The organism is Cryobacterium sp. TMT1-2-1, assembly GCF_004403955.1.
Taxonomy (GTDB): domain Bacteria; phylum Actinomycetota; class Actinomycetes; order Actinomycetales; family Microbacteriaceae; genus Cryobacterium; species Cryobacterium psychrotolerans.
Genome location: NZ_SOHC01000035.1, coordinates 1 through 56,819, shown reverse-complemented (window position 1 = coordinate 56,819; position 56,819 = coordinate 1). Strand labels below are relative to the sequence as shown.

Genomic DNA, 56,819 nt, shown 5'->3' with positions numbered 1-56,819 from the left:
GCGGCGCCGCCCACGTTGGCCAGCAGGGGAACCGGGTGGCCGTCCGCCGTGCCGCCGTTGCCGTCGAAGACGGCGAGCGTGGCGGCCAGGGCGACCCAGGCCTCCGCCGCGGCGACCTCGGCCGGGCCGGGGCCCACCGTGAGGGTCCCGGCGGCCCCGTCGACGTATACCTCCGTGCCGTCGTCGAGTTCGTCGACGCCGACCGCCGCGACGACGGCCGGTAGGCCGAGCGCCCTCGCGATGATGGCCGTGTGCGACTGCGGGCCCCCACCCGAGGTCACCAGGCCCATCACAATCGACGGGTCGAGCGTCGCTGTGTCGGCCGGGGCCAGATCCTCGCCCACGAGGATGAACGGCGTGTCGGAGTGCGGGATCCCGGGCGCGGGCACCCCACGCAGCTCGGCCACGATCCGGGCGCGCACGTCGAGCACGTCCGCGGCCCGTTCGGCCATGTAACCGCCGAGGTTGTGCAGCATTTCCGCCACGGATGCCCCGGAATCCCAGATCGCCCGCTCCGCCGAGGTGCCGGCGTTGATGAGCGTGACCGCGCCCTCGATCAGCAGTGGGTCGGTCGCCATCAGGGCCGTCGACTCCAACACGGCCTTGCCGGCGCCCTGCGCTCCCTCCGAGCGGCGTTTCAGCTCGGCGTGCACGGCCTTCGAGGCGGTGAGCAGCAGCGCCGAGGCGTCGTCCGGCGTGCTCGACTCGGCCAGTCGTTCGCCCTGGGCGGGCTCGCCGACCGGTTTGGGCATCTGCCGGACGGATCCGATGATCCGGCCGGGGCTGACGCCGACTCCTGGAAAGACTTGCATGGAACGTCCTCGATTCTTGGGGCGAAGCATCCGAGGTGGGAATCCAGCCGGGGATGAGGGCGGAGTCTTCGGCTGAGTGATGCAGGTGCTGGCCCTGCGCTCCAACGACTGTAGCTGCGCTTTTCTTTTGTGTGTCACGCCATACCAGACGAACAAAGAGATGCGGGCTGCCGATGACCGGTCCGCTTTCCCTCTCCGACACGGGCCGGTGCAGGGCGCAATGCCCCTCAACTGGGGGTTACGTGCGCGTCCCGATGGGACAAGTCTGTCTTCACTGGTCGCCCGCAGGGGCCCCGGTTGCAGCTCCGACGCCGCACACGATGCTCCGAAACGAGGTGCTGAAACATTGCGAGCCCCCACGGCTCGCCACGGCAGTGACGACTTACCCCCGGCACTTTCCGTTTTTCGTCCCTTTTCGAGGGGCGCGCAACACCGTGTACTCAACCCGAAGGAGTCCGCAAATGAATCTCACCTCCGCTCAACACGACAGAGCAGCGGGAACGCTGCTCGGTCTTGCCTGCGGCGACGCGCTGGGCGCCGGCTACGACTGCCTCGAGCCCATGCCGGACGCCGCGTTCGTGACCATGGGGGGCATGGCGAGCCTCGGCCTGGACCCCGGCGAGTGGTCTGACGACACCGCAACGGCGATCGACGTCGTCGGAGCCGCGGCCGCGGCCGAGGACCTTCGGAACGAGGGCGTCCAGCGCGGGCTCGTCCCGCAGTCGGGCGCCGCCGTGCACAAGCACAGCGAGCAGCGCTCCGGCCGCGTCGACAACAGCTCGCTCCTGCGCAGCGCCGGCGTCGCGCTCGCCTACCTCGACGATCCGGTGGCGCTCGCCGAGGCCGCACGGGCGATCAGCGCACTCACCCACGACCAGACGGATGCCCAGGACGCCTGCGTGCTCTGGGCGCTGGCCGTGCACCATGCCGTCCTGCACGGCGAACTGAACGTGCGGGTCGGGCTCACCGCCCTCCCCCGGGAGCGTCAGACGCCGTGGTGGCGACGGCTGGACGATGCCGACCGCCTTCCGCCGTCGGCCTTCGACCGCAACAACGGGGTCGTGGAGGCGCTGCAGGGAGCCTGGTCCTCCCTCGTGCACCTGGACGTGATCGCCGAGATCGGACAGACGGATGCCGACTTCCTCCGCCAGTCGATCGAGAACTCGGTTCGCGCCGGCCGCGGGGCCACCCACGTGGCCGCGATCACCGGCGCGCTGGCCGGCGCCCGCTGGGGCGCGTCGGCCGTGCCCGCAGAGTGGCGGCGCATCCTGCACGGCCGCCCGGGACTCCGCGCCCCCGACCTCGTGCGGCTCGCCGTGCTCGCTGCCCGAAAAGGCGCGCCGGACGCACACGGCTGGCCGAGCGACCAGCGCATCGAGTACGAGAGGTACGGCGGCACCGCGGCGCTGGTGCGGCATCCGCACGACAGCGGTGTGTGGCTCGGCGGGGTGGGGGCGCTGGACCGGCTCCCGGCCCAGGTTGACGCCGTCGTCTCACTCTGCCGCGTGGGCACGGCGCAGGTGCCCGCCCGCATCCGCGACCACATCGCGGTGTGGCTCGTCGATGACCCGCGCCCCGAGATGAACCCCAACCTGGACTTCGTGCTCGTGGACACCGTCGACGAGATCGCCGCGCTGCGCGCGGAGGGGCACATCGTGTTCGTGCACTGTGTTCAGGCGATCAGTCGCACGCCCGCCGTCGCGGCGCTCTACGCCTCGCGGCACTGCCGGATTCCGCTCGAGCAGGCGCTCGCCGACATCATCGAGGTGCTCCCCGCGGCGAAGCCCAACCCCGCCCTGCGCGACGCGCTCGCACCAAGACTGATGCGGGTCGAGCACTGATCCGGGCCCGGCACTGATCCGGTCGTGCTAGTCGGGCCCGAAGGTGGTGATGGTCGCATCGGGGGCCGATCGCTCCATGTCGAGCACCGCCAGCGTGGCCATGTAGACCAGGAGCACGATCGACGCGGCCAGGTAGACCGATATCCGGGAACGGAAGGCGCCGCCCACCGTGCGCTCGAACCGTCGCAGGCGCAGGTACCTGAGCAGGCGCAACGGACGGAGCACGGGAAGGGCGACCCCAGCAGTTCGAAAATATGGCTGCCGAACCAGCGTTTGCGATCGGTTGTGAGGGCGAGATTGGCCAGGTAGTTCGTCAGGAAGGCCAGCCAGGTGGCGAAGATGACCGCTTTCGCGATGGCCGCTCCGGCCCCCTGCAGATCCCCGATGACGCGCCAGGAGTAGGCGATCAAGAAGACCAGCGCCGCCAGGTTCAGCGGCCCTTCGACGATTCTCCGCCAGCGGGCCTGGTCATGCCCACACTCTAGGACTACACCGCGAACGCCGGGGCGATGGCCACAACCAGCTGCTGCACGCCGAGGATGCCGAACAGCAGCGCGCAGACGCCGAGCGCGATGTTGGTCGGCAGCTTGTTGGCCCACTGGGCCGAGATGCGCTTGCCGTTCAGCAGCCCCAGCAGGGTGATCGCCAGGAACGGCATGAACAGCGAGCCGAGCACGCCGTAGGCCAGGATCAGGCCGATCGGCTTGCCGAGGAGCAGCAGGAGCATCGGCGGGAACGTCAGCCAGAGCACGTAGAACCGGAAGTACTTGCCGCCGATGCGGGTGTCCGGGTGTCCGGATGCCTTGCCGCGCATGTTGCCCCAGAAGTCGGCGAACATGAGCGAGACGCCGTTCCACACCCCGATGATCGAGGAGAAGGATGCGGCCCAGAAGCCGACCAGGAAGCCGACGCCGACCACGTCACCGTACTTCTCGCGCAGCACGGTCGTCAGCTCGAGCAGGCCGGTGTCGTCGGCGCTGAGGGAGATGCCGGCGGCGCGAACGACCTCCGCGCCCACGATCAGCATCGCGATGACGAAAATGCCGGTCAGCACGTAGGCCATGGAGTTGTCGATCCGCATGACCTTCATCCACTTGGGCGTGTACCAGCCCTTCTCGCGCAGCCAGTAGCCGTACGCGGCCAGGGTGATCGTGCCGCCCACGCCGCCGGCGAGCGCCAGGGTGTAGAGGATGCCGCCGTCCGGGATCATCGGGACCAGGCCGGTGACCATCTCCGGGATGTTCGGCGCCGCGATGATCGCGAGGCCGACGACCGTCACGAACATGAGGCCGACCAGCACGGCGGTGATCTTCTCGAAGAAGCTGTACCGGCCGAACCAGACCATCACGAATCCGAGCAGGCCCATGATGACGGCCCAGGCGGTCAGCGGCACCGCCGGGAACAGGGCGGCCAGGGGCAGCGCGGCCGAAGACATCGCCGTGGCGCCGTAGACGAAGCCCCAGATCATGATGTACGGGCCGAAGTACCAGGTGGTCCACTTGCCGAGCGAACGCCACCCCTCGAAGATCGTCTTCCCGGTGGCGAGGGTGAAGCGGCCGGCGCCTTCGACCAGGACGATTTTGAGGACGACCCCGAGGATCACCGCCCAGAGCAGGCCGTAGCCGTATTTTGAGCCGGCGACGAGCGTGGCGACCATGTCGGCCGCGCCGACACCCGTGGCCGCGACCACCAGGCCCGGCCCGACGACCTTCCATTTTGCGGGGGCGCCGCCGTCATCATCGACGGTTGCGGCGTGATCCACTGGTTCGAGAGAGGCGTTATGAGCTGTGACCATGACCGGTGCATTCCTAACGTTGACGCCCGGGTGGCTTCTCTGCCGCCGGGCGCTTGACGTCGTTCACCCTCTCACAGGGCATTCGCGGGCGCCTAACGGGCTCGCGCGGCGAGCGAGCGTCCGGCAGCCCCTAGAAGGGGAAGAGCAGGCGGTGCAGGAACTGCTTCGTGCGCTCGTGCTGCGGGTGGCGGAGCAGCTGTTTCGGGTCGCCGCGCTCGACGATCACGCCGCCGTCGACGAACGCGACCTCGTGCGCCACCTCACGGGCGAACTCGAGCTCGTGCGTGACGATCACCATGGTCCAGCCCTCGCGGGCGAGTTCCTTGATCAGGCGCAGCACGTCGCCGACGAGCTCCGGATCGAGCGCGGATGTCGGCTCGTCGAACAGCAGCAGCTGCGGCTTCAGGGCCAGCGCGCGCACGATCCCGACGCGCTGTTGCTGGCCGCCGGAGAGCTCGAACGGGTAGCTGTCCCTCTTGTCGCCCAGCCCGACCCGGTCGAGCAGGGCCAGCGCCTCGGCCACGGCGTCTGCGCGGGGGCGCTTCTGCACGCCGACGGGTCCTTCGATCACGTTCTCGAGCACGGTCTTGTGCGGGAACAGGTTGTAGTGCTGGAAGACCATGGCCGAACGGTCGCGCAGGGCGCTGAGCCGCTTCTTCGGCGGGGCCTGGGCGAAGTCGATCGAGAGTTCCCCGGCCACGTCGATGGTTCCGCCGTCGGCCAGTTCCAGCCCGTTCAGGCAGCGCAGGATGGTGGTCTTGCCGGAGCCGGACGGTCCGATGAGGGCGAGCACCCGGCCGCGGTCGACGGTGAGGTCGATGGAGTCGAGCACCCGGTTCGCGCCGAAGCTCTTCCGCAGGCCGCGCACGGCCAGCAGCGGCGGCTGCGTCTTCGCGGGCGACGGGTCAGTGGGCGACATAGCGGTCCAATCGCTTCTCGAGCATGCCCTGTCCCGACGACAGGACCAGGCAGATCACCCAGTAGAGCAGCGCGGCCTCGAGGTACAACAGCATGAATTCCTGGCTGAACGCCGCGATCTCCTGCGCCTGCCGGAACAGCTCGGTCACGAGGATCAGCGAGGCGAGGGAGGTGTCCTTGACCAGGCTGATGAACGTGTTCGACAGCGGCGGCACCGAGACCCGGGCGGCCTGGGGGAGGATGATCCGGCCGAGGGCCCGCCGGTGCGACATCCCGATCATGTACGCGGCCTCCCACTGGCCCTTGGGCACCGACAGGATCGCGGCCCGGATGACCTCGGCCGCGTATCCGCCGACGTTGAGCGAGAACGCGACAACGGCGCTCGGCCAGGGGTCGATCACCAAGCCGATCGACGGCAGCCCGTAGAAGATCACGAATAACTGCACCAGCAGCGGGGTGCCGCGCACGATCGAGATGTACCCGCGGGCGATCCCGGACACCCAGGCCCGCCCGGACAGCCGCATCAGCGCGAGGCCGAGCGCGAGCACGAGCCCGATTGCGAACGACGAGAGGGCAAGCGGGATGGTGCCCCGGATCGCCCCGTCGAGCAGCGGCCAGAAGGAGTCGAGGACGAGCTGCCAGGTGGACTCGGTCATGGTCTACTTGCTGACGTCGACCCCGAAGTACTTGTTCGAGATTTTCGCCAGCTCCCCGGATGTGGTGAGTTCGGCGAGGGCCGTGTCGACGGCGCGAGCGAGGGCCGTGTCGCCCTTGGCGAAGGCGAAGGCGTTCTCGGACTGCTCCTCGGTGGTCGCCGCGACCTTCAGCCCGGATGCCCCGGTCTGCTTTTTGTAGTCGAGGAAGGTCAGGCTGTCGTTCACCGTGGCATCCACCCGGCCCTGTTCGACCAGGGCAACGGACTGCGCCCAGCCCTCGACGGCCTGGATCTTCGCGCCGGACTCCTCGGCGAGCGCGTACCAGTTGCTGCTCAGCGACTGGGCCGTGCTCTTGCCGGACAGGTCCTCGAACGAGGTGATCGACGAGTCGCCCTTCTTCACCACGACGACGCCGGTGGAGAACGTGTACGGGGTGGAGAACTCGTACTCGTCGACGCGTTCGGGCGTGATCGAGACCTGGTTGGCGACCACGTCGAAACGGCCGGCCTTGAGGCCCTGGAAGATGGCGTCCCACTGCGTTTCCTCGAATTTGACCTCGACGCCCAGCTTGTCCGCGACGGCCTCGATGACCTCGACGTCGTAGCCGGTCAGCTTGCCGGAGCCGCCCTCGTGATAGGTGAACGGGCGGTAGGTGCCCTCGGTGCCGACAGTGAGGGTACCGGATTCGTGCACCGCCGCCAGGGAATCGTCGGTGGGAGTGCCCGTGGCGGAGATCGCGTCCGTTCCCGCCCCGCCCGCAGCGCAGCCGGACAGTGAAACGGCGATCACGGTGAGGGCTGCTGCGGTGATGAGGGAACGCTTCATGGGATTCGGAGCCTTACGGTATTGGGGTCTGCGATCGCCAAGCGGCGACGTCCGAGCGTAACAAGCATCACGGGCCGGTGAATATTCCGGTTACGCCCGATTGCCGACGAGGTCAGTGCTGCGTGAGGCGGGTGTAGAGGGCCGGGCGACGGTCGGCGTGCACGTCGTTCCGGTCGCTGATGCCCTTGGCGCGCGCCTCGGCCAGGTCGACGGTCGCCAGCACCAGCGTCTCCTCGCCCAGGCTGATCGGCGTGAGCGGGAAGCCGTCGGCGTCGACGATGACGCTCCCGCCGAGCCAGTCCTGTCCGCGCTCCTGCCCGGCACGGTCGGCGGCGGCAATGAACATCCGATTGACGGTGGCGCCGGCCTGCACCTTCACGATCTCGGTCGGGCGCTCGCCCGCCGGTCTGGGATACAGCGGCCAGTTGACCGGGCAGCAGAGCAGTTCCGCGCCCTCGAGGGCCGCCGAGCGCACCCACTCCGGGAATTCGAGGTCGTAGCAGATGAGCACGCCGATGCGTCCGAACGCGGTATCCACGACGGGAGGGGCGTCCGAGCCCGCGCTGAAGAGGTTGTCCTTCTCCCGGTCCCAGAGGTGTGCCTTGCGGTAGCGGGCACGCAGCCCGGTCTTGTCCACGAGCACGGCCGAGTTGTAGACGAGGCCGTCGTCACCGGCCTCGGCGAAGCCGGCCACGATGACGAGGTCCAGCTCCCGGGCGAGGGCCTCCCACTGGCGAACGGATGCCCCGTCCAGCGGCTCGGCCGCGGCTCGAAGCTCCGCGAGGTCCTCGAACATGTAGCCGGTGTTGGCGAGCTCGGGCAGCACGACGATGCGTGCCCCGGCATCCGCGGCCCGGGTGACCGCGGCGCGCAGCCGGGCGAGGTTGCCTGGCGTGTCGCCCACAGCCAGGGAAACCTGACAGCAGGCGACACGGATCGGGCCGGCACTCGACTGGCCGTTACTCATCGGGCCGCTACTCATCGCGCCGTTACTCATCGGGCCGGGGTCACCCGGCCGTGCCTTCGAGTTCGAGCTCGCTGCGGATGCGGGCCTCCGCCTCGGCGGCGTGGTCGAGGTTTCGCGAGAACAGCAGGTAGAGCCCGCCGGAGACGACCAGTCCGACGGCGAACGAGATGTCCGCTCCGCCCAGCGCCTCGGAGACCGGCCCCACGTAGAACGAGGTGTAGAAGAACGGGATCATCGCGACGAAACCGATCAGGTAGGAGACCATCCCGCGCCAGGCCCAGCGTCCGTAGATGCCCCGCGGGTTGAAGATCTCGGCGATCGCATACTGCCCGCGCCGCACGAGGTAGAAATCGACCAGGTTGACCGCGGTCCACGGCACGAGGAAGTACAGCATGAGGAGCACGAAGTCGTTGAAGCTGCCCAGGTAGTTGTCCGGGATGAGCAGGGCGATCGCGAGGGTGATCAGGCCGACGATGACGAGCCCGATCACGCGCAGCCGCACCGTCGCGCGAACCTTGCGGAATCCGTCGACGGCGGTCGTGCCGGTGAGCATGGCCCCATACGCGTTCACGCCCATGATGGAGATGAGGGCCACGGTCGAGACCAGGACGGCGAAGGTGCCGAACCCCGGGAAGAGCATGTCGCCGACGGTCTTGACGGCGCCGATTGCGTCGGCATCCGGGATGTTGCTGCCGAGCAGGGCGCCGAGCGACATCAGCCAGGACGCCGACACGGCCGCGCCGAGGTAGGTCCAGCCGATGAGCTTGGGCGCCGAGGCATCCTGAGGCAGGTAGCGGCTGTAGTCGGAGACGTAGATGGCGTAGCTGATGTTGTAGCCGGCGGCCAGCGAGAACATCACCAGGAACGAGGTGCCGTCCCAGCCGGCGGCGCCGGCGGCCTCGGTGACCGTGGAGGCGTCGAAGTTCACGATCGCCAGGACGGTGATGATCGCGAACACGACGATGAGCAGGTAGGTCAGCCAGCGCTGGATGAAGTGCAGCAAGTCGTGGCCCACGACGGCGATCACGATGGAGAGCGCAATCAGGAGCGGGTACCAGAAGAGCTTGTCGCCCGGCAGCGCCAGCTGCAGGCCCTGGGTGGCCAGGATCGTATCGAAGACCATGAAGCCGATGTAGACGAAAACGCTCGCCGCGAACGGGACGATGGCGCCTCGGCTGCCGAACTGGGCCCGGGACTGGATCATCTGCGGAAGGCCGGTGCGCGGCCCCTGGTTGGCGTGGAAGGCCATGAAGAACGTTCCGAAGCAGGCGCCGAGGACGACCGCGAGAACGGTCCACCAGACGCTCAGCCCGATGGCCGGGCCGATGAAACCGATCACCATGGTGGGGAGCACGAAGTTGCCGGTGAACCAGAACGGTCCCTGGTGCCAGACCTTTCCGTGCCGTTCGGATCGTGGCACGTAGTCGATCGAGCGCTGCTCGATGACGCTGCCGCGCCGTTCGGAATCAGCGGGCGAGGCCGGGGCGGGGGTGGTCGGGCTTGTTGACATCGTTGTCCTTCGGGGTGTGCGGTGTGCGGTGCGTGCGGGAGGCGTGCGGGAGCCCGGGTCTAGCGGGACGGGGTCATCGCCGAGATGATCTCGTAGGCGACGTGGGAGGCGGCGACGGCGGTCAGCTGTGCGTGGTCATAGGCGGGGGCAACCTCGACGACGTCGGCGCCGACCAGGTTCACGGCACGCAGGGCGCGGATCATGGCCAGGAGTTCCCGGCTGGTCATGCCGCCGGCCTCCGGGGTGCCCGTCCCCGGCGCGTGGGCGGGGTCGAGCACGTCGATGTCGACGGACAGGTAGACGGGGCGATCGCCGAGCCTGGCCAGCATCCGTTCGATGGCGCGGGCAAGGCCCTCGGTCTCGAACTCGGCGCTGGTGATGATCGCGAAGCCGAGACGTTCGTCGTCGCGGAGGTCGTCGCGGGAATACAGCGGGCCGCGGATGCCGACGTGCATGCTGGCCTGCATGTCGATCAGCCCCTCCTCCGAGGCGCGGCGGAACGGAGTGCCGTGCGTGACCGGGGCGCCGAAGTAGGTGTCCCAGGTGTCGAGGTGCGCGTCGAAGTGCAGCACCGCCACGGGTCCGTGCCGTTCGGCGGCCACCCGCAGCAGGGGGAGGGCGATGGTGTGGTCGCCCCCGATGACCACCAGGCGCTTGCCGTCGGCGGTCAGCTCGGAGGCCGCCTGCTGGATCTGGGCCACGGCCTCGGTGATGTTGAACGGGTTCGCGGCGATGTCGCCGGCGTCGACGACCTGCTGTGTGGAGAACGGCTCGACGTCCTGCGCGGGGTTGTAGGGCCGGAGCAGCCGCGAGGCCTCGCGCACGTGGGCCGGGCCGAAGCGGGCGCCCGGGCGGTAGCTCACTCCGCTGTCGAACGGCACACCGACCACCGCGATGTCGGCCCGGCCGACATCCTCGAGGCGGGGCAGCCGGGCGAAGGTGGCGATTCCGGCGTAGCGGGGCACCAGGCTGGCGTCCGTCGGGCCGATCGGCTGTTCGTTGACCATCAGTCGTCCTGCTTTCGTGCGTGTGGGGGTGTCGCTCATCGGGATGGTGCGGGATACTCATATGCAACATAAAGTGTTTGTCATGCAACTTTGAGCCTGGTCTGATTCTGGGGGCAGCGTCCCTCCCTGTCAAGATGATGCTCCCGGCCGCTCCGACGAAAGAGTCACATGAGACCCGTGCATCCAGCCCCCTCCGAGGATCGCGTCCGTGTCGGCGCCCGGCTGCGCGCAACCCGCCGGGCCCAGGGCCTGACGATCGAACAGGTCGCGGATGCCACCCACCTCACCAGGGGCTTCATCAGCCGGGTGGAGCGGGATAAGACCTCGCCCAGCGTCGCGACCCTGGTCACGCTCTGCCAGGTGCTGTCGCTGTCGGTGGGCTCCCTCTTCGCGGAGGCAGACATCGAGGTCATCACCCTGGCCGAGGCCCCCTTGATCAATATGGGCGGGACCGGCGCGGTCGAACGCCTCGTGACGCCGCGCAGCCAGTCCCGCGTGCAGGTGCTGCGCTCCACGCTCGAGCCCGGGGCCGACGGCGGCGAGAAGCTGTACACGATCAACTGCGACGCCGAGGTGGTTCACGTGATCAGCGGGCGGCTGACGGTGCGCTTCTCCGACCGCACCGTCGACCTGGCGGCCGGGGACACCGTCACGTTCGCCGGTCGCGAGCCGCACACCTGGCAGAACCCCGGCGACGCCGGCGCCGAGGTCATCTGGACGCTCGTCCCCGCCGCCTGGAGCGCCTAGCCCCCGCCCCGCCCCATCCCGCCCCATCCCCCTCCCGCGAAACCGCAGTTGTGCGCGTTAAACGGGCGTTTTAGGGCGCACAACTGCGGTTTCGCGGGGAGGGCGGGCGGGGGTCAGGACTTCAGCGCGAGGGTGAAGGGCAGCACGGCCGAGACGCCTTGGTGACGGAGCAAGCGGCCGGCGACCGTGAGCGTCCACCGGCTGTCGGCGCTGTCGTCGATGAGCAGCACCGGCCGGCCGGCGAGCGATTCGAGGCCTTCCGCGAGGTGCGGGCCGACCGCCAACCGCTCCCAGACGTTGGCGAGCCGGTAGGCGCTGTTGCCGCCCGGCGTTCCTGTCGGGCCGCCGTTGGCGTGGTCGAGCGAGCCGAGCCAGGGCAGGCGGCCGGCGTCCGACAGCGCACGCGCGACCGACTCGACGAGCAGCGGATGCCGCCGCGACGGCATGCTGATCACGGCGGCCGGGCGCTCGTCCCAGTCCCAGTCGGCCAGGACGCGCACGCAGGCGGCGAGCATGGCGGCGCTCGCCGGTGCATCCGTCGCCCCCGAAGCGAACACGTCCCGGAGCGGCCCGCCCCAGCCGAGGTCGGTCAGGCGGGCAAGGGCGCGGCCGGTGGACAGGCGCTCGCCGAGCGGGATGTTGCCGCGCACGTCGACGCCGAGGCTCGCGACGCCGGTGGGCCACTGGGCGCGCGGCTCGATCGCCACGCCCACCCGGTCGAGCGACTGCGCGGCCGCGGAGGTCGCGGCCTCGTCGACGTCGGCCGGATACCAGGGCGCGGCGCAGGTGTCGCACCGACCGCAGGGCACGGCCGTGTCGTCGTCGAGGGCGCGCTGCAGGAACTCCATCCGGCAGCCCGAGGTGCGTTCGTACTCGATCATCGAGCGCTGCTCGGCGACGCGCTCGGCGGCGATGCGCTCGTAGCGTTCGCTGTCGTAGACCCAGGGCTGCCCGGTGGCGACCCAGCCGCCCTTCACCCGGTGCACGGCCCCGTCGACGTCGAGCACCTTGAGCAGCAGTTCCAGCGGGGTGCGGCGCAGGTCGACCCGCGCCTCGAGCGCCGGCGTGGAGAGGGGGGCGCCGGCGGCGTCCCGCAGCGCCCCGAGCACGGCCTCGGCCTTGCCCTGGCTCGGCATGGAGGCGGTGGCGAAGTACTGCCAGATCGCCTCGTCCTCGAGCCCGGGCAGCAGCAGCACGTCGGCGTTCTCGGTCGCGCGGCCGGCGCGGCCGACCTGCTGGTAGTAGGCGACGGGGGAGGAGGGAGCGCCGAGATGCAGCACGAAGCCGAGGTCGGGCTTGTCGAAGCCCATCCCGAGGGCGCTCGTGGCGACGAGCGCCTTCACCTCGTTGTTCTTGAGCATCCCCTCCGACTCCTCGCGCTCGGCTGTGTCGGTCTGGCCGGTGTAGGCGCGCACGGCGTGGCCCGCCTCACGCAGCAGGCGCGCCGTGTCTTCGGCGTTCGCGACGGTGAGGGTGTAGATGATGCCGCTTCCGGGCAGTTCGGAGAGGTGGCTGAGCAGCCAGGCCAGCCGGGCCTTCGAGTCGGGCAGCCGGAGCACGCCGAGGCGGAGGGATGCCCGGGCGAGCGGCCCGCGGATCGTCACCACCTCGGTGGTCGAGCCCTCGGAAGTCGAGCCTGCCGTGACCCGGTGGTCCAGCTGGGCTGCGACATCCGTCACCACCCGGCTGTTCGCGGTCGCCGTCGTCGCGAGCACCGGCACGCCGTCCGGCATCTCGGCGATCAGGTCGCGCAGGCGCCGGTAGTCGGGGCGGAAGTCGTGGCCCCAGTCGGAGATGCAGTGCGCCTCGTCGACCACGAGCAGGCCGACGCGACGGATCAGCGCGGGCAGTTGTTCGTCGCGGAACGACGGGTTGTTGAGCCGTTCGGGCGACACCAGCAGCACGTCGACCTCGTCGGCCTGCAGCAACGCCTGCACCTCGGCCCACTCGTGGGCGTTCGACGAGTTGATCGACACGGCCCGCACGCCGGCGCGCGCCGCGGCGGCGACCTGGTCGCGCATGAGGGCCAGCAGCGGCGACACGAGGATTGTCGGCCCGGCTCCCTGGCGGCGCAGGAGCAGCGTGGCCACGAAGTACACCGCGGACTTTCCCCAGCCGGTGCGCTGCACGACGAGCGCCCGACGCCGCTGGTCGACGAGGGTTTCGATGGCCTCGTACTGGCCCTCGTGGAACTCGGCGTCGGGACGCCCGACCAGGGCGCGCAGGATCTCGAGGGCGGATGCGCGCGTGTCGGTGGTCATCCGCTCAGCTTGCCAGACCCCCCTGACAGCCGGAGGGAAGAGCGGATAGTAACGCAGCACTCTTGGGGCAGGGCCCCACGGAATGAAATTCATGAGATACTCTCAGTAAAATTCAGTGGCAACGATTCACGACAACGCGAATCGCTGATGGCCGCTCACCTGCGGCGCAGCGCATCTCGACGTCCTCGGGGCGTGATTCGAAGTCTGATTCGGCACATCGAACAGCGGTGATCGAACAGCGGTGATCGGAATTACCGATCGCCGACGGCTTCTCTGGGACGGGTGGAATGTCATGGGCTGGTTAGTGCGCTGGAGCCTCAGATTCCGCCTTCTCGTGCTGGCCCTGGCGGCCGGGATCGTCGGCTTCGGGCTGATCAATGCGCCGGAGATGTCGGTGGACAACCTGCCCGAATTCGCGCCTCCTCACGTTCAGATCCAGACCGAGGCCCTCGGGCTCTCCGCCGTCGAAGTCGAACAGCTCATCACGTCGCCCATGGAGGCCGACCTGTTGAACGGTGTCGCCTGGCTCGATGAAATCCGCTCCGTGTCCGTGCCGGGGCTCTCCTCCATCGATCTGATCTTCGAACCCGGCACCAACGTCTTGCGTGCGCGCCAGCTCGTGGCCGAGCGGCTCACCCAGGCATTCGCGTTGCCGAATGTGTCCACGCCGCCCGTCCTGATGCAGCCGCTGTCGTCCACCAGCAGGGTGATGATGATCAAACTCAGCTCGCAGGATGTCTCGCTGATGGACATGTCCGTCCTCGCGCGGTGGAACGTCAAGCCCAAGCTGATGGGCGTCCCGGGCGTCGCCAATGTGTCGATCTGGGGCCAGCGGGAACAACAGCTCCAGGTGCAGGTGGACCCGGATCAGCTCCGTGCGAAGGGCGTGACGCTCGAGCAGGTCATCGAAACGACCGGCAATGCCGTGTGGGTGTCGCCGTTGAGCTTCCTGGAAGCGTCCACTCCCGGTACCGGCGGATTCCTGGAATCCGCCAACCAGCGAATCGGCATCCAGCATGTGCTGCCGATCCAGACGCCGGAGGATCTGGGCAAGGTCACCGTCGAGGGCACGGAGAGTGGCCGGCTCCTGCTCCGCGATGTGGCCGAGCTCTCCGAGGACCACCAGCCGCTGATCGGTGACGCCGTCACCGGCGACGAGCCCGGCCTGCTGCTCGTGATCGAGAAATTCCCGGACACGAGCGTCGAAGAGGTCACCGGAGACATCGAGGATGCGCTCGATGACCTCAAGCCCGGCTTGACCGGCATCACCGTCGACAGCACGGTGTTCCGCCCCGCGTCCTTCCTGGCCGGTGCCGTCGACGATCTCGGCCTGGCGTTGCTGGTGAGCCTGCTGGTCGTCACCCTGGCCATTGGGCTGGCCTTTCGTTCCTGGCGGTACGCGCTGGTCGGACTGGTGGGCATCGGGCTGTCAGCGACCGCAGCCGCCGTGCTGCTCGAGCTGCAGGGAGCCGTCTTCAACACAATGGTGTTCGCCGGACTTGTCCTGGCGCTGGCCGTCATCGTGGGCGATGTGATCACTGACCTGCACAGCGTCAGGCTGCGAACGGATGCCGATGGTGCCGAACCCCAGGAAGGTCGGCTGGTTCGAGCCCTCAAACGCTCGCGAATCCCTGCCGTGTTCGCGGCCCTGATGTCCGCGCTGGCAGTGGCGCCCGCCCTCTTCGTGCCCGGTATCGACGGGGAATTCCTCAGGCCGCTGGTCCTCGCATACCTGTTGGCCCTGCTTGTCGCCGCGATCGTCGCGCTGACCGTCACTCCAGCCCTCGCCGGCATCCTGCTGGCCGGGGATCGTAGCCCGCGCCCCGATCCGGCGTTTCTTCGTCGGCTGCGCGCGAGGGGCAACAGTGCGGGGGAGAGACTGGCATCCGGAAGGCAGTGGGTAGCTGCGGCCGTTGTCGCCGCGATCGCGATCGCCGGCGTGGCCGCGATTCCGTTCCTGGCCGACGGCAAACCCATCGTCGCGGAGGTCCCCGACCGCACCATCCTCATCCAATGGGAGGCGGCCGCGGGCACTGCGGGAAGTGAATTAAGCCGCGTGATGGCAATCGCCGGCACCGAATTGCGCTCCGTGCCCGGCGTCGACTCCGTCGGCGGCCATGTCGGCCGGGCGATCACATCCGACACTGCATCCGACGTCAGCTCGGCAGAGCTCTGGGTCACGATGACGCCCGAAGCGGACTTCCGGGGCGTCCGGGCTGCCGTCGAGGACATCGTCATCGGGTATCCCGGAATCGCCACCGAGGTCATCACCTACCCGGAACGGCAGATCGCCGCGGTCCGAGACGCCGGCGAGCAGCCCTTCCAGGTGCGCGTCTACGGCATCGATCTGGACGTCATGCGGGAGAAGGCCGAGGAGGTCAGGCAGATCCTGGCTGAGACCGACGGTGTGGTGAACCCCCGGGTGGACGTGACGATCGACCAGCCCATCGCGGAGATCGAAGTGAACCTTGCCGCCGCCGAGAAGCACGGCATCAAGCCCGGCGACGTGCGACGTGCGGCCGCCGCCATTTTGCAGGGCATAGAAGTCGGGTACCTGTTCGAACAGCAGAAGGTGTTTCAGGTGGTGGTCAAGGGCAACGCCGAGGTTCGCAACAGCCTGACGAGCGTGCGTGAGCTGGTCATCAACACGCCCGACGGCGGTCATGTGCAGCTGGGTCAGGTGGCCGAGGTGCGGGTCAGCCCGAACCAGACGGTCATCAACCACGACGACACGTCCCGGCGCATCGATGTCAGCGCAGAAATCGAGGGACGGAGCCTCGCGGATGTCACGACCGACATCCAGGCGGCCATCGCGAAGATGGAGTTCCCGGTCGAGCATCACGCCGCGATTCCCCCGCAGTACGAGGAACAACAGGCTTCCGGGCAGCTCGTCTGGTGGCTGCTCGCCGCGGCCGTCATCGGGATTCTCATCCTCCTGCAGACGGTCCTGGGCAGCTGGAAACTGGCGGGGCTTGCTTTCGTGCTCCTGCCCGTGGCGCTGTTCGGCGGCCTGCTGGCCGCCGTGCTTGCCGAGGGCATCGGCTCGCTCTACGCGCTGATTGGATTCGCGGCCGTGCTGGCCATCGCCGTGCGGGATGTGATCCTGCTCCTGGGTCGATACCAGACCCTGCAGGGCCGCGACCCATCGGCGTCGCCGGAGAGCCTCGTCCGGGCGGCGTACCGGGACCGGCTTGCTCCGACCATCCTGGCCGGCCTGACGACGGCAGTTGCCCTGATCCCCCTGGTTCTCCTGGGGGGCGCAGTCGGAGTGACCACAATATTGCCGCTGGCCGTCATCGTCTGGGGCGGACTGGCGACGTCGGCGCTGCTCACCCTGCTCATCCTGCCCATCCTCCTCGTGCGGTTCGGGCCCGCGAGACAGGTGGAATGGGAAAGCTCGCTCGTAAGTTCTGATGGACCTGTACCGCAAGAGAGGCAGGACGTGTCATGAAAACCAACAGTCGTTCGCTGCGCCGGGGGACGATGGCAGCCGCGGTGGCCGCGGCGCTTGCCGTGGGCCTGACCGGTTGCGTCCAGCCTCCGGTCGAAGCGGCGCCCATCATCGCCGCGGCAACGAAGGAAGAGATCGCGGGCACGGACCTGAGCAAGCTGACCCTCACCGAGCGGGCCGTGGAACGACTCGACCTGCAGACGGTGGCCGTCACGGTCGGCGCCGGCGGGCTCGAAGTCTCGTACGGCGCCCTGATCTACACCTCCGAGGGAGACACCTGGGTGTACACGAACCCCGAGCCGCTCGTGTATATCCGGGCGCAGGTCGTCGTGGAACGCATCGACGGGGACACGGTCCGGCTGAGTGCGGGCCCCGCGGCCGGTACGAAGATAGTCACGGTAGGAGCGGCCGAGCTCTACGGCGCCGAATTCGACGCGGCGCACTGACATGCGCCGCGTCATCGGGTTCAGCCTCAAGTTCCGGTCGGTGATCGTCGCGATCGCCGTCGGGATCATGCTGTTCGGGGGAGTCCAGCTGAGCACGGCCTCCGTGGACGTCTTTCCCGAGTTCGCGCCGCCCAAGGTGGAGATCCAGACCATCTGCATCGGCCTGACCGCCGAGGAGGTTGAGCAGCTGGTCACCGTGCCCCTCGAGGAGGCGCTCAACGGCGTCGAGGGCCTCGACGACCTGCGCTCGAAGTCGGTCGAGCAGCTGTCCTCGGTCGTGATGATCTTCGAACCCGGCACGGACCTCCTGACGGCCCGTCAAATGGTGTCGGAACGCATCGCCATCGTGGTCCCGACGCTGCCCACCTGGGCCGCGCCGCCGGTGATGCTCCAGCCGCTCTCGTCGACCAGCCGGGTCATGAAGATCGGGCTGACATCCGATGAGCGCTCGCTGATGGAAATGTCCATGATCACCTATTGGAAGATCAGGGCGCATCTGCTGCGGGTGCCCGGCGTCGCAAACGTGGCGATCTGGGGCGAGCGACTGCAGATGCTCCAGGTGCAGGCGGAGCCGGACAAGATGCTGGCAGAGGGCGTATCCCTGAACCAGGTGATGGATGTCACGGCGAATGCGCTGGACGCCGGCCTGCTGCAATACTCCCCGGGCGCCCTGATCGGAACCGGGGGAAGCATCGGCACCCCCAACCAGCAGCTGGGCATCCAGCACGTGTTGCCGATCGCGACGGCCGAGGATCTCGCGAACGTGACCATCGAGGACCGTGACGGGACGCCGCTCAAGCTCGGGGACGTGGCGACCGTCGTCGAAGATCATCAGCCGCTGATCGGCGACGCGGTGATCAACAACGGCGAAGGCCTCATGCTGATCGTGGAGAAGCTCCCCTGGGGGAACACCCTCGAGGTCACGGAGGGCGTTGAGGCCGCGCTCGAGGAGATGAAACCCGGGCTCAGCGGCATCGACATCGATACCGCGATCTTCCGGCCGGCGTCATTCATCGAGGAGTCTTTGGACAACCTGACCCGGTCGCTCCTCCTGGGCTGCCTCCTGGTGATGATGGTTCTGGGGGCCTTCCTCTTCCAATGGCGCACGGCGCTGATCAGCCTGATCGCCATCCCGCTCTCCCTCGTGTCCGCGGCGCTGGTGCTGTATCTGACCGGCAGCTCGATCAACACCATGGTCCTCGCGGGACTGGTGATTGCGGTGGGCGTCGTGGTGGACGACGCGATCATCGACATCGAAAACATCATTCGCCGCCTGCGGCAGCATCGCGCCTCCGGCAGCACGAGATCCACGTCCTCGGTTGTGCTGGAGGCCTCGCTCGAGGTGCGCGGCCCGATTGTCTATGCCACGTTGATCATTGTCGTCGCGGCCATCCCGATCTTCTTCCTCGAGGGGCTGACCGGGGCGTTCTTCAGGCCGCTGGCCATCTCGTACACGCTGGCCGTGCTGGCTTCGATGGTGGTCGCGTTGACCGTCACTCCCGCGCTGGCGCTGCTCTTCATGCGCAACCTGCCGCTGAAGGAACAGGAGCCGCCGCTCGTGCGGGTGCTCAAGCGCGGATACCGCACGGTTCTGAAACCGATCGTCCGGAGGCCCGCGGGAGGGTACATCCTGTTCGGCTCCCTGGCCGCAACGGGCGCCCTCGTTGCTCCGTTGCTCGGGCAGTCGTTGCTGCCGGACTTCAAGGAGCGGGACTTCCTGATGCACTGGGTGACCCAGCCGGGTACCTCGGTGGCCGAGGAATACCGCATCAGCAAGCTCGCCTGCCAGGAGTTGCTCACCATCGACGGTGTCAACAACTGCGGCGCCCACATCGGGCAGGCGTTCGCGGCCGACGAGGTCGTCGGCGTCCATTTCGGCGAGAACTGGATCAGCATCGACCCCGAGGCGGACTACGAGAAGACCCATGCCGCGGTCCTGGAAATGGTCGAGGGGTATCCGGGCATCCACCGGGACGTCCAGACCTATTTGAAAGAGAGGATCAGGGAGGTCCTGACAGGCTCGAGCAACGCGGTCGTGGTGAGGCTCTACGGCGATGACCTGAACCTCTTGCGGTCGACGGGCGATGACATCCTGGAGATCTTCGAAAAAATCCCCGGGGCGATCGACGAGCATGTGGCCCTGCAGGTCGACATCCCCCAGCTCAGCGTCAAGGTGGACCTCGAGAAAGCCCAGACCTACGGGCTGAAGCCGGGCGATGTGCGGCGCGCGGCGGCAACACTGGTTGCCGGCGAAGAGGTCGGTGACGTCTACCGGGGCGGCAAGGCCTACGACGTGCAGGTCTGGAGCCCGGTGGAGATCCGCTCCGACGTGAGCAGCATCCGCAACCTGCCCATTGACACACCCAGCGGAGAGCAGATCAAACTGTCCGACGTCGCAGACGTCAAGCTCATCGCGACGCCGAATGTCATTCAGCGCGAGGAGGGCTCCCGGCGCATCGACATCGAGGCCAACGTCGAGGATGGCACCCTCGGGACGGTGGTCGCGGCGATGGAGGCCGGGCTGGCCGACCTGGAGCTGCCGACGGGGTTCCACGCCGAAGTCCTCGGCGAGTTCCAGGAACGTGAAGCCGCCTCACGGCTCCTGCTGACGCTGGCGCTGCTGGCGCTGGCCGTGATCTTCCTCCTCCTGCAGGCCGCGTTCGGCAGCTGGAGGCTGGCGACGTTGATCATGCTGACGCTGCCGATCGCCCTGGTCGGCGGGGTCTTCGCGGCCTTTCTGGGCGGTGGGGTGCTGTCGCTGGGCTCGATCGTCGGATTCCTCACGGTGATGGGCATCGCCGCGCGCAACAGCATCCTTCTGATCAATCACTGCCAGCACCTCGAGAAGAAGGAAGGGGTGACATTCGGCCCCGAGCTGGTGCTGCGCGGCGCCGGCGAGAGGCTCTCTCCGATCCTGATGACCACGCTGGCCACGGGACTCGCGCTCGTGCCGCTCGTGGTCATGGGCAACCTCCCCGGCCATGAGATTGAACACCCGATGGCACTCGTGATCCTGGGCGGGCTGTTCACCTCGACCCTGCTCAACCTGTTCGTGGTGCCGTCCCTGTACCTGAGATTCGCCAAGTCGAAGGCCTCGCTCGTTCCCGCCGAACTGTGAGTTTGGCACCTTCCCGGGCACCACGAAGGTGCCAAACTCACAGTTCGGCGGAGGGGCCGAGCACGAAGTCCCGGGTTTCTCCCGGCGCGAGCATCGACTCGCGTCCCTCCACCCTGACCCGGATCGGCGTGGCACCGCCGGCGTGCAGCCTCAGGCGCAGGGTCGTCGCGGTCACCTCCAGCCGGATCGGCTGCTCCCGGTAGTTGATCGTGAAGACCACCCGCGCCAGCTCCGCGGGCAGCACCGGGTGTAGCCAGAGCATGTCCTCCCGGATCTCGAGCCCGGTGTAGCAGCGCACGACCATGTCCATCGAGCCCGCCATGGCCCCGAGGTGGATCCCTTCGGGAGTGGACCCGCCCTGGATGTCGGCCAGGTCGCTCTCCAGCGCCCGGGTCAGGAAATCCCAGGACGCCTCCCGGTCGCGCCGGGCCTCCAGCCACGAATGCACGACATTGCTCAGGGTCGACCCGTGCGTCGAACGGGCGCCGTAGAACTCCACGGTGCGCACGATCGCCTCCGGCGGCAGCGCGTATCCCATCTCATGAAGCAGCTCGCGGAGCTCCTCTGCCGAGAAGAGGTAGAGCAGCATGAGCACGTCGGCCTGCTTGGACACCCGGTAGTTGTTCGTCGTGTCGCCCTCGGCCTGGAGGATCAGGTCGAGGCGGCCGATGGAGTCGTACCGGTCCCCGTACGCCTGCCAGTCGAACTCGGCCAGGTCTTCGTAGCCCTCGAACTGGCTGATCACGCCGTCGGCGTGGAAGGGCACGCGCAGCCGCCGGCCGATGTGCTCCCACCGGCCGACCTCCTCCGGCCGCAGTCGCAGACGGTTCCACAGCGGTCGGCAGTAGCGCCCCTCGAGCAGCGACACCGTTTCGATCGCGCGCCGCAGCACCCATGCGGTCATGACGTTCGTGTACGCGTTGTTGCGCAGACCCGAGCCGGGGGAGCCCGGGTAGCCGTCATGGAACTCGTCCGGCCCCATCACGCCCTCGATGTCGTACCGGTCGGCGGTCTCGTCGTAGCGGGCCAGGCTGGCGAAGAAGCGCGCCACCTCGAGCAGGATCTCCGCGCCCTGGCGGATGAGGAACTCCAGGTCGGCCGTCGACTGGTAGTGCTGCCAGACGCTGTACGCGAGGGCCAGCCCGACGTGCCGCTGCAGGTGGGAGTTGTCGGGCATCCAGGTGCCGCTGCGCGTGTTGAAGAACTCGGTCGGGGTCACCTCGCGCCCGTCGATCCCGCTCTGCCACGGGAACATCGCCCCCTCGAAGCCGGACTCCTTCGCGGCGGCCCTCGCCTCGTCGAGGCGCCGGTACCGGTAGCCGAGCAGGGCGCGGCTGAGGTCGGGGCGGCGGAGGGTGAGGATCGGGTAGACGAACAGCTCGTCCCAGAACACGTGTCCGCGGTAGCCCTCGCCGTGCAGGCCCCGGGCCGGCATCCCCGCGTCGAGGTCGGCGTCGACGGCGGCCAGCGTCTGCAGCACGTGGAAGGTGTTCAGGTTCAGCGCCAGCGACGCTCGCTCGCTGGTGTGCATGCGCACGGCGAACTCGTCCCAGAGGATCTGCCAGGCGCGCTCGTGGGCGGCGGCGAGCCGCTCGGGTTCCGGCAGCCGCCGCATCCACGTCGCCACGGCCCTGGCCGGCGAGGCGATCGCCCGGTCCCGGGAGGTGCCGACGATGACCGTCTTCTCCACCGTGACCGGATGCCCCGGCGCCAGGTCCACCTCGAACTCGTGGGCGACCCACCCCTCGTCGTCGTGGAGCAGGCGCGGGGAGAGGGGAATGCGGGCGCCCGCCCGGTGGGCGCGGGTGCGCGCGGCCATGGCGATGTGGATGCCGGACTGGTTCGTCTCCACCTCGAGCAGCACCGTCTCCCCATCGATGGCCGCCGCGGTGCGCGGGATCAGGTGCGAGCCGGTGAGCAAGCGGTCGGCGGCGACGTTGCGGTTGGCCACCCGGCCCTCCAGCGCGGACCGGATCGTGATCGGCCCCGACCAGTCTTCGGCTTCAAAGGTCGTGGTCAGCACGGCCAGGCGGGGCGCGGCCTGGGACACGAACCGGTCGGAGGTGACCGTCGTGGTGCGCCCGGCCTCGTCCCGGAATCGGATGACGCGCCGGAGCATCCCGCGCCGGAGGTCGAGCTCCTGCAGGTAGCTGATCAACTGGGAGCCGCCCGGGCGGAACCAGTCGTTTTCGGCCACCTTGAACCAGAGCGGCAGCCAGTTCGGGCCGTTCACCAGGTGCTCGTCCTCAACGCTCCGGTCGCCGAGCTGCGTGTGCACCCGGTTGTAGACGCCGGCGAGGTAGGTCCCCGGGTAGTGCACGCCGTCGGCGCCGGTCTCTGTGGCGGCTCCGCGGGTTCCCCAGTAGCCGTTACCGAGGGTGCAAAGCGCTTCCCGCAGCCCCTCCGTCGCCGGGTCGAAGCCCACGTAGCGCAGCAGCCACGGGTCGCTGCCGGAGTCACCGCCCGCCCACCCGGGGAACTCCGGCCCCGGTTCGCGCGGCAGGTCGGGGAAGCCCACGTCGGCCCCGTCGAGGTTGGGCATCCGCAGGTCGAGGTCGCGCAGGTCGAGCTCGCCCAGGTCCGTCACCACGAGATCGGCCCCTTCGGCCCTGAGCCGGTCACCGTAGCCGGTGCGGTCGACGCCGATGACGAGTCCGAATCCGCCGCGGGAGGCGGCCCGCACCCCGGCTTCGGCGTCCTCGATGACCACGGCGTGCCCGGGGGACACCCGCAGCAGCCGGGCCGCCTCGAGGAACATAGCCGGGTCGGGTTTTCCGGGCAGGCCCAGCCTCGCCGCATCCGTGCCGTCGACCCGCGCGTCGAAGAGCCCGGTCAGCCCGGCGGCCGCCAGCACCGCCTGGCAGTTGCGGCTCGAGGTCACGACGGCGGTCGGGATGCCCTGCCCGCGCAGCCGGCGGAGCAGCGCCACGGTGCCGGGATACCCCTGCACCCCGCCGCCGATGAGCTGCTCGAACAGCGCCTGCTTACGGTCGGCCAGCGCGGTGATCCGCTCCGGCGCCGCCTCGAGCCCACGGGACGCCAGGAAGTTGCGGATGCCGTCTTCGCGCGGACGCCCGTCGACGTACCGCCGGTAGTCGGCGCCGACGTCGAATGCCGGCACCGGGCCGGCCGAGAGGAGCGGAAGCTGCTCGTCGAACAGGGCCTTCCAGGCGAGCGCGTGCACCGACGCGGTGTCGGTGACGACGCCGTCCAGGTCGAAGATCACGGCTTCGCGCCCTGACCGGGGCGAGTGCTGCGGCTCGATCTCGGTCACGATTGCACTCCTCACGGCGGCGTTGTGTGCCCATACTATGCAGGTGACGCTCGCGTTCGGCGAGTGACATGAGATCGGCCCATGCGTCGGGTCGGTTCGACGTCAGTGCGGTTCGACGTCACTGCCGCTCGACGTCACTGCCGCTGGGACCAGCGCCGGACGCCCTTTTCCGCCTCGACAATGATCAACACCGTTGAGCCCACGGCGATGCAGAGGAGCCATTCCCGGGCGTTCAGGGGCGTCAGCCCCAGCACGCTGGCGGAGACAGGCCAGGTAATCACGGCCCAGTGAGCGGTCAGGGCCGGTGGCGATGGCAACGCCCCTCCCGCGACCGCTGCCCACGAACGTGCCGATGAAAGCAACGTTTGCCTTGTCCGCTTCCACGACCTCCCGCGGGAGCGGATCCGTGTGCTCCGTCGCGGCGAAGGACTCTCCGGTCCGCATCGACTCGTCGTCCTGGAGGCCGTTCCTTTCGATGAGTCGCAGGTCGGCGGGAACTCGCTCACCGCTCTCGAACAGCACGATGTCGCGTCCGGGGACCACTCGTTCGGCGCCATCGCGCAGGACCCGGCAGGAGGGAGTCGAGAGGGATTGCAGCGCCCGCACATCGGCTTCCGCCTTGCGCTCCTGCACGAACCCCGGGCAGCGTTGATGCACAGGACCAGGAAGATGGCACCCGAATCCACCCACTGTTGCTGGATGAGCGTGATGACCGGCTGTCTCCGGATCCAGGCTGTGCCGCGGCACCGGCTCGGCTGCGGTCCTGGACGCGGCGATTTGCTTGGAGGTCACGATGTCGCCCCTGTTCCGGGCGGTTACTCCGTCCTTCCGGGGTCGTGCGGTTGCTCTCCCGTGAGCGAGCCGGCGTGGGCGCGTGCGGTGGGGTCGAGCCGGACCCGGATCAGGCTGGCGATCGTGGTCACGGTCAGGACGACAGCGATGACGCCAAGGCTGAGGTTGGTGCTGATCTCCGGCACTCGGTCGTCCAGGCCATGCCCCCAGTGCAGGACGAGTTTCACGCCGATGAAGGCCAGGATGAGGGCCAGGCCGGTGGAGAGGTAGACCAGCCGGTCCAGGAGCCCTTTGACGAGGAAGAAGAGTGCCCGCAGCCCGAGCAGGGCGAAGGCGTTGGCGGTGAAGACGATGTACGGTTCGTCGGTGATACCGAAAATCGCCGGGATCGAGTCGAGCGCGAACAACAGGTCGGTGCTGCCGATTGCCAGCAGCACGATGAAAAGTGGCGTCACCGCGCGGCGGCCGGCGCTGCGCGTGAACATACGCCCGCCGTCATAGTCCGTGCTGACGTTCAGGCTGCGGCGGGCCACCCGGACCAGCACGTTGTCGTGCACGTCGGGGTCGACGTTGCGGTGCCGGTAAAGCTGTACGGCCGTCACGATCAGCACGAGACCGAAGATCAGGAACATGAAGGAGAACAGCGAGAGCAGCGCGGCACCCAGGGCGATGAAGATCGCTCGCAGGACCAGGGCCAGTACTATTCCGAAGATGAGAACCTTCTGCTGGTACTTCTGCGGAACGGCGAAGGTCGACATGATGATCACGAAGACGAAGAGGTTGTCGATCGACAGGCTCTTCTCGACGATGTAGCCGGCGAAGTATTCCGCGCCGAGGTCCCAGCCCACCTGGGCGGCGAATACCAGACCGAACACGATCGCCACCGCGATGTAGAGGACCGATGAGATTGCCGCTTCGCGGAACTTGACAACGTGCGGCCGGGCGGCGGCCAGACCCAGGTCCAGAGCGAGCAGCCCCAGAATCAGTCCGATGGTCAGCGTCCAGCGGAGAGCGGTGACTTCGAGCACTAGTGACCTTTCTGTCGTCGGTCGAGATTACATCCGGCGTTCGCTTCCAAGGATAGACACCTGAAGTGAAATTCGCTAATCTGGATACGTACGTTGAATGGTTTCCGCACACATTCATGTGGCCAGCATGTTCGACTGGAAGGTGTCCGGCACGGCGCAGCCGAGCTGGCGCAGGAAGGGATTTCGTTGTTGTCCAATCGAGAGACACCTGCTTTTTTCCCTTTTGGATCGAGTGTTCCCGCCTCCACCGCGGTTCCCCCCGAACCCACCTACCTCGTCGTCGTGGCGGATTTTTTCGACGTCGCCCAGAGCCTGGCCGCGGCGTCTGTGCTGGCTCGTCGCGCAGGCGCGCGACTGTTGATCGCGCTTGCCCGCTCCCGTTGCGGTTTCACGACCGACGCTGCGATCGCACGACGCGTCGTTGTGCGGAGGCGGCAGGAGCTGCTGGACTTGGAGCGTCTTGCTCACCAGGTACTAGACCGCACGGGCGTCGCATTCGACACAGTCCTGATGACCTACGGGGGCAGTGGCACCCAGCCCGGAAGCAGTCGTAGCATGTGTGCAGCCATGGACCGCCTGGCTCGCCGCCATGGTGCCACGCAGCTGCCCAAACAACCGATCATCCCACCACCGCCCACCACGCCAGCGACCTAAGAGCCGGCATCGCCCGTCACCCCGATAAGGAGAACAACCCATGAGCGCTGAAGACACGATCGACAACAGCGAACTGGTACCCGCACCGCGCAACAGCATTGTGGTCGGACACGATGGATCCGACTATGCCGATGACGCCCTGGGCGCGGCCCTCGAGCTCGCCGACCAGCTGCATGTCCCCGTCCTGGTGGTGCGGGCCTGGTCCATCGCGACGGCTCCGCGCCCGTCCAATTGGGACTTCGGGTACGTCTCGTCGTTCGATGAGTATTCCGCGGCCGTCCACGACGAACTTGTGCGGGACGCGCGCGCCGCGGTCAAGAAATATCCCGCGGTTTCGGTCAGCTACCGCGCCGTTCACGCCGGCCCCGCGCAGAGCCTCATCGACCTCTCACGCGACGCCCGCCTGCTCGTCGTCGGAACCCGCGGGCGTGGCGGACTCGCGGGGATGCTGCTCGGTTCCGTGAGCGAGCAGTGCGTACGGCACGCGGCTTGCCCCGTCCTGGTCGTGCGGCCGCGCACCTGACGGGGCGCTTAGAATTTCTGCGGTCGCAGCACGGTGATGTCGCTCATGAACAGGATCATGGCGTAGTCGTCGTAGTAGTGCTCCTGGAGGGAGGCGGCGATCGCTTCGGCTGTCTCCGCGTCGCACACAACCTCGACGCGGATGTTGGCGCTCGCCTCCCAGCCGGCATCGCGAACGCCGCGGTTCCCTTTTCCGCGGGCATCGGTGATGGTGTAGCCGTGCGCATGCAACCGATCGAGATCCCGAACGAGGGTGCCCTCGAGTGCTGCTTCGGTGACGATGGTCAAGAGCGTGCGGGTATGGTTGTGCATTCGTCTCATCCTCTCGCGAATGTATGTGCCCACACGGAGAGCGCGTGGTAGATCGGGATGCCGAGCAGGACATTGAACGGGAATGTTATGCCCAGCGCGGCGGCCAGGGACAGGGTGGGGTTGGCCTCGGGCACTGAAATGCGCATGGCGGCCGGCACCGCGATGTAGGAAGCGCTCGCCGCCAGCGTCGCGAGAATGGCCGTTCCGCCGATGGAGAGCCCTAGAGCCCATCCCAGCCAGGTCCCCACCAGTGCCGAAAAGAGTGGCATCCCGATACCAAAGGCAACCAGAAATGGCCCGTGGCGGCGCAGGCTGCCGGCCTGTTTCGCCGTGATCAACCCCATCTCCAGCAAGAATAGGGCGAGGATTCCCTTGAATAGGTCGAAGAACAACGGCTCGATCGACGCGAGACCGTCCGGCCCCGCCGCCCAGCCGATGAACACTCCGCCGAGCAGGAGCACGATGCCCTTCCCCAGGAAGACCTCATGGGCAACCGAACCCCAGCGCGTCTCGCGTGAGAGACCCCGGGCGAGAACAATTCCCACCAGAATGGCCGGCACCTCCAGAAGGACCAGAAGAAGCGGCATGTGCGCTTCGAAGGCGATCTGCCGGCTGCCGAGATAGGCAACCGCCACGGCGTAGGTGCCCACGCTCACGGAGCCGTAGTGGGCGGCGATCGAAGCCGCATCCGCACGTGTGAATCGGCCCAGGTGGCGCAGCACGGGGAATGCGATGAGGGAGAGGGCCAGGCCCAGGGCCACCACAGCCAGCATCTGCGGCAGCAGATTGCCGAACGGCTGCCTGGCGAGTTCGATTCCGCCCTTGAGGCCGATGGAGAGCAACAGCACGATACTAGCGAACTCGTACACCGCCGCTGGGAGACGCAGTTCCGAACGCAGCAGGCCCGCGACGGCGCCGAGCACGAAGAAGAGGATGACTGGATCGATCACATGGTGGCTCTCTGGTTCGTTGTCGAGCGATGTATGCTAATGATAGCCGGTATGACATAGCGTGTATTTCAAAACGTGTGTCATCTATAATCAGAGGATGGCCGACTGGACCTTCCTCACTAATCACGCACACGTTCTGCTGTGTGTCTCCACAGACCCCGGTATGCGGTTACGGGACATTGCGGGAGCGGTGGGCATTACCGAACGCGCCGCCCAGCGCATCATCGCCGAACTTGTCGCAGACGGGTATCTCACGCGTCGACGCGATGGACGGCGTAACCGCTACGAGCTCTACCCGGAGCTGCCGCTTCGGCATCCCTTGGAAAGTGACCACCAAATCGGCGAACTTCTCGTGGCGCTTGGATCCGAACACCGCGTTTAGACGGTTAGACGATTACTCAGGTATCAGCACGGCCCACATGGGGTGCCGAGGCTCCCAACCTCGGAGATTCTGCCTGGCCGGGCAGGTGGTTGGATGGACCCATGACCTCGAGCCACGCGTACATGGACGATTTCGCCCGATTCATCACGGCCTCGCCGTCGTCGTACCACGCGGCCGCCGAGGTCGCCCGCCGCCTCGACGCCGCCGGGTTCACCCGCCGCGATGAGACCGAGCAGTGGCCCGCCACACCCGGCCGGCACTACATCGTGCGCGACGGGGCCGTCATCGCCTGGGCGCAGCCGGCCGCTGCCGGCCCGACCACCCCGTTCCGCATCCTCGGCGCCCACACCGATTCGCCCGGCTTCAAGCTCAAGCCGAAGCCCACGCTGGCCTCCCAGGGCTGGCTGCAGGCCGGGGTCGAGGTGTACGGCGGGCCTCTGCAGAATTCCTGGCTCGACCGCGAACTGGAACTCGCCGGGCGCCTCGTCACCCGTGACGGCGCCGAGCACCTCGTGCGCACCGGCCCGTTCCTGCGTATCCCGCAGCTCGCCGTGCACCTCGACCGCGAGGTCAACACAGCCGGCCTCACCCTGGACCGCCAGCGCCACCTCAACCCCGTGTTCGGGGTCGGCGACAGCTCGCAGGCCGACCTCGTCGGGCACCTGGCCGGCCTCGCCGGGCTGGAGGGGGCGGATGTCGCCGGCTACGACATCCTCACCGCAGACACCGCCGCCCCAGCCACGTTCGGCCGGGACTCCACCCTCTTCGCCGCCGGCCGCCTCGACAACCTCACCTCGGTGCACGCGGGCCTGCTCGCGCTCATTGCCGCGCCGGAGGACACCGGGCAGATCAGCGTGCTGGCCGCCTTCGACCACGAGGAACTCGGCTCCCAGTCGCGCTCCGGGGCCAGCGGACCGCTGCTCGACGACATCCTCACCCGCATCGGCGCCGCCCTCGGCGCCGACGTCTCGGACCGGCTCCGCGCGTACGCCGGCTCCTGGTGCCTCTCCGCCGACGCCGGCCACGCCGTGCACCCGAACTACCCCGAGCGCCACGACCCGGCCAACACGCCCATCGCCGGCGGCGGCCCGCTGCTCAAGATCAACGCCAACCAGCGCTACGCGACGGATGCCGTGGGCGCGGCCCTCTGGGCGCGCGCCTGCGAGCAGGCCGACGTGCCGTACCAGGAGTTCGTGTCGAACAACACGGTGCCCTGCGGGTCGACGATCGGGCCGCTCACCGCGACCCGGCTCGGCATCCGCACCGTCGACGTCGGAGTTGCGCTGCTCTCGATGCACTCGGCGCGGGAGATGTGCCACGTGAACGACCCGGTGCTGCTGTCCGCGGCGATCGGCGCCTTCTACGCAGGCGCCTGAGCCTGAGCCTGAGCCGGGCCGACGCGGCGTCAGCCGGGCTGACGCCGCGCGAGCCGGCTCAGCCGCCGAACGGGTAACCGAGGTCCCGGTCGACCCCATGGCGCCCGTCGCGGGGGCCGGAGTCGGGCAGGGCCGGAAGCTGGTCGCCGTCGCGGGCGTAGAGCGAGGTGCGTTTCGGCGCGACCCGCCGGGCGGCCGGGCCCTCTCCGATGACCGCGACCACCGTTTCGGAGACGATCACGGCACCGGGAGCGTCTGGCGGAACGAGCCTGGCCACCGGATGTCCCGCCCGGGTCAGCACGACGTCCTGGCCGTCCGCCACCCGGGCGAGCAGCACGAAGAGGTGCAGCTTCGCGACCTCCACGCTCACCGTGAGGGTGTCCCATCCTTCGGCGCCGGGCCGCCGCGCGGGGAAGGGGTCGTACTCCTCGTCGCGGTCCACCCCGTGGCGCCCGTCGCGGGGGCCGGGATCGGGGAGCTCGGGAAGTTGGTCGCTGTCGAAGGTGTAGCCCATGGCGGGCTCCTCTCCACGGGTCGGTGCCTGTGCGGATGCCTGTGCGTGCGGATGCCTGTGTCAGACGGTACGCCGACTGCGCCGTGCCCGCCACTGGGGTAGCTTTGAGTCATACCAGCGGCGCGGACCCGGAGCACCGAGGTCGGCCGAAACCAGCGGCAGCGGGCACAGTCAGGGAACGGGCACAGTCATGAAGCGTCGGACCTTCCTCATCGGGTCGGCGTCCGGGCTGTCCATTTTCGCGCTCACCGCGTGCACCGGCCCGTCACCGGTGCCCTCCATCAGCCCGTCCCCGTCGGAATCCCCGTCGCCGTCCCTCGTGCCCCGGCCGCAGGCCATGCGGCGCACCTCGTGGTCGAAGGATCCCTTTGCGCGCGGGTCGATGAGTTTCACGGCGGTCGGGGCGACGCCGGCGGATCGCACCACGCTGGCCACGCCCGTGCAGGACCGGGTGTTCTTCGCGGGCGAGGCCACGTCGGTCGAGCTGCCGGGCACCGTGCAGGGCGCCCGTGACTCGGGCCGCCGCGCCGCCCGGGAGGTCATGGCCGTCGCCGGCGCAGACGAGCGCATCGCCGTCGTCGGAGCGGGAATGGCCGGCATCACGGCTGCCGGGCTGCTCCGCGACGCCGGGTACGACGTCGTCGTGATCGAGGCGCGCAAGCGCGTCGGTGGGCGGATCGCGACCGTCTCGGATCCGGACTGGCCGTTCCCGATCGAGCTCGGACCATCCTTCGTTCGCAACTCCACCGCGAGCCGGCTGGATGAGGACCTCGCCAGGGCCGGGGTGACCACCCTCCCGGTGCCCGGCGGCACGGAGACCCGCACACCGGCCGGCGCCATCGCGCCGGTGTCGCCGGTGGGCTCCGGTGCCGTGGCCGAGGCCATCGCCTGGGCGGCCGGCCAGCCGCAGGACGTGTCCGTCGCTGTGGCCCTCGTCGAATCGGGGGCCTCCGACCTGTCCGACACCCCCGGCGAAAACGGCGTCTCCGAGGTCGACTGGCTCGATCACGCCGTCGCCGGCGAGATCCAGCAGCTCTCCGGAGCCGAGGCGGGGCTGGTATCCGCGTGGTTCCCGCCGCAGGCCGGAACCGGCGACGACACCGCGGAAGACGGAACCTGGCAGGGAGACCGGATCGTGCTCGGCGGGTACTCCACCCTCGTGTCCGAAGCCGCCGTGGACCTCGACCTGCTGGCCTCCAGCGCCGTGCGACGGATCGCCTACACCGACGAGGGCGTCAGCCTGCGGCTCGAGACCGGAGAATCACTCGGGGCCGACCGGGTGATCGTCACCGTCCCGCTCGGCGTGCTCAAGACCGACGCACTGGAGTTCGCGCCGCCGCTTCCGTTCGAGCACCGCGGGGCGATCGCCGCGCTCGGGATGGGCGTGCTCGACAAGGTGTGGTTGCGCTTCCCCGAGCCCTTCTGGGACACCGACGTCACGCTCTGGTCCGTCGTCGGCGGCGACTCCGGCTTCCAGGACTGGGTGAACCTCGAACCGCTCACCGGCGAGGCGGTGCTGATGGGCGTGGTGGCCGCCGACGACGCCCTGCGCCTGGCGAAGCTCGGCGACGACGACTTCCTGGCGGCCGCACTGGCCAGCCTCGAGCCGTTCGCCCTGCCCGTTCCCGAACCGACCGGCTAGCCGGTCGGGCTCATCCACCGGGGCGCCCAGCGGAGCTTCGTCAGGGCGATCAGGCCCGCCGCGACGCCGGTCATCAGGGCCACGGCGAGCGCGCAGTACAGCACGGTTTCGAGGGGGCCGCTGACCTGCACGGGGTCGAGGAAGAAGTACGGATACCAGCCGACCCCGGCCCCGCGGACCAGGGTGAAGACGCCCCACAGCAGCGGGTACACCACAATCCAGGCGAGGGGCTTCCAGGTCAGGCGCGCCTTCCCGAAGTCGAGCATCCAGTCCAGAAGGGCGAAGGTCGGGATCCAGAAATGCAGGAGCTGGCTCGACCAGGGAACCTCGATCGTGTAATCGCGGGTCGATGACTGGATGACGATGCTGAGGAAGACGATCCCGGACACCACCATGTAGCTCGTCACCAGCACCCGGAGGATGTCGAGCCAGGGCGGATCCACCGGGCGCCGGAACGCGATCCGGGCGGCCGTGAAGAAGAGGACGACCCCGGCGATGGCACTCTGCACCGTGAAGTAGCTGAAGAAGTTGCTGGTGACGAACGTGGCGAAGCCGAGCACATAGTCGAAGTCGCCCACGAGGGCCGTAATCAGGATCAGAGCCAACAGGATGCGGGCGACACCGAAGATCTTGCGTACCTCCACGCGCGTTCGGCGGGGGCCGAACGTTCGCAGGGGCATGCTGCCACGCTACGCCCCTCCGGTCCGGGCGGGGGACGCCGGGCGGGACCCCGGGATTCGGGGGTCGACCGGCGCCGCCTCGCGGAGTAGCGTCGGAACAAATCACGGCGGACGCCGAAGGGAGCCGACCAGGCATGTCATCACTGACGAATTACGGCCAGGCGATTGCGGCCACGACCATGGCCATCCAGGAGTTGCTCGCGTCACCGCCGCTCAACCTGCAGGTCACCGCACGCACCCCGCATTCGACGCGGGTCGGCGTGAGCGGGCCGTCCATGAATCTCTTCCTCTACAGCGACGGCCTGATCAGCTATCGCGAGGAAACCGAGCGGCACGGCCAGAGCCGGATGATCGCGGAGCTCCACTACCTCGTCACCGCGTACCCCGGCGACGACGCCGACGCCGATGCCGCAAGCCACCAGGCCTACGGCGCCGCCCGGGCCGCCATCGAGCGCCACCCCGTGGTTCCCGTGCAGGTCGCACCGGGCGACACCCTCCAGGTCTGGCTCACCCCGACGCCGATGACGGTGGAGGTGATGTCGGCCCTGTGGCTGGCGTTCGCCTCACCGCTCCGGCTGTCGTTTGGGATCATGGCCGCCTTCACCCTGGACGCCTCAGAGGGGCCGGTCGCGATCGGCACGATCCGCGACGTCGTCACGGCGTCGGGAGCCGGCAGGCTCGCCGTGTTCAGCGGGCCGGATGACGCGGCGAAGTCCGCGGGGGCGGCATCCGTCGCCCAGGCGCTCGGCAAGCCCGTGCTGCAGGTCCCGCTGGGCGAGATCGTCAGCGCCTACCTGGTCGAGACCGAGGGCAAGCTCGCCAGACTCTTCGCCCAGCCCGAGAACGCAGGTGGCGTGCTGCTGATCACGGAGGCGGACTCGCTGTTCGGCGTACGCCCGGAGGCCCTCGACATTCAGGACCCCTACGCCGATGTCGACGTGGCGCAGGTGCTCGAACTCCTCGCGCGTGCCCCCGGACCGGTGATCATCGCCGTGCGCGAGTCGATCGGTCCGGAACTGGCCGACCGGGCCGCGGTGGAGGTGCAGTTCCCGCCGGCCGACCCCGGGCCGGAGACGCCGGAGTCTCCGCCCGCCCCCTGACCACCGCGCGCTCCACTCCCGGTCTGCACTCCCAGTTGAGTTGCGGAGAAACACCCTTCATTTCGCAATTGAAGGTACTTTCTCCGCAACTCAACGAGGAACGCGTCCGCTCAGCGTGCTGGTCGAGCTGCGCGAGGCGGATCCAGGATGCCCTGAAGGAGCAGCACGAGCACGAGCTCGAGCAGGCCGATGCCGAAGTAGACCGCCTGAAGCACGCTGAAGGGGATGACGACCATCTGCACGAAGATCCAGACGAGGATCCCGCACCCCGCCACCGCGCTCGCCGCGTCCGCCCAGCGCTGCCGCCGCAGCAGCAGGAGCCAGGCGACCAGGTGGGTGCCGCCGACCACGACGAGCAGGATGAGGCCGGGCAGCAGGTAGGAATCAAACGGCGAGCCCTCGAGGTACTCGGGCTGCGGTGTGATGCCGAGGGAGCCGATGCTCGGCCCGAACATCAGGGCGAAGCCGCCGCCGGCCGAGGTGAGCGCCACCAGGGCCTGGATGACGAGGAGCGAGCCGCGCCAGACCATCGCCAAACCCGGTCAACCCAGGGCGGCGAGCCGGGCGAAGCTGGGATCGCGGCGCTGTTCGGGCCGTGCGGGGGCGAGGATCGTGGCCCGGTGCCCGTCGACGGACGGGGTGTCATCCGCCCCGAGCACCTGGCTTCGCCCGGCACCGTGCAGCCACCAGAGTGACGCGGTCCAGGCGCTGATCAGCGCGTCGATGAGGTCTTCGCGGTGCTTGTAGTCCCGGTCGAGCAGCGGGGAGCATTCGGTCACGAGCGTGTCGGTCAACGGATGCGACGCCAGGTTCAGCGGCGGCGACGCGTCGGCCAGGCGCCACATGCGTTCGATCAGGTCGTCGCAGACCAGCGCGCGGGCGAGGCGCCGGTCCTGGACCGGCAGCGCCACCCCCATCCGCTTGTAGCGCGGGCGCTTGTCGTCGTAGCCAAACTCCGGGGCGCCGACGAGGGTCGTGTACGGGTAGCACTCGAAGAAGGTGGGTCGGGCGGGATCCGGCTGCTCGAGGCCGTCCGTGTAGGTCCAGCCGGCGGCTTCGAGGCGCTTGCGCAGGGAGACGCCGCCCTGCCAGGGCCGGCCGAGATTCGACGCGTTCGCCGCGACGTGCCAGCGACCGTAGCGGCTGCCCGTTTCGCGTTCGCACAGGCGCATCCCGGTGGGGTTGTTCACGACCAACGGGGCGTCGATGGCCAGCACCGCACCCGGCTCGACCATCGACCCGATCCAGTCGAGCACGGCATCCGTACCCCTGGCCCAGCCGGCGTCGATCACCGTACCGGTTTCGTCGATGCAGGCCAGGCCTGTTTCATTGGCCGGGCGGGCGTCGCTGCCTTCGGCCCACGCCAGGTCGACCCCGAGGAAACGTGTCATAGCTATGGATAACACAGGCCCCGCCGGGGCCGCCCGGGATAGCGGAACGGAACGGCCGCCGATACAATGCGGGCGCGCGGTGCCCCGGTGCCGGGTGTCTCGCGCCGGCTCAGGTGTCGTCGGAGAACGAGAAGAGCAACGGCTGCGCGGTCACCGGCTGCGGGCGGGCCGCGCGCGGTGCGGCCGGTGCGATGATGGTCCGCGGCGCGGGCCGTGAATCCCCCGGGCGCACCCAACCCGGCCCGGCCGGAACGGCGAGGTTGCGCTGGTAGGCCTCGGAGACCGCGCGGGCCCGGGCATCCGCGCCTTCGTTGAGCGGGTGGTTTGCGTGCCCCTTGACCCACTCGAACCGGTACCGACGGCCCACGAGCACCGCGTCGATTTCGATGAGCTGGTCCAGGTTCATGACGGGCTTCCCGTCGGCCTTGCGCCAGCCCTTGGCCTTCCAGCCGCGCATCCATTTGGTGACCGAGTTGATCACGTACTGGCTGTCGCAGATGACGAGCAGCTCGTCGTCGAGGTGCGCGGTGGCGCGGAACAACTCGAGCACGGCCTGGAGCTCACCCTGGTTGTTGGTGGCGTGCTTCCAGCCGCCGGCTCCCCAGCAGGAATCGTCGACGTACCAGGCCCACCCGGCCGGACCGGGGTTACCGAGGGCCGAACCGTCGGCAGCGGCGATGATCGTCATGCGAGCCTTTCCAGGTGGCCTGCCGGGGTGCAGGGCCTCTCCAGTGTGCCATCCCGCGAGGTCCGGATCGTCACACCCGCGTCGGTCTAGAGTGAGGATGTGACATCAACCATGAGCGTGCAGGTGCGGTATTTCGCGGCGGCGGCCGAGGTCGCCGACTGCGACGAAGAGACGGTTCTGCTGCCTCTCGGCGCGACCGTCGGCCAGTTGCGCGCCGAACTCTCGCACCGTCACGGGCCGGGCATGGAGGCCGTGATGGCCTCCGGATCGTTCCTCGTCGACTCCGTCGTCAGCCGTGACCCGGCCCGCCCGGTGGGCGCGCGGGTCGACGTACTCCCGCCCTTCGCCGGCGGCTAGCGCGTATCTCCGACAGCCTGACGAGCCGGGGATATCGCGCCGCGCGGGCCGGCTTGCCGTACTCCGTGGTTACGGAATGCGTCAGCGGGCGACGGCCGGTACGTCGAGCGCGAGGTCCGGTTGACGGCCATAACCATCGATGCGTACCTTGTCCTCCTGCACAGTGACGACCGCATACGCGTTGGCGGGGTGCGCCTCTTCGACCATCCCCTTCAGCGTTACGTAATGGATTCCGTTGACTACTTGATAGGCGCCTGCGTGGTAATGACCGTTGATGTAGGCCACCACGTTGTCATGAGACTCCAACGCCTCCTGGATTGCTGGAGCGTCCCACGCATTTTCGGTGTGTCCTCCTTCGACGGGCATGTGACCGAAGACGATGGCCTTCTGCCCCTTTTCTTCGGCGTCGGCGAGGGTCTCATTCAGCCAGGTCATTTGCTCTTCACCCAGTGCGCCGTTCCACGTTTGAGCGTTATCCGCACCCTCGTTGCGTAGCCCCTCAAGTATTGTCTCGGCCTCTGTGTAATCTGCGGAGCCAGGCTCATTCGCGTAGAGCGATATGTCGTTATTGTCGAGCATGATGAAACGCCACTTCTGGTGGGTGACGTCGTAGTACTCGTTGGGCATATCGAGCAGCGAGACTGCTCTTTCACTCGACGGCCCAGAAGGGAAGTCGTGATTGCCCAGCAAGTTGTATCGTGGGCCCTCGATTTGATTCAAGATCGGAAGGATCGTATCGAAGCTCGCCGGATCGCGATCGATAAGGTCCCCGACCTGGACGGTGAAGTCCACTTTGGACTTGTTGATGGTCTCAGCCGCCTCGGCGAGTTTCTGCGTGGAATCGGCGTAGTACCGGGTACCCCTCGCGGGTCCGTCCCAATACTGGGGATCCGCGATCAGCCCGAACGAGAATGCTGCGCTGCTATTGGGAGCGGGCGAATCTTGCCGGTCCTGGTGCGCTGCGACTGCCGGGGCAGCCATCAGCGACAAACTGAGCGCTGTTCCGAAGAGCTTGGATAGGGCATGCATGGTGACCTCAGATATGTCTCGGGGCTTTTTTGGGGAACCACCCAATTGCACCAAATCAGACTTACGGCCGGTTTGACCTCCGATATATACCAAGTGAACGGGGCTGGAACAGAGTACGGACCGAGCAGCAACGCACGCACACGGACCCGACCCCGGCATCGGCCGCAAAAAAGAGATTAGGTCGGCGTCCAAGGCGAGCGGTGCCGATGGGTCGTTTCGATTGGTGAGGATCGCAGCCGCGGTCGTTTTTAGCCGGCGCGGCGCTCACTGGCTAGAGGCCGACCCATTCCGAGCTGCCGGCGGGGAAGTGCTGGCGTTTCCAGATCGGCACGGTGAGCTTGATCACCTCGACGAGCTCGGCGCACGCGGCGAAGGCCTCCGCGCGGTGCGGGGCGGCCACGGCGGCGACCAGCGCGATGTCGCCGACCCGCAGCGGGCCGGTGCGGTGGATGGCGGCGACCCTGAGTCCGGTGCGGGCGGCGACGCCCTCGCAGCACTCGCGCAGGAAACGCTCGGCCTCCGGATGCGCCTGGTAGTCCAGCGCGGTCACGGCCCGGTCCTGATCGTGGTTGCGCACGATCCCCTGGAAGGACACCACGGCCCCGTTCTCGGCGGAGAGCACGAAGTCGTCCACGGCGTGCGGGTCAATGGGTTCCGCCGAGATGGCGGCCAGCACGTCAGCCACGGCCGGCCGCCGGAAGGCTCGCCCCGTGCGCGGATGTCTCGTGCGCGGGCGCCTCGTGCAGGCCGGAGCCGGACACCTGGTCGACGAGGTGGTCGAGCAGATCGCCCAGCACAGCCAGGCCGTCGCGCACCCCGCCGGCCGAACCGGGGAGGTTGATCACGACCGTGCGACCGGCGGTTCCGGCCAGTCCCCGGCTGAGCGCCGCGGACGGGGTGGTCTCCGCGCCGCGGCGGCGCAGGGCCTCGGCGATGCCCGGCAGCTCACGGTCGAGCACGGCAGCGGTCGCCTCGGGCGTGGCATCCGTGCGGGACACCCCGGTGCCGCCGGTCGTGATGATGACCGCCGGCTGCCCCTGCACCGCGGCGGCGAGGGCGGCGCCGATGTCGGCATCCGCCACCACCAGCGGGGGAGCCGTGTCGTAGCCCAGGCCGCCGAGCCAGGCCGCGATGACCGGGCCGGTCGTGTCTTCGCGCCGTCCGGCGGCGCCCTGCGTCGAGGCGACGATGACCCGAGCGGTGCGGCCGGATGCCTCGGTCGAGCCGGTCTCGGGCACGTCGGGGGCCTCGGCCGTGTCGTCGCGCGTCCAGTGGCCGCGCTTGCCGCCGCTCTTGGAGTCCAGTCGCACGTCGGTGAGGGTCGCGCCCGGGTCGACGGCCTTGACCATGTCGTGCAGGGTGAGCCCGGCGATCGTCACGGCCGTGAGCGCCTCCATTTCGACGCCGGTCTGGCCGCGGGTCTTCGCCGAAGCCTCAATGTCGATGGTGTTCTCGCCGAGCCGGAAGTCGACGGTCACGGAGGAGAGCGGCACCTGGTGGCAGAGCGGGATCAGCTCGGAGGTCTTCTTCGCGGCGGAAATCCCGGCGATGCGCGCGGTGGCGAGCACGTCGGCCTTCGGCAGGTTGTCGGCCCGCACCAGGGCGAGCACCTCCGCGGTCGTGACGAACCGCGCGCTCGCGACGGCCACTCGGCTCGTCTCCGCCTTGTGGCCCACGTCGATCATGCGTGCGCGGCCGTCGGCATCCAGGTGAGTCAGCTCGGTCATGATGTCCATACTCTCGTGTTCGGCACTCGCGCGCGCGACCTGGCGGTCATCCGTGCTCGTTCGACCTTGCGGTCATCCGTTCAGTATCGCCTGAGCGCGAGGTCGATGGTGGCCGCCCAGTCGTCGATGCCGCCCTGCAGGGAGCGCACGCCGACCAGACCGCCACGCTCGAGGATGGCCCTGGCCCGGTCGGAACGCGGCCCGTGGTGGCAGTAGACGACGACGGGCGGGCCTCCCTGCAGCGCGTCCACGGCGGCCTGCGGGTCCCGCTCCAGGTCGCCGAGCGGCAGCAGCTGCGAGCCGGGGAGGCGGGACACCTCCGCCTCCCAGGGCTCCCGCACATCGACCAGGCGCAGTGGCGAGCCCGCAGCGAGGAGCTCGGAAAGCTCCCGCGCGTCGATGTCACGCATGGCGATGCCGGCCGGGGCGGCCGTGCCCGAGCCGGTGTCGGCATCCGTGGCCGTGGCCGTGCCGCAGAAGGCCTCGTAGTCGATCAGCCCGGTGACGGGAGTGCCCTCCGGGTCGCTCGCGTAGCCGACCTCCCGGAACGTTGCGCGCAGGCTGTCATAGATCGTGACCCGGCCGAGCAGCGGGTCGCCGACGCCGCTGACGAGCTTGATCGCCTCGGCCACCATGAGGGCCCCGATGACCGCGCAGACCGGCGGCAGGGCGCCGGCCTCGGCGCAGGAGGGCACCGTTCCCGGTGCCGGCGGCTCGGGGAACAGGTCGCGGTAGTGCGGCCCGCGGGCGGCCCAGCTCACGCCGGCCTGCCCGCCGAACTGGTGCACTGCGCCCCAGACGACGGGAATGCCGCTCAGGAGGGCGGCGTCGTTGGTGAGGTAGCGCGTGGCGAAGTTGTCGCTGCCGTCGAGCACGAGGTCGTAGCCGCTCATGATCTCCAGCGCGTTCGCAGCGGTGAGCATGGTGTCGTAGCCGACCGCGCGCACGGCCGGGTCGAGCGCGGCCACGGTCTCCAGCGCCGACGCGACCTTGCTGCGGCCGACGTCCCCGATGCCGTGGATCGTCTGCCGGGGCAGGTTGCTGGCTTCCACGGTGTCGGCGTCGATGATCCCGATGGTTCCGAAGCCGGCCGCGGCCAGGCCCGGGATGCTTGCGCTGCCCAGCCCGCCGGCGCCGACGACGAGCACCCGGGCGGAAGCGAGCCGGCCCTGGGCGGCCAGGCCGAAGCCGGGCAGGGAAATCGTGCGGGAGTAGCGCGCCACGCGGTCGGGGGACAGCGCGCCGCCCGGTTCAGCCAGCCCGTCGAACATGATCATGCTGCCTAGAATAAGCCTGTCGATGCCGTCAAGGGCGCGGAGACGGGAGGGACAACGTGCCGGGATTCCAGATTCGGTCAGCGGCCGTGGCCTGCGCGGGGCTCGTGCTGCTGGCCTCCTGCGCCTCGGCGGCTCCCGCCGGCCCCGACCCGGATGCGGTCACCGGCACGGTCGTCGTTTTCGCGGCCGCGTCGCTGACCGAGGCGTTCACCGACCTCGCCGACGAGTTCGAGGCCGCGCATCCGGGCACAGCGGTCACCGTCAACCTCGGCAGCAGCGCGGCCCTCGCGCAGCAGCTCACCGCCGGCGCCCCGGCGGATGTCTTCGCCGCCGCCAATGAGGCGGCCATGGGCGTCGTGAGCGACGCGGGGCTGGTGCGGGGAGAGGCCGCGGTCTTCGCCCGCAACAGCCTCCGGATCGCCGTGCCGGCCGGCAACCCGGCCGGGGTCACCGGTTTGGCCGACTTCGCCCGCCGCGACCTGACCGTCGCCCTCTGCGCGCCCGAAGCTCCCTGCGGGATGCTCTCCGCCCGGGTGTTCGCCTACGCCGGGATCACCCCGGCCCCCGACACCCTCGAGCAGGACGTGAAGGCGGCGCTCGTCAAGGTGGAGCGTGACGAGGTCGATTGCGCGCTCGTGTACCGCACCGATGTCCTGGCCGCCGGCGGCGCGGTCGACGGGATCGACTTCCCGGGGGCGGACGAGGCGGTCACCGAGTATCCGATCGCGACGCTCGGGGACGCGCCGAATCCGGGGGCGGCTGAAGCGTTTTTGGACTTCGTGCTGTCCGGCACCGGGAGGGCGGCGCTGGCCGCAGCGGGATTCGGGGTCGGGTAGGCCCGGTCGGGTGCACACGCCCGACGCGCAACCGCCGACGCCGAAGCCGGCTGACGCCGACGCCCGGCGGTTCCGCGCCTCCGGCGGCGCGCGCGCCCTGCTCCTAGAATGAGCGTGTGCCGGCCTTCCGGCCGAGCTGGAGCGGCAGACGGGCGGGGCGGGACGTGGTCGGGTACGAGGTCCGGGCGGACGACAGGGCGGCGGCGCGTGCCGCCGGACGCGCCGGCGACCGGCGGGGTGGCGGAGTGCCGGGCGCGCTCTGGGTCCCCGCGGTCATCGCGATCGCATTTCTCGTGCTGCCGCTGGTCGCCCTCCTCGCGAAGGCTCCATGGGGCAGCATCCCGGAGCAGCTGTTCACGCCTGAAGTCGGGGATGCCCTCCGGCTCTCGCTGCTCAGCGCGCTCGCCGCGACGGCGCTGTGCGTGCTCTTCGGAGTTCCGCTCGCCTGGGTGCTCGTTCGCTCCTCCGACTGGGCCAGCCCGATCTTCCGGCGGGTGCTGCGCGCCCTCGTGCTCGTACCGCTCGTGCTCCCGCCCGTCGTCGGCGGGGTCGCCCTGCTGCTGCTCCTCGGCCGGCGCGGACTGGCCGGACAATATCTCTACGACTGGTTCGGCGTATCCATCCCGTTCACGACGACCGCCGTCGTACTGGCGCAGACCTTCGTCGCGATGCCCTTCCTCGTTCTCGCGGTCGAGGGAGCGCTCCGCGGCGCCGACCGACGCTACGAGGATGCCGCCGCGACCCTCGGCGCATCCCGCTGGCTGATCTTCCGCCGGGTGACGCTCCCGCTCGTTGCCCCCGGCGTGAGCGCCGGCGCCGTGCTCTGCTTCGCCCGCGCGCTCGGAGAGTTCGGAGCCACGATCACCTTCGCCGGCAGCTTCCCCGGTGTCACCCAGACCATGCCGATCTCGGCCTACCTCGCGCTTCAGTCGAATCCGGACGGCGCCATCGTGCTCTCGCTCCTGCTGCTGGCCGTCTCCCTGGTCGTGCTGGTGAGCCTCCGCGACCGGTGGATCGGGGTCGGCACATGAGAGCCCCGGACCGGGCCGGGCAGGCGGCGCTCGAGGCGCTGGTCCTGGTCGAACGGGACGGGTTCCGGCTGGACGTTCGCCTCACGGTGCCGTCCGGGGGAGTCCTCGCCGTGCTCGGCCCGAACGGCGCGGGCAAGACCACGCTCCTTCGGGCGCTCGCCGGGCTGATCGTGCCGAACGCGGGCCGGGTGCGGGTCGGAGACCGGATCCTCGATGACCCGGCCGCGGGCATCCACCTGGAACCGCAGGCGCGCGGGATCGGCGTCGTGTTCCAGGACTACCTGTTGTTCCCGCACCTGAGCGCCCTCGACAACGTGGCATTCGGTCCGCGTGCCCACGGCGTGCCCGCACGGGAGGCGAGGGAGCGCAGCCAGGCCTGGCTGACCCGGGTCGGGATCGGCGACCGGGCCGGGGCGCGGCCGGCGGCGCTGTCGGGCGGGCAGTCCCAGCGGGCGGCCCTGGCCCGGGCGCTCGTGCTCGAACCCTCCGTGCTGCTGCTCGACGAGCCGCTCGCCGCCCTCGACGCGGCCACTCGGATGGACGTCCGCGCGGACCTCTCCGGCTATCTCCGCGAATTCGGCGGAGCCACCGTGCTGGTGACCCACGACCCGCTCGACGCCCTGATCCTCGCCGACGAGATCATCGTGCTCGAGGCCGGCGTGGTGACCCAGCGCGGCACGCCGCAGGAGGTCTCCCGCGCTCCCCGCACCGATTACGTCGCCCGCCTGGTCGGCCAGAACCTGCTTCGGGCCGCGAGCCTGCGGGGGCTGGCGGGGGGCGGCTCCGCGCTGACCCTGGCCGGCGGGCTCGAGGTGTCGAGTGCCGACGAGCCTTCCGCCGCGGGGATGCTCGCGCCCGGCTCCGCGGAGTCCGGGCCCGGCCAGTCGACTCCCGCGGCCGTGTTCTCTCCCTCCGCGGTCTTCGTGCACAGCGCGCGGCCGGGGGCGGGCTCGCCCCGGAACGTGTGGGCGGCGCGCGTCGCCGGGATCGAGCAGCACGCGGCGATCGTGCGCATCCGCTGCCTGACCGAACTCGGCGGTCACACGGTGCTCGCCGACGTCACCCCCGCGGCGATGGGCGAGCTCAGGCTGCGGCCGGGCGACCAGGTCTGGCTCAGTGTCAAGGCCGTCGAGGTGCACCTGACCGCCGCGGCCTGACCCGCCACCTGTGGCCGCAGCGGACGACGGCGGCCCGGACACCGGCGACCGAGTGTGACCGTTCCGGTCGAGTTGCCCGGGTGTGCCGGGCAAACTCGACCGCACGTGACAAAGTCGGAGTCGTCCGCTTTGGGAACAGGTGCCGGGCGATCGGTCAGCCGACGCGCACGGTGATGTCGTGCAGGCCGGTCGCGCCGTCGGGGGCCACAGCGCGGCGGGCCGACGTCTGCACGAGGCCGTCGGCATCCGTCGCCCGCACCCGCAGCGTGTGCTCGCCCGCCGGGGCATCCCAGCTCCACTTCCACTGCCGCCAGGTGTCGGCCGAGATCGCATCGGCGAGGGTCGCGGTGTTCCAATCGCCGTCATCCACCTGCACCTCAACCGCCCGGATGCCCGTGTGCTGCGCCCAGGCGACACCGGCGACGGTGACCGGTCCGGACGCCACCGGGGCGCCCTCCCGGGGCACGTCGATGCGCGAGGAAAGCTTGATCGGCCCGCGCTCCGACCAGCCGCGCGTGGACCAGTAGGCCACCTCCCGGTCGAACCGGGTGAGCTTCAGCTCGACCACCCATTTCGTGGCCGAGACGTAGCCGTAGAGGCCGGGCACGACCATCCGCACCGGGTAGCCGTGCTCCAGCGGCAGGGCGACCCCGTTCATCCCCACGGCGAGGATCGCGTTGCGGTCGTCGGTGAGGGCGTCGAGCGGTGTGCTCGCCGTCCAGCCGTCCTGGCTGCGGGAGAGCACCATGTCGGCGTCGCTGGTCGGCCTGGCCCTGGCGAGCAGCTTCCGGATCGGGTAGCCGAGCCAGGTTGCGTTTCCGATCAGGTCGCCGCCGACCTCGTTCGACACACAGGCGAGCGTCGTCGTGCTCTCCTCGAGCGGCAGCGCGAGCAGCTCGACGAAGTCGATTTCGATCTCGTTCTCGACCATTCCGGTGACCTTCAGCGTCCACTGGGACGCATCGATCCGTGGCACCCGCAGCGCCGTGTCGATGCGGTAGAAGGCGTCGTTGGGGGTGATCAGCGGCGCCAGGCCGGGGACGTCGACGGATGCGCCAGGCGGGATCGGTGCCGCCGGCACCGCGGGCGCGGGCAGGGTGAGCCGGGCCCGAGCGGCATCCGCGGCCCTCGCCCCGGCCTGGAGCAGTTGACCGCCGACGGCCGCGAGGATGCCCACGCCGGCGCTTACCCCGGTCCAGGCGAGGAAGCGTCGCCGGTCGATTGCCCCCGCGGCCTGGTCTGCCTCCGCCGGCGCGCGGCCACGGAACTTCGTCGCGAATACCGTGATGAGTACGGCCGTGATGACCATCGCGACGACCGAGGGCAGTGCGTCGATGGCCGTCGCGTTCGCCCGGGTCACCGCGGCGAACACCGCGAGGCTGCCGAACACGATGGCGATGACGCGGCCGGCCGGAGGACGGCGGAACTCCAGCACGCCGGCGACGGCGGAGAGCAGGGCGGCGGCGAGCCCGACGCAAGCGATGAGCACGGCCTTGTCGGCCGTGCCGAACAGGCTGATCACGAGGTCCTTCAGCCAGGCCGGGGAGAGGTCGATGATGAGCGCGCCGATCACCAGGATCGGGCCGGCATTCGGGGCGAACAGGCCCGCAGTCAGCTCGGCGAGGCCGAGCCCGGCGAGCGCGGCGGCGACGCCGGCCAGGGCCGGGCGCCGCCACGGTCGAAGCGGCGTGGGGTGTGGCGGCGTGGGGCCAGGCTGCGGCGTGGGGCCAGGCTGCTGGGAGGGGGCTTCGCGGGAGGCCATGCGCCCAGCATAGGATCACCGCCGCAGAGTTTCCCGCTGAGCGAGCAGCTGCCGAAAGTCCCCGTTCCTGCCGAGAGTCGCCGCTGCAACGGCGAGTCTCGGCGGAAACGGCGACTCTCGGCGCCCGGACCGGCGCTAGGGCTTCCGGCGGGCCAGCGCGATTGCGGCTTCCGGCGTGGCCACACGGAAGCTGAAGCTCTCCTGGAGGTACAGGTGCACGTTCGCAGCAGGAACTCCAGGCCCATGCTGAAGTGCTTGAACTCCTCACCCAGAGAGTCGGTCATGATCGCGCGCGCCGTCGCATCCGGATCGAGCGAAATCCTCTGCTCGTACCAGCCGATCGCCTCGGCCTCCTCGGTGAGGTTCGCGCACATCCGGGCGAAGGTCCGCGTCTCGGCGGACAGCTCCCCGGCCGGCTCGTGGTAGTGGTCAATACCCATCGGGACTCCTTCTTCGGACATGGCGGCCACGCGCTCGCCATGTCGCTGTCGAGGAGCTCGGGGCGTTTGCCTGAAATGGGGTCAGGCAGTCCGTGCCGTTTCGAGTTCCCGCGCGCAGGCGATGCACAGTGCGGCCGCGGGGCGGGCCTCCAGCCGGGCGCGGCCGATCGGTTCGCCGCGGCGCAGGCAGACGCCGTAGGTTCCATCCGCGATGCGCTGCAGCGCCCGGTCGATCCCCGCCAGGCGCTCCGCGAGCTCGCTGTGCACGCCCGACAACGTCGACCACTCGGCAGACAGGGTGGGGCCGTCCGGGTCGTGCTCGTCGTCCGCGGATGCGTCGCTCCTGGCCTCGCGCACCTCACCGAGCGAACCGGTCAGCCGGTCGAGGTCGGCCGCGGTGTCCAGCCGCTCCCGGCGAAGGAGCGTCTCGAAGTGCGCCAGCGCGGAAACCGCGAACCGTGATTCGGCCATGAGCCATTCTCCCACCGGTCCGGAATCACCGGTGTGAGGAATGACGGGCGGGATAGGGCAGGATCGAAGGATCATGGCAACCCTCACCGCCCTCCCTCACGTCACCGACCCCGATGTTCTGTTCGAGGCGTTCGAACTGTGGGCCGGGCAGCAGGGCCTGGCGCTGTACCCGGCGCAGGAGGAGGCGCTGATCGAGATCGTCTCCGGCGTGAACCTCATCCTGAGCACCCCCACCGGCACCGGCAAATCGCTCGTGGCCGTCGGCGCCCACTTCGCGGCCCTCTCGGCCGGAAAGCGCAGCTTCTACACGGCGCCGATCAAGGCCCTGGTGAGCGAGAAGTTCTTCGCCCTGGTCGAGATCTTCGGCGCCGAAAACGTGGGCATGATGACGGGCGACTCCTCGGTCAACTCGGATGCCCCGATCATCTGCTGCACGGCGGAGATCCTCGCCAACCTGGCCCTCCGCGGCGGCGAGGACACCCAGGTCGACCAGGTCGTGATGGACGAGTTCCACTTCTACTCCGAACCCGACCGCGGCTGGGCCTGGCAGGTGCCGCTGCTTCTGCTGCCGCGGGTGCAGTTCATCCTCATGTCGGCCACGCTCGGCGACGTGACCGACATCGCCGACGACCTCAGCCGGCGCACCGGACGCGCCACCGCCGTCGTCACCGGCGTCGAACGGCCCGTGCCGCTGCACTTCTATTACGAAACCACCCCCGTGCACGAGAGCGTCGAGGACCTGCTCAAGACCGGCCAGGCCCCCGTCTACATCGTGCACTTCTCCCAGGCGGCGGCCCTGGAACGCGCACAGGCGCTGAGCAGCGTCAAGGTGGCCACGAAGGAGCAGAAGGACGCGATCGCGGAGCTGATCGGCGAGTTCCGGTTCACGACCAGCTTCGGCAAGACCCTGTCCCGGTTCATCCGGATGGGCATCGGCGTGCACCACGCCGGCATGCTGCCCAAGTACCGGCGGCTGGTCGAGCAGCTCGCCCAGCGCGGGCTGCTCCGGGTGATCTGCGGCACCGACACGCTCGGCGTCGGCATCAACGTGCCCATCCGCACGGTGCTGTTCACGGCGCTGACCAAGTACGACGGCATCCGGATGCGCCAGCTCAACGCCCGCGAGTTCCACCAGATCGCCGGCCGGGCGGGCCGGGCCGGCTACGACACGGCCGGGACCGTGGTCGTGCAGGCGCCCGACCACGAGACCGAGAACCTCAAGGCCGTGGAGAAGGCCGGCGACGACCCCAAGAAGAAGCGCAAGATCATCCGCAAGAAGGCGCCGGAGGGATTCGTGTCCTGGGGCGAACCGTCGTTCCGGAGGCTCGTCGACGCCGAGCCGGAAACCCTCACCTCGAGCATGCAGATGACCGCGGCCATGCTGATCAACGTGATCGCTCGCGGCGGCGACGCGTTCGCGAACGTGCACGCGCTCGTGTTCGACAACCACGAACCGTGGAAGCGGCAGCTCGCCCTGGCCCGGCGGGCGCTGGGGATCTACAAGACGCTCCGGCAGGCCGGGATCGTGCAGCAGGGCGCGAACGGCGAGATCCGCCTCACCGTCGACCTGCAGGCGAACTTCGCGCTCAACCAGCCCCTGTCGCCCTTCGCGCTCGCCGCCTTCGACCTGCTCGACCAGGAGGCGCCGACCTACTCGCTCGACATGATTTCGATCGTCGAGGCGACCCTGGACGACCCGCGTCCGGTGCTCAGCGGCCAGCAGTTCGCGGCGCGCGGCGAGGCCGTGGCCGCGATGAAACGCGAGGGCATCGAGTACGACCAGCGGATGGAGCTGCTCGAGGAGATCACCTACCCCAAGCCGCTCGAGGAACTGCTCGGCTACGCCTTCGAGACGTACAAGCAGTCGCAGCCGTGGATCGCCGACTTCGCGCTCAGCCCCAAGACCGTCGTGCGCGACATGTACGAGCGGGCCATGTCATTCGGCGAGTTCATCGCCTTCTACAAGCTCGCCCGCAGCGAGGGCGTCGTGCTGCGCTACCTCTCCGATGCCTACCGCGCGGCCCGGCAGACGATCCCCGACGAGGCCAAGACCGAGGACCTGCTCGACCTGATCGAGTGGCTCGGCGAGCTCGTGCGCCAGGTCGACTCGAGCCTGCTCGACGAGTGGGAGGAGCTCATCCACCCCAACCTGGCCGCGCACGAGGCGAACGCCCACGCGGTCGTGCCGCCGGCGCCGCACCGGCTCACCACCAACGTGCGGGCCTTCCGGATCCTCGTGCGCAACGAGCTGTTCCGCCGGGTGCAGCTGGCCGCACTCGAGCACTACGACGAGCTCGGCGACCTCGACGGCGCACACGGCTTCCCCGCCGACACCTGGGCCGACGCCATGGACGGCTACTTCGCCGAACACGACGAGGTGCTCACCGGCGCGAACGCGCGCGGCTCGGGCCTGCTCATCCTCGACGAGGGAGCATCCGTCTGGACTGCCAGGCAGATCCTGGATGACCCGGCCGGTGACCACGACTGGGGGATCAGCGCGACGGTCGACCTCGCCGACTCCGACGAGCAGGGCTTCGCCGTCATCCGGGTGACCGGGGTGAACCGGCTCTAGCGGCCGCTCGGTCAGCGGGGCGCAGGCTCCTCGGCGGTGGCGGGGGCCTCGGGTGCGGTCGGCAGCCGGCGCATCCCGGTGAGCGGGGAGAACGCCACGAACGAGCAGCTCAGCAGCGAACCGGCGAGCGCGATCCACATCGTGGCGACGATGCCGATGTATCCGCCGAGGGCGCCGCTCAGCAGAGAGGCGATGGGCATGACGCCCCAGACGAAGAACCGGATCGACGCGTTCATCCGGCCGAGGAGCCGCGGCGGGCAGAGGCGCTGGCGGAGGGTCACCTGGGTGATGTTGTAGACCAGCACGGTGAACGCGATCACGAATTCGGCGGCGACGAGCACGGCCAGGGAGGCCGGCGCCGGCAGGAACGAGGCGAGCGGGAAGAGCGCGAACACGACGGCGCCGAGCAGGGCGGCCACGGTGATGATCGTGCCCTCGCCCACCCAGGCGGCAAGCCGCGGAGTGGCCAGGGCGCCGAGGAGGCCGCCCACCGCGCCGAACGAGAACATGATGCCGAGGCCGGCCGCGCCCAGGTCCAGGTCGCGCAGCACGTACAGCGGCAACAGAGTGAGGGCCAGGGTGGCGAAGAAATTGGAACTCGCCGTCGTCGCGGCGATGCTGCGGATCAGCGGCTGGCCCCAGACGAACCGCACGCCCTCCGCGATCTCCCGCGGCAACGACTGGCGTTGCGTGCGGTCCGCGGGAACCTCGTCGTCACGGATGCGCCCCAGCATGACGGCCGAGACCAGGTAGGAGACCGCATCGATGACCAGGAGGACGGGGGCGCTGACGACCGTGAGGAGTGCGCCGGCGAGGCCGGGACCGGCGATGCGGGAGACCTGCGAGGTCGCCTCGAGGGTCGAGTTCGCCTGTCCGACCTGCTCCGATCGCACGAGGATGGGGATGTAGCTCTGGTACGACACGTCGAAGAAGACGGTGGCCGCACCCATCACGGCAGCGACCAGGTACAGGTGCCAGATTTCGAGCGCGCCGGCGACCCAGAGCAGCGGGATGGCGGCCAGGGTGACCGCCCGGACGAGGTCGGCGGCGATCATGACGCGGCGCTTGAGCCACCGGTCGACCCACGCGCCCGCGGGCAGCCCGACGACGAGAAAGGCCGCCGTGCTCGCCGCGTTCAGCACACCCATCTCCCACTCGACCGCGCCGAGCAGGGTGACCGCCAGAAAGGGCAGGGCCAGCGAAGTGAACTGCACCCCCAGCACGCTGATGCCCTCGGCACCCCAGAGCCAGAGGAACCTGCGGTCGCGGTGCACATTGGGCGGGGTCATCCGGCCATACTCGTACCCCGTGCCCCTCGCCCGTGGGAACCTGGCGGGTACGTTGGAGGCATGCCAGAGCCCACAGTCGTCACGGCCCCGATCCGCACCGGAATCATCGGCTTCGGAACCTCGGGGCGGATCTTCCACGCCCCGTTCGTCTCCGCCAACCCCGAGTACTCCCTCGACCTGATCGTGACCGCGAACCCGGAGCGGCGGATGCAGGCGATCCACCTCTACCCGGATGCCGAGGTCCTGGCCACCGCCGACGACCTGCTCAACCGGGTCGACGACCTCGACCTCGTCGTGATCGGTTCGCCCTCGGGGACCCACGTCGACCTGGCCCACGCAGCCCTCGATGCCGGCGTGGCCGTGGTCGTGGACAAGCCCTTCTCAGTGACCCCTGAGCAGGGACGCGGCGTGATCGAGAAGGCCGAACGGCTGGGGCTGCTGCTGACCGTCTTCCAGAACCGGCGCTGGGACGGCGACTTCCTCACCCTGCGTTCGCTCCTTGCCGACGGGGCCCTGGGCACGGTTCGACGGTTCGAGTCACGGTTCGAATGGTGGAAGCCCGAACAGGCCAAATCGTGGAAGGCCACGGCAACGGCGGCCGAGGGTGGCGGCGTGCTCTACGACCTGGGCGCGCACCTCATCGACCAGGCCATGCTGCTGTTCGGCCCCGTCGACGATGTCTATGCCGAAGTTCTCACCCGGCGCACGGGAGGCGCCGCCGACGACGACACGTTCGTCGCCCTGCACCACGGCTCCGGCGTGCACTCACACCTGTGGATGAACGGCATGGCCGCGCAGGTCGGGCCGCGGTTCCACGTGCTCGGCTCCACGGCCGGCTATACCAAGTGGGGTCTGGACGGGCAGGAGGTCGCGCTGAAGGCGGGGGCACTGCCCACCGACGACGGCTTCGGCCTCGACGCCGAAGCGACCTGGGGCGTGCTCGGGCGCGACGGCGACCTCGCCCGGGTTCCGACCGAGCGCGGCAGCTACGCGTCGTTCTACGCGGGGCTGGCCGACGCGATGCTCCGGGGAGCGCCGGTGCCGGTCAAGCCCCGCGACGCCCTGCACGTCATCGATGTGATCGAACGGGTTCACCGCCTGGCCGGCTGATCAGGCCGGCTGATCAGGCCAGGGGTGTCGGCCGTTCCAGCCGGACAGGCGGTCGGCGTCAGCTGCCGGATTCGGTGTCGGCCGTGTCGTCCACGTCGTCGGTGTCGTCGTCGTGCCCGGGACCGTGCCCGGGACCGTGCCCGGGACCGTGCCCGGGACCGTGCCCGGTTTCGGTGCTCGTGATGGTGAACGACTTGTCCAGCTTCAGGGTCGCCCGGGTCCCGTCGGACTGGATGATGTGGGCCTCGTAGGCGGCGCCCTCGGCGTCGTTCTCCACCCGCTGGATCTCGGCATCCGGGTATTTCGCGGTGACTGCGGCGGTCACCCTGGCGGCCGTGTCGCCGGTGAGCAGAGCCTCGGCCGTGCCGTCCCGGCCGAGGTGGTCGCCGGCGCTTTCGTCGCGCTCGGGCCCGGTGCCGTCATGGTGGCCGGGGCCGTAGTCGGAGCGGTCGTCCGGCGCAGCCGTCGACGTGTCGTTCGGGGTGTCCGTGGCCGCGGACGCCGACGAGAGGGCTGTCGCGCCGATCGCACCGCCCAGCAGCATGGCGCCCGCGATCGAGGCGCCGATTGCGGTCTTCTGTCTCTTATTCATCTGGTGTCTCCTCCGTCAGCGGCCTCGAGGATTCGGGGCGCGCACTCTGTCGTGACTCCACCGTGCAGGGACCGGCTATCGACGACGTATGACGAGCCTGAAAGACGGCTGGGTATCGGTGAGTGAGCCCGGAAACCGCCGGCCGGGCATCCGCAACCGTCAGGCCACCGTCACGGCCAGGGGCGCATTCTCGTCTGCGGTCCATTCGTTGAGGGAGCCGTCGAAGATGGCGACGTCGCCGTGCCCGGCCAGGGTCAGCGCGAGGGCGCTCGCCGCGGCGGCGATCCCCGCGCCGCAGTAGGTGACGACCCGGCCGCCGGACGCGGCAGCGGGGGCGACGCGAGCCGTCAGCTCGTCGCCGCGGAGGAACGCGTTCGTGGCCCGGTCAACGAGGCGGCCGGCGGGGAGGCTCACGCTGCCCGGGATGTGGCCCCGGCGCGGGCGCGCGCCGGCCTCGCCCGAGAACTCGGCGGCCGGGAGCGAGCAGACGAGGGACGCATCCGTGTCGCCGGCCAGGACCGACTCGACGAACGCCTTATCGACCCACAGCTCGGGGCGCACAACGGCCTCGAAGCGGCGCCCGGCCCGTGCGGCCACGTGGCCGGTTCGGGTGGGGCGCAGCTCCGCCTTCCACTTAGTGAGGCCGCCGTCGAGCACCGAGACGTTGTCGTAGCCGAACGAGCGGAACAGCCACCAGATCCGCGACGCCCACTGGCCGACCGAGCCGTCGTAGACGATGACCCTCGTGTGGTTGTCGATGCCGACGGATGCCGCGGCACGCTCGAACTGCTCGGCGCTCGGGCGGGCGAAGTCGAAGCCGCCGTCGGGGTCGGAGAAGACGTCGAGCAGGTTCGCGAAGATCGCGCCGGGCAGGTGGCCGACGACGAGGTACTGGTCGTAGCCGCTCAGCCAGCGCTGCCCGCCGCCGGGCGCGGAGACCTGCAGGACCGTCGCGTCGAGCACCACGAGGTCTTCGGCCCCCTGGTGGTCGGTGAGCCACTGGGTGGAGACGAGGAGCGAGGACGTAGCGGGGGAGGGGAAGGCTGGGGAGGGACGAACTGGCGAGGACATGCGGCAACGCTAGCCGGGCGGCCCGGCCGCCGCCCGGTCGGCCGCAACAGGAGGTAACGCGTGGCGCGTCCCGCCGTGGGCCGCGCTACCGCTGGGCCTTCCAGTCGAGATTGATGATCTGCTTGATGTAGATGCTCTCGCCCAGCCCCGGCACGGACGGGTTCATCTTCAGCATCATCTGCACCGGCACGTTGAACCGCTGCGCGATGTCGAAGAACGAATCGCCCTCGACGACCGTGTAGGTGAGGAGGGCCCCGCCCCCGGATGCCGTCGTCGTCCCGCGGGCTCCCGGCGTGGAGCCGAGGTCCTGGGCGGGGCCCTGGGGCAGGGGCTTCGGCTCGGCGTTGGGCGTCAGCGTGGGCACCTGCGGATTCGGCACGAGCGGGGCCTCGGCGACGGGCGTCGGCGTCGGGGTCGCGGTCGGAGTCGGTGTGGGCGTGGGCTCGGGGGTCGGGGTGACCGTCGCCGTGACCGTCACGACCGGCGCCGGTGCGGCGGCGCATCCGGCCAGGGCGAGCAGCAGGACCGCGGCGGCCGCCGCGATGGTCGCCCCGGTCGTGGCGCGGCGCAGGAATGTCTGGCTGGTGATTGTGGCCCCCCCGGGATACCTCTCGACTGAGAGCGCCCGCGCGCTTTGGCGCGCCGACGTCCCGCCAGTATAGGCCGCGCCGTCCCGCCGGCGTCCGCCCCAGTCCGCCCCAGTTGGGGGCGCCGGCACGGCGCGCGTCACGTTCACGCCCGGTGTGTGCGCCGAGTTTCACAGTTCCGGTCGAGTTCACCGGGTGCGCGGGGCGAACTCGACCGCAAGAGTCAAATTCGGCGCGGAGGGGCGGTCAGCACTCGATGACGTTGACCGCGAGTCCGCCTTCGCTGGTCTCCTTGTACTTGGTCATCATGTCGAGTCCGGTCTGGCGCATGGTTTCGATCACCGTGTCGAGCGAGACGAGGTGCGTGCCGTCGCCGTGCAGCGCGAGGCGTGCGGCCGACACCGCCGTCGACGACGCGATCGCGTTGCGTTCGATGCAGGGAACCTGCACGAGGCCGCCGACCGGGTCGCAGGTGAGCCCCAGGTGGTGCTCCATGGCGATCTCTGCCGCGTTCTCGACCTGGCGGGTGGTGCCGCCGAGCACGGCGCACAGGGCGCCGGCGGCCATGGCGCAGGCGGAGCCGACCTCGGCCTGGCAGCCGCCCTCCGCGCCGGAGATCGAGGCGTTGGCCTTGACCAGCGAACCGATGGCGACGGCCGTGAGCAGGTAGCGACGGATGCCCTCGGCGTCGGCCCCCGGAACGAATTTCAGGTAGTAGTGGCCGACGGCGGGGATGATGCCGGCCGCGCCGTTGGTGGGGGCCGTGACGACGCGGCCGCCGGCGGCGTTCTCCTCGTTGACGGCGAGCGCGAAGGCGTGCAGCCACTCGGTCGAGGTGTCGCGATCGCGCAGGGGGAGGCTGTCATATTCCTCCAGGCGCATACGAACCTTGGCGGCCCGCCGTTTCACGCCGAGACCGCCGGGGAGCGTGCCGTCGCCCGCCAGTCCGGCCTCCACGCAGGTGTGCATGGCGTCCCAGATCGCGTCGAGTCCGGCGTCGAGCCCCTCGGCGCCGTGGATGGCTTCCTCGTTGGCGCGGGCCACGTCGCAGATGCCGATGTCGTGCGTGTCGCAGAGGGCGAGCAGTTCGTCGCTCGACGCGTAGGGCAGGGGCTGCGCCACGGTCGCCGGGGGGCGGATGGGGTCGCCGTCGCGGCGGATGAAGCCGCCGCCGATCGAGTAGTACGTCTCCTCGAACAGGGGCTGGGCATCCGATTCGCCCCACGCCCGGATGGTCAGAGCATTGGGGTGGCCGGGCAGCCGGGTGCGCGGCTCGAAGGTCACGTCGCTCTTGCTGATCGGGATCTCTCGGGTGCCGCGCAGGCGCAGGGTGGCGCCGTCCTGCAGTTTCGACCAGGCGAATCGCACGTCGTCGGGATCGCAGCTTTCGGGCCGGAAGCCGGCGAGCCCGGCCAGGACGGCGTCGGGCGTGCCGTGGCCGAGACCGGTGGCGCCGAGCGAGCCGTAGAGCGAGCAGGTGATCCGTCGCACCTCCGGCAGGTGACCGCTCGCGGCGAGGTTGTCGGCAAACGTGAGGGCGGCCCTCATCGGGCCAACCGTGTGGGAACTGGATGGACCGATGCCGATGGAGAAAAGGTCGAGAGCCGAGACGTACGCTGTCACGCCCCCCATGTTACGGGGACTGTCGTGCATAAATCGTGCGCGGATCGCGTGTTCTCGCCCCGTTCCTCCCCGCGAAACCGCAGTTGTGCGCGTTATTCCGCCGATATAACGCGCACAACTGCGGTTTCGCGGGGGTGGGGACGGGTTAGCGGATGGTCTTGCGGGCGGTGATCTGGCCGGTGTCGAAGCCGAGCAGGTGCAGCCCTCCGTTGAAGCGGGCGTGCTCGATCTTGATGCACCGGTCCATCACGACCGTGAGCCCCTTCGATTCGCCGTACTCCGCGGCATCCTGGTTCCAGATGCCCAGCTGCACCCAGACCGTCGGCGCGCGGATGGCGAGCACGTCGTCGATGACCGACGGGATGTCGCTGCCGCGCCGGAAGACCACGACGATGTCGGGCACCTCGGGCAGGGAGGGGAGGTCGGGATAGGCCTTCTGGCCGAGGATCGTGTCGGCGTTGGGGTTCACGAAGTAGACACGGTAGTCGCTCGACTGCCGCAGGTAGGTGCCGACGAAGTAGCTCGAGCGGGCCGGGTTCGGCGACGCCCCGACGATGGCGACGGATTTCGCCGCGCGCAGGATCTTCAGCCGCGCCTTCGCGTCGGGCCCGATCCAGGTGCGCTGCGAGTGCAGCAGCTTCGCCAGCGGCGAGCCGGCCGGCACGTCACAGCTCAGGCCGTTGGCCAACTGCACGGTCTCGGTGACGGCGGGCGCGGCATCCGTCGCCGGGGCGGCTGCCGCCGTGTCCGTGTCGGTGACGGTGCCGGTCGTGTCGGTGCTCATTTGCTTCCTCCCACGGCCTGCGCGAGGGCCTGGTCCAGATCGTAGATGATGTCGTCGACGTCTTCGATGCCCACGCTGATCCGCACCCCGCCGGGCTGCACGCCCGCGTCGGCGAGCTGCTGCTCGCTCAGCTGCGCGTGCGTGGTGGAGGCCGGATGAATCACGAGCGTTTTCGCGTCGCCGATGTTGGCGAGGTGGCTGGCCAGGTTCACCGAGTCGATGAACGTGCGGCCGGCGTCCCGGCCGCCCTTCACGCCAAAGCTGAACACGGAGCCGGGACCCTTGGGCAGGTACTTGAGTCCGCGCTCGTAGTGCGGGTGGCTCGGCAGTCCGGCCCAGTTGACGTGGTCGACCCGCGGGTCGGCATCCAGCCATTCGGCGACCGTGCGGGCGTTGTCGACGTGCGCCTGCATGCGGAACGGCAGCGTCTCGACGCCCTGGGCGAGCAGGAACGCGGAGTGCGGGGCGAGGCTCGGCCCGATGTCGCGCAGCTGCTCGGCGCGGAGGCGGGTGAGGAACGCGTATTCGCCGAAGTTGCCCGACCACTGCAGGCCGCCGTAGCTGGGCACCGGGTCGCCGAACAGGGGGTATTTATCGCTGTGCCAGTGGAACCGGCCGCTCTCGACGACGACGCCGCCGAGGGTGGTGCCGTGCCCGCCGAGGAACTTGGTCGCCGAGTGGATGACGATGTCGGCTCCCCACTCGAACGGTCGGGTCAGGTAGGGCGTCGCGATCGTCGAGTCGATGATCAGCGGGATGCCTGCGGCATGGGCTACCTCGGCGAGCCCCTCGATGTCGGCGACCTCGCCGGACGGGTTCGCGACGGTCTCGGCGAAGATCAGCTTCGTCTTGTCGGTGATCGCGGCCGCGTAGTCGGCCGGGTCAGCGCCCTGCACGAACGTCGTGTCGATGCCGAAGCGGCGCAGCGTCACGTCGAGCTGGGTGATCGAGCCGCCGTACAGGTTCGCGCTCGAGACGATGTGGTCGCCGGAACCGGCGAGGCTCGCGAAGGTGATGTACTGCGCGGACAGGCCGCTCGCGGTGGCGACGGCGCCGAGGCCGCCCTCCAGGCTCGCGATGCGTTCCTCGAACGCGGCGACGGTGGGATTGGCCAGGCGCGAGTAGATGTTGCCGTACTTCTGCAGGGCGAAGCGGGCCGCGGCATCCGCGGTGTCGTCGAACACGAACGCGCTCGTCTGGTAGATCGGCAGCGCGCGGGCGCCGGTCACCGCATCGGGGATGTTCCCGGCGTGGATTGCCCTGGTCTTGAAGCCGTACTCGCGATCTGCCATGGCCTCACGGTACCGAAAGGGGCTGGGGCCGGCATGGTGGCGCGTAACAGGGCGCAACGGATGCCGCAGTCGCGCGGGCGGCGCGGGACGTGCGCCGCTGCGCGGGAGTTCGGCCACGCGCGAAGCGGCGCAGCTCCCGCGCGAGGCGGCGCG

Annotated in this window: 50 protein-coding genes and 2 pseudogenes (1 of these 52 running past the window's edge); 17 read left to right on the top strand and 35 right to left on the bottom strand. The window is 69.5% G+C overall.

The window, feature by feature from the left end; all coding sequences use genetic code 11:
- On the bottom strand, positions 1–812 hold the beginning of the coding sequence (gene ptsP / locus E3T33_RS06795; protein WP_134575000.1) for a phosphoenolpyruvate--protein phosphotransferase. 886 nt of this gene lie to the left of the window's left edge; the window shows 812 of its 1,698 coding nt (coding positions 1–812); the start codon lies at positions 810–812; its stop codon lies beyond the left edge, outside the window.
- 461 nt (positions 813–1,273) lie between these two features.
- Between ptsP and E3T33_RS06790 the strand changes: the two genes are divergently transcribed.
- Entirely contained in the window at positions 1,274–2,653 is a 1,380-nt protein-coding gene (locus E3T33_RS06790; protein WP_092321175.1) for an ADP-ribosylglycohydrolase family protein, read from the top strand.
- Positions 2,654–2,680: 27 nt separating this feature from the next.
- Here the strand turns inward: E3T33_RS06790 and E3T33_RS06785 are convergent, their stop codons facing one another.
- The 8 genes from E3T33_RS06785 to speB form a co-directional block, all read right to left on the bottom strand.
- Entirely contained in the window at positions 2,681–2,878 is a 198-nt protein-coding gene (locus E3T33_RS06785) for a hypothetical protein (RefSeq protein ID WP_092321176.1), read from the bottom strand.
- A gap of 262 nt (positions 2,879–3,140) precedes the next feature.
- Entirely contained in the window at positions 3,141–4,415 is a 1,275-nt protein-coding gene (locus E3T33_RS06780; RefSeq protein ID WP_241982851.1) for an Nramp family divalent metal transporter, read from the bottom strand.
- 163 nt (positions 4,416–4,578) lie between these two features.
- Positions 4,579–5,367 (bottom strand): amino acid ABC transporter ATP-binding protein, encoded by a 789-nt coding sequence (locus E3T33_RS06775; RefSeq protein WP_092321178.1) that lies wholly within the window; start codon positions 5,365–5,367, stop codon positions 4,579–4,581.
- The gene (locus E3T33_RS06770) at positions 5,354–6,022 is read right to left on the bottom strand and encodes an amino acid ABC transporter permease (RefSeq protein ID WP_092321179.1); all 669 of its coding nucleotides are present in this window, start codon (positions 6,020–6,022) and stop codon (positions 5,354–5,356) included. Before E3T33_RS06770 ends, E3T33_RS06775 begins: the two co-directional genes overlap by 14 nt.
- Before the next feature lie 3 nt (positions 6,023–6,025).
- Positions 6,026–6,847, bottom strand: a complete 822-nt coding sequence (locus E3T33_RS06765; RefSeq protein WP_134574999.1) for an amino acid ABC transporter substrate-binding protein — start codon at positions 6,845–6,847, stop codon at positions 6,026–6,028.
- Positions 6,848–6,959: 112 nt separating this feature from the next.
- On the bottom strand, positions 6,960–7,814 hold the full coding sequence (locus E3T33_RS06760) for a nitrilase family protein (protein WP_092321181.1): 855 nt from the start codon (positions 7,812–7,814) through the stop codon (positions 6,960–6,962).
- A gap of 40 nt (positions 7,815–7,854) precedes the next feature.
- A complete protein-coding gene (locus E3T33_RS06755; RefSeq protein ID WP_134574998.1) occupies positions 7,855–9,324 on the bottom strand; it encodes a cytosine permease in 1,470 nt (489 codons plus the stop codon).
- 59 nt (positions 9,325–9,383) lie between these two features.
- A complete protein-coding gene (gene speB, locus E3T33_RS06750; protein WP_241982850.1) occupies positions 9,384–10,370 on the bottom strand; it encodes an agmatinase in 987 nt (328 codons plus the stop codon).
- A gap of 129 nt (positions 10,371–10,499) precedes the next feature.
- Here speB and E3T33_RS06745 point away from each other — a divergent pair, with 129 nt between their 5' ends.
- Complete coding sequence (locus tag E3T33_RS06745) at positions 10,500–11,078, top strand: helix-turn-helix domain-containing protein (RefSeq protein ID WP_134574997.1); 579 nt, start codon at positions 10,500–10,502, stop codon at positions 11,076–11,078.
- Positions 11,079–11,191: 113 nt separating this feature from the next.
- On the opposite strand, the gene E3T33_RS06740 is transcribed toward E3T33_RS06745, so the two are convergent.
- Positions 11,192–13,339, bottom strand: coding sequence for a DEAD/DEAH box helicase (locus E3T33_RS06740; protein WP_134574996.1), 2,148 nt, complete (start codon positions 13,337–13,339; stop codon positions 11,192–11,194).
- A gap of 292 nt (positions 13,340–13,631) precedes the next feature.
- Between E3T33_RS06740 and E3T33_RS06735 the strand changes: the two genes are divergently transcribed.
- The 3 genes from E3T33_RS06735 to E3T33_RS06725 are packed head-to-tail and all read left to right on the top strand — an operon-like array spanning position 13,632 to position 20,354.
- Complete coding sequence (locus E3T33_RS06735) at positions 13,632–16,790, top strand: efflux RND transporter permease subunit (RefSeq protein ID WP_134574995.1); 3,159 nt, start codon at positions 13,632–13,634, stop codon at positions 16,788–16,790.
- Positions 16,787–17,236, top strand: a complete 450-nt coding sequence (locus E3T33_RS06730; RefSeq protein WP_092321187.1) for a hypothetical protein — start codon at positions 16,787–16,789, stop codon at positions 17,234–17,236. The genes E3T33_RS06735 and E3T33_RS06730 overlap by 4 nt, the downstream gene beginning before the upstream one ends.
- Before the next feature lies 1 nt (position 17,237).
- A complete protein-coding gene (locus tag E3T33_RS06725; RefSeq protein ID WP_092321188.1) occupies positions 17,238–20,354 on the top strand; it encodes an efflux RND transporter permease subunit in 3,117 nt (1,038 codons plus the stop codon).
- Between the two features lie 37 nt (positions 20,355–20,391).
- On the opposite strand, the gene E3T33_RS06720 is transcribed toward E3T33_RS06725, so the two are convergent.
- From E3T33_RS06720 to E3T33_RS06705, 5 genes and pseudogenes are all read right to left on the bottom strand, one after another.
- A complete protein-coding gene (locus tag E3T33_RS06720) occupies positions 20,392–23,628 on the bottom strand; it encodes a beta-phosphoglucomutase family hydrolase (protein WP_198417119.1) in 3,237 nt (1,078 codons plus the stop codon).
- Between the two features lie 134 nt (positions 23,629–23,762).
- Entirely contained in the window at positions 23,763–23,909 is a 147-nt protein-coding gene (locus E3T33_RS15555; RefSeq protein ID WP_241982853.1) for a cation-translocating P-type ATPase C-terminal domain-containing protein, read from the bottom strand.
- Positions 23,910–23,967: 58 nt separating this feature from the next.
- Positions 23,968–24,171, bottom strand: a pseudogene (locus E3T33_RS15550) (hypothetical protein); the annotation flags it as partial.
- 272 nt (positions 24,172–24,443) lie between these two features.
- Positions 24,444–25,448, bottom strand: a complete 1,005-nt coding sequence (locus E3T33_RS06710) for a TerC/Alx family metal homeostasis membrane protein (protein WP_092321189.1) — start codon at positions 25,446–25,448, stop codon at positions 24,444–24,446.
- 114 nt (positions 25,449–25,562) lie between these two features.
- Positions 25,563–25,916 carry a hypothetical protein gene (locus E3T33_RS06705; protein WP_134574994.1) on the bottom strand — a complete coding sequence of 118 codons (354 nt, stop codon included), beginning with the start codon at positions 25,914–25,916 and terminating at the stop codon, positions 25,563–25,565.
- Positions 25,917–26,142: 226 nt separating this feature from the next.
- Here E3T33_RS06705 and E3T33_RS06700 point away from each other — a divergent pair, with 226 nt between their 5' ends.
- A complete protein-coding gene (locus E3T33_RS06700) occupies positions 26,143–26,625 on the top strand; it encodes a universal stress protein (RefSeq protein ID WP_092321191.1) in 483 nt (160 codons plus the stop codon).
- A gap of 8 nt (positions 26,626–26,633) precedes the next feature.
- Here E3T33_RS06700 and E3T33_RS06695 read toward each other — a convergent pair whose 3' ends face one another.
- The gene (locus E3T33_RS06695; protein ID WP_134574993.1) at positions 26,634–26,936 is read right to left on the bottom strand and encodes a transcriptional regulator; all 303 of its coding nucleotides are present in this window, start codon (positions 26,934–26,936) and stop codon (positions 26,634–26,636) included.
- A 5-nt stretch (positions 26,937–26,941) separates the two neighbouring features.
- Entirely contained in the window at positions 26,942–27,886 is a 945-nt protein-coding gene (locus tag E3T33_RS06690) for a sodium-dependent bicarbonate transport family permease (RefSeq protein WP_092321193.1), read from the bottom strand.
- A gap of 97 nt (positions 27,887–27,983) precedes the next feature.
- On the opposite strand from E3T33_RS06690, the gene E3T33_RS06685 reads away from it, so the two are divergent.
- Together E3T33_RS06685 and E3T33_RS06680 are read left to right on the top strand one after the other, a co-directional pair.
- Entirely contained in the window at positions 27,984–28,268 is a 285-nt protein-coding gene (locus E3T33_RS06685) for a winged helix-turn-helix domain-containing protein (RefSeq protein WP_092321330.1), read from the top strand.
- 101 nt (positions 28,269–28,369) lie between these two features.
- The gene (locus E3T33_RS06680; protein ID WP_134574992.1) at positions 28,370–29,644 is read left to right on the top strand and encodes a M18 family aminopeptidase; all 1,275 of its coding nucleotides are present in this window, start codon (positions 28,370–28,372) and stop codon (positions 29,642–29,644) included.
- Between the two features lie 58 nt (positions 29,645–29,702).
- Here the strand turns inward: E3T33_RS06680 and E3T33_RS06675 are convergent, their stop codons facing one another.
- Complete coding sequence (locus E3T33_RS06675; protein ID WP_092321195.1) at positions 29,703–30,158, bottom strand: type II toxin-antitoxin system prevent-host-death family antitoxin; 456 nt, start codon at positions 30,156–30,158, stop codon at positions 29,703–29,705.
- Positions 30,159–30,348: 190 nt separating this feature from the next.
- On the opposite strand from E3T33_RS06675, the gene E3T33_RS06670 reads away from it, so the two are divergent.
- Complete coding sequence (locus E3T33_RS06670; RefSeq protein ID WP_166784426.1) at positions 30,349–31,800, top strand: NAD(P)/FAD-dependent oxidoreductase; 1,452 nt, start codon at positions 30,349–30,351, stop codon at positions 31,798–31,800.
- Here E3T33_RS06670 and E3T33_RS06665 read toward each other — a convergent pair.
- Positions 31,797–32,480, bottom strand: coding sequence for a Pr6Pr family membrane protein (locus tag E3T33_RS06665; RefSeq protein WP_092321197.1), 684 nt, complete (start codon positions 32,478–32,480; stop codon positions 31,797–31,799). The genes E3T33_RS06670 and E3T33_RS06665 overlap by 4 nt on opposite strands.
- A gap of 134 nt (positions 32,481–32,614) precedes the next feature.
- On the opposite strand from E3T33_RS06665, the gene E3T33_RS06660 reads away from it, so the two are divergent.
- On the top strand, positions 32,615–33,580 hold the full coding sequence (locus E3T33_RS06660; RefSeq protein ID WP_134574991.1) for a Pvc16 family protein: 966 nt from the start codon (positions 32,615–32,617) through the stop codon (positions 33,578–33,580).
- Positions 33,581–33,690: 110 nt separating this feature from the next.
- Here the strand turns inward: E3T33_RS06660 and E3T33_RS06655 are convergent, their stop codons facing one another.
- The 3 genes and pseudogenes from E3T33_RS06655 to E3T33_RS06645 form a co-directional block, all read right to left on the bottom strand.
- Positions 33,691–34,110, bottom strand: a complete 420-nt coding sequence (locus E3T33_RS06655) for a hypothetical protein (RefSeq protein WP_134575007.1) — start codon at positions 34,108–34,110, stop codon at positions 33,691–33,693.
- Positions 34,111–34,122: 12 nt separating this feature from the next.
- Positions 34,123–34,971: a DUF429 domain-containing protein gene (locus E3T33_RS06650; protein ID WP_134574990.1), complete on the bottom strand. Its 849-nt coding sequence runs from the start codon at positions 34,969–34,971 to the stop codon at positions 34,123–34,125.
- A gap of 220 nt (positions 34,972–35,191) precedes the next feature.
- Positions 35,192–35,659, bottom strand: a pseudogene (locus E3T33_RS06645) (RNase H family protein); the annotation flags it as partial.
- A 99-nt stretch (positions 35,660–35,758) separates the two neighbouring features.
- Here E3T33_RS06645 and E3T33_RS06640 point away from each other — a divergent pair.
- Positions 35,759–36,016: a MoaD/ThiS family protein gene (locus E3T33_RS06640; protein WP_338419131.1), complete on the top strand. Its 258-nt coding sequence runs from the start codon at positions 35,759–35,761 to the stop codon at positions 36,014–36,016.
- 81 nt (positions 36,017–36,097) lie between these two features.
- Here the strand turns inward: E3T33_RS06640 and E3T33_RS06635 are convergent, their stop codons facing one another.
- The 4 genes from E3T33_RS06635 to E3T33_RS06620 form a co-directional block, all read right to left on the bottom strand.
- The gene (locus E3T33_RS06635; RefSeq protein WP_166784425.1) at positions 36,098–36,997 is read right to left on the bottom strand and encodes a metallophosphoesterase; all 900 of its coding nucleotides are present in this window, start codon (positions 36,995–36,997) and stop codon (positions 36,098–36,100) included.
- Positions 36,998–37,316: 319 nt separating this feature from the next.
- On the bottom strand, positions 37,317–37,730 hold the full coding sequence (locus tag E3T33_RS06630; protein WP_092321204.1) for a molybdenum cofactor biosynthesis protein MoaE: 414 nt from the start codon (positions 37,728–37,730) through the stop codon (positions 37,317–37,319).
- Positions 37,723–38,772 (bottom strand): bifunctional molybdenum cofactor biosynthesis protein MoaC/MoaB, encoded by a 1,050-nt coding sequence (gene moaCB / locus E3T33_RS06625; protein ID WP_092321331.1) that lies wholly within the window; start codon positions 38,770–38,772, stop codon positions 37,723–37,725. The genes E3T33_RS06630 and moaCB overlap by 8 nt, the downstream gene beginning before the upstream one ends.
- Before the next feature lie 80 nt (positions 38,773–38,852).
- Entirely contained in the window at positions 38,853–40,049 is a 1,197-nt protein-coding gene (locus tag E3T33_RS06620; protein WP_241976976.1) for a ThiF family adenylyltransferase, read from the bottom strand.
- A gap of 56 nt (positions 40,050–40,105) precedes the next feature.
- Between E3T33_RS06620 and modA the strand changes: the two genes are divergently transcribed.
- The 3 genes from modA to E3T33_RS06605 all read left to right on the top strand — a co-directional run bounded on the left by modA (position 40,106) and on the right by E3T33_RS06605 (position 43,073).
- Complete coding sequence (modA, locus tag E3T33_RS06615; RefSeq protein WP_198417118.1) at positions 40,106–40,885, top strand: molybdate ABC transporter substrate-binding protein; 780 nt, start codon at positions 40,106–40,108, stop codon at positions 40,883–40,885.
- A 245-nt stretch (positions 40,886–41,130) separates the two neighbouring features.
- Positions 41,131–41,916 carry an ABC transporter permease gene (locus E3T33_RS06610; protein ID WP_241976980.1) on the top strand — a complete coding sequence of 262 codons (786 nt, stop codon included), beginning with the start codon at positions 41,131–41,133 and terminating at the stop codon, positions 41,914–41,916.
- Positions 41,913–43,073, top strand: coding sequence for an ABC transporter ATP-binding protein (locus E3T33_RS06605; RefSeq protein ID WP_092321205.1), 1,161 nt, complete (start codon positions 41,913–41,915; stop codon positions 43,071–43,073). The genes E3T33_RS06610 and E3T33_RS06605 overlap by 4 nt, the downstream gene beginning before the upstream one ends.
- Positions 43,074–43,227: 154 nt before the next feature.
- On the opposite strand, the gene E3T33_RS06600 is transcribed toward E3T33_RS06605, so the two are convergent.
- A complete protein-coding gene (locus E3T33_RS06600; protein ID WP_134574988.1) occupies positions 43,228–44,835 on the bottom strand; it encodes a molybdopterin-dependent oxidoreductase in 1,608 nt (535 codons plus the stop codon).
- Between the two features lie 282 nt (positions 44,836–45,117).
- On the opposite strand from E3T33_RS06600, the gene E3T33_RS15210 reads away from it, so the two are divergent.
- Positions 45,118–45,261, top strand: a complete 144-nt coding sequence (locus E3T33_RS15210; RefSeq protein ID WP_166784424.1) for a hypothetical protein — start codon at positions 45,118–45,120, stop codon at positions 45,259–45,261.
- A gap of 95 nt (positions 45,262–45,356) precedes the next feature.
- Here the strand turns inward: E3T33_RS15210 and E3T33_RS06590 are convergent, their stop codons facing one another.
- On the bottom strand, positions 45,357–45,746 hold the full coding sequence (locus tag E3T33_RS06590; RefSeq protein WP_166784423.1) for a TraR/DksA C4-type zinc finger protein: 390 nt from the start codon (positions 45,744–45,746) through the stop codon (positions 45,357–45,359).
- A 73-nt stretch (positions 45,747–45,819) separates the two neighbouring features.
- Here E3T33_RS06590 and E3T33_RS06585 point away from each other — a divergent pair, with 73 nt between their 5' ends.
- Complete coding sequence (locus E3T33_RS06585; RefSeq protein WP_092321208.1) at positions 45,820–48,318, top strand: DEAD/DEAH box helicase; 2,499 nt, start codon at positions 45,820–45,822, stop codon at positions 48,316–48,318.
- Positions 48,319–48,329: 11 nt separating this feature from the next.
- Here the strand turns inward: E3T33_RS06585 and E3T33_RS06580 are convergent, their stop codons facing one another.
- Positions 48,330–49,607: an MFS transporter gene (locus E3T33_RS06580; protein WP_092321209.1), complete on the bottom strand. Its 1,278-nt coding sequence runs from the start codon at positions 49,605–49,607 to the stop codon at positions 48,330–48,332.
- Between the two features lie 60 nt (positions 49,608–49,667).
- On the opposite strand from E3T33_RS06580, the gene E3T33_RS06575 reads away from it, so the two are divergent.
- Positions 49,668–50,717 (top strand): Gfo/Idh/MocA family oxidoreductase, encoded by a 1,050-nt coding sequence (locus E3T33_RS06575; protein WP_092321210.1) that lies wholly within the window; start codon positions 49,668–49,670, stop codon positions 50,715–50,717.
- 58 nt (positions 50,718–50,775) lie between these two features.
- On the opposite strand, the gene E3T33_RS06570 is transcribed toward E3T33_RS06575, so the two are convergent.
- The 6 genes from E3T33_RS06570 to E3T33_RS06545 form a co-directional block, all read right to left on the bottom strand.
- Positions 50,776–51,309 carry a hypothetical protein gene (locus E3T33_RS06570; RefSeq protein ID WP_134574986.1) on the bottom strand — a complete coding sequence of 178 codons (534 nt, stop codon included), beginning with the start codon at positions 51,307–51,309 and terminating at the stop codon, positions 50,776–50,778.
- A gap of 159 nt (positions 51,310–51,468) precedes the next feature.
- The gene (locus tag E3T33_RS06565; protein ID WP_092321211.1) at positions 51,469–52,380 is read right to left on the bottom strand and encodes a rhodanese-like domain-containing protein; all 912 of its coding nucleotides are present in this window, start codon (positions 52,378–52,380) and stop codon (positions 51,469–51,471) included.
- 85 nt (positions 52,381–52,465) lie between these two features.
- Positions 52,466–53,116 (bottom strand): LysM domain-containing protein, encoded by a 651-nt coding sequence (locus E3T33_RS06560; protein ID WP_134574985.1) that lies wholly within the window; start codon positions 53,114–53,116, stop codon positions 52,466–52,468.
- 97 nt (positions 53,117–53,213) lie between these two features.
- A complete protein-coding gene (locus E3T33_RS06555) occupies positions 53,214–54,590 on the bottom strand; it encodes an L-serine ammonia-lyase (protein ID WP_092321335.1) in 1,377 nt (458 codons plus the stop codon).
- A 145-nt stretch (positions 54,591–54,735) separates the two neighbouring features.
- Complete coding sequence (locus tag E3T33_RS06550) at positions 54,736–55,236, bottom strand: CoA-binding protein (protein WP_241982852.1); 501 nt, start codon at positions 55,234–55,236, stop codon at positions 54,736–54,738.
- 134 nt (positions 55,237–55,370) lie between these two features.
- Positions 55,371–56,666, bottom strand: a complete 1,296-nt coding sequence (locus tag E3T33_RS06545; protein WP_092321214.1) for an O-acetylhomoserine aminocarboxypropyltransferase/cysteine synthase family protein — start codon at positions 56,664–56,666, stop codon at positions 55,371–55,373.
- Between the last annotated feature and the right edge of the window lie 153 nt (positions 56,667–56,819).

Coding starts and splice junctions, on each gene's coding strand:
- E3T33_RS06790 (WP_092321175.1), top strand. CDS start 1,274: ATGAATCTCACCTCCGCTCAACACGACAGAGCAGCGGGAACGCTGCTC.
- E3T33_RS06775 (WP_092321178.1), bottom strand. CDS start 5,367: ATGTCGCCCACTGACCCGTCGCCCGCGAAGACGCAGCCGCCGCTGCTG.
- E3T33_RS06770 (WP_092321179.1), bottom strand. CDS start 6,022: ATGACCGAGTCCACCTGGCAGCTCGTCCTCGACTCCTTCTGGCCGCTG.
- E3T33_RS06765 (WP_134574999.1), bottom strand. CDS start 6,847: ATGAAGCGTTCCCTCATCACCGCAGCAGCCCTCACCGTGATCGCCGTT.
- E3T33_RS06760 (WP_092321181.1), bottom strand. CDS start 7,814: ATGAGTAACGGCCAGTCGAGTGCCGGCCCGATCCGTGTCGCCTGCTGT.
- E3T33_RS06755 (WP_134574998.1), bottom strand. CDS start 9,324: ATGTCAACAAGCCCGACCACCCCCGCCCCGGCCTCGCCCGCTGATTCC.
- speB (WP_241982850.1), bottom strand. CDS start 10,370: ATGAGCGACACCCCCACACGCACGAAAGCAGGACGACTGATGGTCAAC.
- E3T33_RS06745 (WP_134574997.1), top strand. CDS start 10,500: ATGAGACCCGTGCATCCAGCCCCCTCCGAGGATCGCGTCCGTGTCGGC.
- E3T33_RS06740 (WP_134574996.1), bottom strand. CDS start 13,339: ATGACCACCGACACGCGCGCATCCGCCCTCGAGATCCTGCGCGCCCTG.
- E3T33_RS06735 (WP_134574995.1), top strand. CDS start 13,632: ATGGGCTGGTTAGTGCGCTGGAGCCTCAGATTCCGCCTTCTCGTGCTG.
- E3T33_RS06730 (WP_092321187.1), top strand. CDS start 16,787: ATGAAAACCAACAGTCGTTCGCTGCGCCGGGGGACGATGGCAGCCGCG.
- E3T33_RS06725 (WP_092321188.1), top strand. CDS start 17,238: ATGCGCCGCGTCATCGGGTTCAGCCTCAAGTTCCGGTCGGTGATCGTC.
- E3T33_RS06700 (WP_092321191.1), top strand. CDS start 26,143: ATGAGCGCTGAAGACACGATCGACAACAGCGAACTGGTACCCGCACCG.
- E3T33_RS06695 (WP_134574993.1), bottom strand. CDS start 26,936: ATGCACAACCATACCCGCACGCTCTTGACCATCGTCACCGAAGCAGCA.
- E3T33_RS06685 (WP_092321330.1), top strand. CDS start 27,984: ATGGCCGACTGGACCTTCCTCACTAATCACGCACACGTTCTGCTGTGT.
- E3T33_RS06680 (WP_134574992.1), top strand. CDS start 28,370: ATGACCTCGAGCCACGCGTACATGGACGATTTCGCCCGATTCATCACG.
- E3T33_RS06675 (WP_092321195.1), bottom strand. CDS start 30,158: ATGGGCTACACCTTCGACAGCGACCAACTTCCCGAGCTCCCCGATCCC.
- E3T33_RS06670 (WP_166784426.1), top strand. CDS start 30,349: ATGAAGCGTCGGACCTTCCTCATCGGGTCGGCGTCCGGGCTGTCCATT.
- E3T33_RS06665 (WP_092321197.1), bottom strand. CDS start 32,480: ATGCCCCTGCGAACGTTCGGCCCCCGCCGAACGCGCGTGGAGGTACGC.
- E3T33_RS06660 (WP_134574991.1), top strand. CDS start 32,615: ATGTCATCACTGACGAATTACGGCCAGGCGATTGCGGCCACGACCATG.
- E3T33_RS06655 (WP_134575007.1), bottom strand. CDS start 34,110: ATGGTCTGGCGCGGCTCGCTCCTCGTCATCCAGGCCCTGGTGGCGCTC.
- E3T33_RS06650 (WP_134574990.1), bottom strand. CDS start 34,971: ATGACACGTTTCCTCGGGGTCGACCTGGCGTGGGCCGAAGGCAGCGAC.
- E3T33_RS06635 (WP_166784425.1), bottom strand. CDS start 36,997: ATGGCTGCCCCGGCAGTCGCAGCGCACCAGGACCGGCAAGATTCGCCC.
- moaCB (WP_092321331.1), bottom strand. CDS start 38,772: ATGACCGAGCTGACTCACCTGGATGCCGACGGCCGCGCACGCATGATC.
- E3T33_RS06620 (WP_241976976.1), bottom strand. CDS start 40,049: ATGATCATGTTCGACGGGCTGGCTGAACCGGGCGGCGCGCTGTCCCCC.
- E3T33_RS06605 (WP_092321205.1), top strand. CDS start 41,913: ATGAGAGCCCCGGACCGGGCCGGGCAGGCGGCGCTCGAGGCGCTGGTC.
- E3T33_RS06600 (WP_134574988.1), bottom strand. CDS start 44,835: ATGGCCTCCCGCGAAGCCCCCTCCCAGCAGCCTGGCCCCACGCCGCAG.
- E3T33_RS15210 (WP_166784424.1), top strand. CDS start 45,118: ATGATCGCGCGCGCCGTCGCATCCGGATCGAGCGAAATCCTCTGCTCG.
- E3T33_RS06590 (WP_166784423.1), bottom strand. CDS start 45,746: ATGGCCGAATCACGGTTCGCGGTTTCCGCGCTGGCGCACTTCGAGACG.
- E3T33_RS06585 (WP_092321208.1), top strand. CDS start 45,820: ATGGCAACCCTCACCGCCCTCCCTCACGTCACCGACCCCGATGTTCTG.
- E3T33_RS06580 (WP_092321209.1), bottom strand. CDS start 49,607: ATGACCCCGCCCAATGTGCACCGCGACCGCAGGTTCCTCTGGCTCTGG.
- E3T33_RS06575 (WP_092321210.1), top strand. CDS start 49,668: ATGCCAGAGCCCACAGTCGTCACGGCCCCGATCCGCACCGGAATCATC.
- E3T33_RS06570 (WP_134574986.1), bottom strand. CDS start 51,309: ATGAATAAGAGACAGAAGACCGCAATCGGCGCCTCGATCGCGGGCGCC.
- E3T33_RS06565 (WP_092321211.1), bottom strand. CDS start 52,380: ATGTCCTCGCCAGTTCGTCCCTCCCCAGCCTTCCCCTCCCCCGCTACG.
- E3T33_RS06545 (WP_092321214.1), bottom strand. CDS start 56,666: ATGGCAGATCGCGAGTACGGCTTCAAGACCAGGGCAATCCACGCCGGG.